This is a genomic window from Corallococcus terminator, from assembly GCF_049194865.1.
Taxonomy (GTDB): Bacteria; Myxococcota; Myxococcia; order Myxococcales; family Myxococcaceae; genus Myxococcus; species Myxococcus terminator_A.
Map to the genome: position 1 here is coordinate 228,404 of NZ_JBLZWL010000071.1, position 56,954 is coordinate 285,357.

47 protein-coding genes (1 of these 47 cut by a window edge) are annotated in these 56,954 nt (G+C 69.2%); 29 read left to right on the forward strand and 18 right to left on the reverse strand.

Features of this window, described 5'->3' with window-relative positions:
• Positions 1 to 115 precede the first annotated feature (115 nt).
• Entirely contained in the window at positions 116 to 541 is a 426-nt protein-coding gene (locus ACN469_RS22775; RefSeq protein WP_498770844.1) for a nuclear transport factor 2 family protein, read from the forward strand.
• 6 nt (positions 542 to 547) lie between these two features.
• On the opposite strand, the gene ACN469_RS22780 is transcribed toward ACN469_RS22775, so the two are convergent.
• Positions 548 to 2,395 carry a sensor histidine kinase gene (locus ACN469_RS22780; protein WP_498770845.1) on the reverse strand — a complete coding sequence of 616 codons (1,848 nt, stop codon included), beginning with the start codon at positions 2,393 to 2,395 and terminating at the stop codon, positions 548 to 550.
• Between the two features lie 504 nt (positions 2,396 to 2,899).
• On the opposite strand from ACN469_RS22780, the gene ACN469_RS22785 reads away from it, so the two are divergent.
• From ACN469_RS22785 to ACN469_RS22805, 5 genes are all read left to right on the forward strand, one after another.
• Positions 2,900 to 3,556, forward strand: coding sequence for a hypothetical protein (locus ACN469_RS22785; RefSeq protein ID WP_498770846.1), 657 nt, complete (start codon positions 2,900 to 2,902; stop codon positions 3,554 to 3,556).
• Positions 3,557 to 3,618: 62 nt separating this feature from the next.
• Entirely contained in the window at positions 3,619 to 4,197 is a 579-nt protein-coding gene (locus ACN469_RS22790; RefSeq protein WP_498770847.1) for a YceI family protein, read from the forward strand.
• Positions 4,194 to 5,000, forward strand: a complete 807-nt coding sequence (locus ACN469_RS22795; RefSeq protein WP_498770848.1) for a Rieske 2Fe-2S domain-containing protein — start codon at positions 4,194 to 4,196, stop codon at positions 4,998 to 5,000. The genes ACN469_RS22790 and ACN469_RS22795 overlap by 4 nt, the downstream gene beginning before the upstream one ends.
• A 223-nt stretch (positions 5,001 to 5,223) precedes the next feature.
• Positions 5,224 to 5,997, forward strand: coding sequence for a hypothetical protein (locus tag ACN469_RS22800; protein ID WP_498770849.1), 774 nt, complete (start codon positions 5,224 to 5,226; stop codon positions 5,995 to 5,997).
• Positions 5,994 to 7,322 carry a Kelch repeat-containing protein gene (locus tag ACN469_RS22805; protein ID WP_498770850.1) on the forward strand — a complete coding sequence of 443 codons (1,329 nt, stop codon included), beginning with the start codon at positions 5,994 to 5,996 and terminating at the stop codon, positions 7,320 to 7,322. Before ACN469_RS22800 ends, ACN469_RS22805 begins: the two co-directional genes overlap by 4 nt.
• A gap of 42 nt (positions 7,323 to 7,364) precedes the next feature.
• On the opposite strand, the gene ACN469_RS22810 is transcribed toward ACN469_RS22805, so the two are convergent.
• The gene (locus ACN469_RS22810) at positions 7,365 to 8,213 is read right to left on the reverse strand and encodes an oxidoreductase (RefSeq protein WP_498770851.1); all 849 of its coding nucleotides are present in this window, start codon (positions 8,211 to 8,213) and stop codon (positions 7,365 to 7,367) included.
• 121 nt (positions 8,214 to 8,334) lie between these two features.
• On the opposite strand from ACN469_RS22810, the gene ACN469_RS22815 reads away from it, so the two are divergent.
• Positions 8,335 to 9,225: a LysR family transcriptional regulator gene (locus ACN469_RS22815; RefSeq protein WP_498770852.1), complete on the forward strand. Its 891-nt coding sequence runs from the start codon at positions 8,335 to 8,337 to the stop codon at positions 9,223 to 9,225.
• 32 nt (positions 9,226 to 9,257) lie between these two features.
• Positions 9,258 to 9,905, forward strand: a complete 648-nt coding sequence (locus ACN469_RS22820) for a hypothetical protein (protein ID WP_498770853.1) — start codon at positions 9,258 to 9,260, stop codon at positions 9,903 to 9,905.
• Between the two features lie 18 nt (positions 9,906 to 9,923).
• On the opposite strand, the gene ACN469_RS22825 is transcribed toward ACN469_RS22820, so the two are convergent.
• The 4 genes from ACN469_RS22825 to ACN469_RS22840 all read right to left on the reverse strand — a co-directional run bounded on the left by ACN469_RS22825 (position 9,924) and on the right by ACN469_RS22840 (position 12,946).
• Positions 9,924 to 11,120: a CBS domain-containing protein gene (locus ACN469_RS22825; RefSeq protein ID WP_498770854.1), complete on the reverse strand. Its 1,197-nt coding sequence runs from the start codon at positions 11,118 to 11,120 to the stop codon at positions 9,924 to 9,926.
• Positions 11,121 to 11,325: 205 nt separating this feature from the next.
• Complete coding sequence (locus tag ACN469_RS22830; RefSeq protein ID WP_498770855.1) at positions 11,326 to 11,499, reverse strand: hypothetical protein; 174 nt, start codon at positions 11,497 to 11,499, stop codon at positions 11,326 to 11,328.
• 310 nt (positions 11,500 to 11,809) lie between these two features.
• A complete protein-coding gene (locus ACN469_RS22835) occupies positions 11,810 to 12,493 on the reverse strand; it encodes a hypothetical protein (protein WP_498770856.1) in 684 nt (227 codons plus the stop codon).
• Positions 12,494 to 12,631: 138 nt separating this feature from the next.
• On the reverse strand, positions 12,632 to 12,946 hold the full coding sequence (locus ACN469_RS22840) for a hypothetical protein (protein WP_498770857.1): 315 nt from the start codon (positions 12,944 to 12,946) through the stop codon (positions 12,632 to 12,634).
• Between the two features lie 141 nt (positions 12,947 to 13,087).
• Here ACN469_RS22840 and ACN469_RS22845 point away from each other — a divergent pair, with 141 nt between their 5' ends.
• Both ACN469_RS22845 and ACN469_RS22850 read left to right on the forward strand, forming a co-directional pair.
• Positions 13,088 to 14,041, forward strand: a complete 954-nt coding sequence (locus ACN469_RS22845) for a TFIIB-type zinc ribbon-containing protein (protein WP_498770858.1) — start codon at positions 13,088 to 13,090, stop codon at positions 14,039 to 14,041.
• On the forward strand, positions 14,038 to 15,009 hold the full coding sequence (locus ACN469_RS22850; protein WP_498770859.1) for a zinc ribbon domain-containing protein: 972 nt from the start codon (positions 14,038 to 14,040) through the stop codon (positions 15,007 to 15,009). The genes ACN469_RS22845 and ACN469_RS22850 overlap by 4 nt, the downstream gene beginning before the upstream one ends.
• Positions 15,010 to 15,123: 114 nt before the next feature.
• Here ACN469_RS22850 and ACN469_RS22855 read toward each other — a convergent pair whose 3' ends face one another.
• Both ACN469_RS22855 and ACN469_RS22860 read right to left on the reverse strand, forming a co-directional pair.
• The gene (locus ACN469_RS22855; protein WP_498770860.1) at positions 15,124 to 16,509 is read right to left on the reverse strand and encodes a serine/threonine-protein kinase; all 1,386 of its coding nucleotides are present in this window, start codon (positions 16,507 to 16,509) and stop codon (positions 15,124 to 15,126) included.
• A gap of 146 nt (positions 16,510 to 16,655) precedes the next feature.
• Positions 16,656 to 17,822 (reverse strand): serine/threonine-protein kinase, encoded by a 1,167-nt coding sequence (locus tag ACN469_RS22860; protein WP_498770861.1) that lies wholly within the window; start codon positions 17,820 to 17,822, stop codon positions 16,656 to 16,658.
• Positions 17,823 to 18,051: 229 nt separating this feature from the next.
• Here ACN469_RS22860 and ACN469_RS22865 point away from each other — a divergent pair, with 229 nt between their 5' ends.
• The 5 genes from ACN469_RS22865 (at position 18,052) to ACN469_RS22885 (ending at position 24,050) form a co-directional block, all read left to right on the forward strand.
• Complete coding sequence (locus ACN469_RS22865) at positions 18,052 to 18,423, forward strand: helix-turn-helix transcriptional regulator (RefSeq protein ID WP_498770862.1); 372 nt, start codon at positions 18,052 to 18,054, stop codon at positions 18,421 to 18,423.
• Positions 18,424 to 18,496: 73 nt separating this feature from the next.
• Positions 18,497 to 18,946, forward strand: a complete 450-nt coding sequence (locus ACN469_RS22870; protein WP_498770863.1) for a helix-turn-helix domain-containing protein — start codon at positions 18,497 to 18,499, stop codon at positions 18,944 to 18,946.
• Positions 18,947 to 19,096: 150 nt separating this feature from the next.
• Entirely contained in the window at positions 19,097 to 19,474 is a 378-nt protein-coding gene (locus ACN469_RS22875; protein ID WP_498770864.1) for a response regulator, read from the forward strand.
• Entirely contained in the window at positions 19,471 to 22,026 is a 2,556-nt protein-coding gene (locus ACN469_RS22880; protein ID WP_498770865.1) for a response regulator, read from the forward strand. The genes ACN469_RS22875 and ACN469_RS22880 overlap by 4 nt, the downstream gene beginning before the upstream one ends.
• A complete protein-coding gene (locus tag ACN469_RS22885) occupies positions 22,023 to 24,050 on the forward strand; it encodes a response regulator (protein WP_498770866.1) in 2,028 nt (675 codons plus the stop codon). The genes ACN469_RS22880 and ACN469_RS22885 overlap by 4 nt, the downstream gene beginning before the upstream one ends.
• 9 nt (positions 24,051 to 24,059) lie before the next feature.
• On the opposite strand, the gene ACN469_RS22890 is transcribed toward ACN469_RS22885, so the two are convergent.
• The 4 genes from ACN469_RS22890 to ACN469_RS22905 form a co-directional block, all read right to left on the reverse strand.
• The gene (locus ACN469_RS22890; RefSeq protein WP_498770867.1) at positions 24,060 to 24,632 is read right to left on the reverse strand and encodes an imm11 family protein; all 573 of its coding nucleotides are present in this window, start codon (positions 24,630 to 24,632) and stop codon (positions 24,060 to 24,062) included.
• A 19-nt stretch (positions 24,633 to 24,651) separates the two neighbouring features.
• On the reverse strand, positions 24,652 to 25,986 hold the full coding sequence (locus tag ACN469_RS22895; RefSeq protein WP_498770868.1) for an AHH domain-containing protein: 1,335 nt from the start codon (positions 25,984 to 25,986) through the stop codon (positions 24,652 to 24,654).
• Positions 25,987 to 26,198: 212 nt separating this feature from the next.
• On the reverse strand, positions 26,199 to 29,288 hold the full coding sequence (locus ACN469_RS22900; RefSeq protein ID WP_498770869.1) for a hypothetical protein: 3,090 nt from the start codon (positions 29,286 to 29,288) through the stop codon (positions 26,199 to 26,201).
• Positions 29,289 to 29,566: 278 nt separating this feature from the next.
• Complete coding sequence (locus ACN469_RS22905) at positions 29,567 to 31,138, reverse strand: LVIVD repeat-containing protein (protein ID WP_498770870.1); 1,572 nt, start codon at positions 31,136 to 31,138, stop codon at positions 29,567 to 29,569.
• Between the two features lie 313 nt (positions 31,139 to 31,451).
• Between ACN469_RS22905 and ACN469_RS22910 the strand changes: the two genes are divergently transcribed.
• Positions 31,452 to 32,390 carry an NAD(P)/FAD-dependent oxidoreductase gene (locus ACN469_RS22910; RefSeq protein WP_498770871.1) on the forward strand — a complete coding sequence of 313 codons (939 nt, stop codon included), beginning with the start codon at positions 31,452 to 31,454 and terminating at the stop codon, positions 32,388 to 32,390.
• A 32-nt stretch (positions 32,391 to 32,422) separates the two neighbouring features.
• Positions 32,423 to 33,304: a helix-turn-helix domain-containing protein gene (locus ACN469_RS22915; RefSeq protein WP_498770872.1), complete on the forward strand. Its 882-nt coding sequence runs from the start codon at positions 32,423 to 32,425 to the stop codon at positions 33,302 to 33,304.
• A gap of 537 nt (positions 33,305 to 33,841) precedes the next feature.
• Here the strand turns inward: ACN469_RS22915 and ACN469_RS22920 are convergent.
• Positions 33,842 to 34,747, reverse strand: coding sequence for a LysR family transcriptional regulator (locus tag ACN469_RS22920; RefSeq protein WP_498770873.1), 906 nt, complete (start codon positions 34,745 to 34,747; stop codon positions 33,842 to 33,844).
• 76 nt (positions 34,748 to 34,823) lie between these two features.
• Between ACN469_RS22920 and ACN469_RS22925 the strand changes: the two genes are divergently transcribed.
• The 6 genes from ACN469_RS22925 (at position 34,824) to ACN469_RS22950 (ending at position 44,378) form a co-directional block, all read left to right on the forward strand.
• A complete protein-coding gene (locus ACN469_RS22925; protein ID WP_498770874.1) occupies positions 34,824 to 37,067 on the forward strand; it encodes a S9 family peptidase in 2,244 nt (747 codons plus the stop codon).
• Positions 37,068 to 37,160: 93 nt separating this feature from the next.
• A complete protein-coding gene (locus tag ACN469_RS22930) occupies positions 37,161 to 37,886 on the forward strand; it encodes a hypothetical protein (protein ID WP_498770875.1) in 726 nt (241 codons plus the stop codon).
• Between the two features lie 122 nt (positions 37,887 to 38,008).
• Positions 38,009 to 40,084, forward strand: coding sequence for a M36 family metallopeptidase (locus tag ACN469_RS22935; RefSeq protein ID WP_498770876.1), 2,076 nt, complete (start codon positions 38,009 to 38,011; stop codon positions 40,082 to 40,084).
• A 160-nt stretch (positions 40,085 to 40,244) separates the two neighbouring features.
• A complete protein-coding gene (locus tag ACN469_RS22940; protein ID WP_498770877.1) occupies positions 40,245 to 41,666 on the forward strand; it encodes a S28 family serine protease in 1,422 nt (473 codons plus the stop codon).
• Positions 41,667 to 41,765: 99 nt separating this feature from the next.
• On the forward strand, positions 41,766 to 42,659 hold the full coding sequence (gene truB, locus ACN469_RS22945) for a tRNA pseudouridine(55) synthase TruB (protein WP_498770878.1): 894 nt from the start codon (positions 41,766 to 41,768) through the stop codon (positions 42,657 to 42,659).
• Between the two features lie 261 nt (positions 42,660 to 42,920).
• Positions 42,921 to 44,378 (forward strand): hypothetical protein, encoded by a 1,458-nt coding sequence (locus tag ACN469_RS22950; RefSeq protein ID WP_498770879.1) that lies wholly within the window; start codon positions 42,921 to 42,923, stop codon positions 44,376 to 44,378.
• Between the two features lie 540 nt (positions 44,379 to 44,918).
• Here the strand turns inward: ACN469_RS22950 and tkt are convergent.
• The 3 genes from tkt to ACN469_RS22965 form a co-directional block, all read right to left on the reverse strand.
• A complete protein-coding gene (gene tkt, locus ACN469_RS22955) occupies positions 44,919 to 46,979 on the reverse strand; it encodes a transketolase (RefSeq protein WP_498770880.1) in 2,061 nt (686 codons plus the stop codon).
• A 149-nt stretch (positions 46,980 to 47,128) separates the two neighbouring features.
• The gene (locus tag ACN469_RS22960) at positions 47,129 to 48,337 is read right to left on the reverse strand and encodes a vWA domain-containing protein (RefSeq protein ID WP_498770881.1); all 1,209 of its coding nucleotides are present in this window, start codon (positions 48,335 to 48,337) and stop codon (positions 47,129 to 47,131) included.
• Between the two features lie 3 nt (positions 48,338 to 48,340).
• Positions 48,341 to 49,189 (reverse strand): AAA family ATPase, encoded by an 849-nt coding sequence (locus tag ACN469_RS22965; RefSeq protein WP_498770882.1) that lies wholly within the window; start codon positions 49,187 to 49,189, stop codon positions 48,341 to 48,343.
• A gap of 198 nt (positions 49,190 to 49,387) precedes the next feature.
• Between ACN469_RS22965 and ACN469_RS22970 the strand changes: the two genes are divergently transcribed.
• The 3 genes from ACN469_RS22970 (at position 49,388) to ACN469_RS22980 (ending at position 51,429) form a co-directional block, all read left to right on the forward strand.
• Positions 49,388 to 49,576 carry a hypothetical protein gene (locus ACN469_RS22970; protein ID WP_498770883.1) on the forward strand — a complete coding sequence of 63 codons (189 nt, stop codon included), beginning with the start codon at positions 49,388 to 49,390 and terminating at the stop codon, positions 49,574 to 49,576.
• A 162-nt stretch (positions 49,577 to 49,738) separates the two neighbouring features.
• Positions 49,739 to 50,410 (forward strand): vegetative protein, encoded by a 672-nt coding sequence (locus tag ACN469_RS22975; RefSeq protein WP_498770884.1) that lies wholly within the window; start codon positions 49,739 to 49,741, stop codon positions 50,408 to 50,410.
• A 488-nt stretch (positions 50,411 to 50,898) separates the two neighbouring features.
• Positions 50,899 to 51,429, forward strand: a complete 531-nt coding sequence (locus ACN469_RS22980) for a hypothetical protein (RefSeq protein ID WP_498770885.1) — start codon at positions 50,899 to 50,901, stop codon at positions 51,427 to 51,429.
• A 385-nt stretch (positions 51,430 to 51,814) separates the two neighbouring features.
• Here ACN469_RS22980 and ACN469_RS22985 read toward each other — a convergent pair whose 3' ends face one another.
• On the reverse strand, positions 51,815 to 53,512 hold the full coding sequence (locus ACN469_RS22985) for a sensor histidine kinase (RefSeq protein ID WP_498770886.1): 1,698 nt from the start codon (positions 53,510 to 53,512) through the stop codon (positions 51,815 to 51,817).
• 532 nt (positions 53,513 to 54,044) lie between these two features.
• Between ACN469_RS22985 and ACN469_RS22990 the strand changes: the two genes are divergently transcribed.
• The 3 genes from ACN469_RS22990 to ACN469_RS23000 all read left to right on the forward strand — a co-directional run bounded on the left by ACN469_RS22990 (position 54,045) and on the right by ACN469_RS23000 (position 56,557).
• Complete coding sequence (locus tag ACN469_RS22990) at positions 54,045 to 55,157, forward strand: 3-oxoacyl-ACP synthase III family protein (protein WP_498770887.1); 1,113 nt, start codon at positions 54,045 to 54,047, stop codon at positions 55,155 to 55,157.
• Positions 55,158 to 55,196: 39 nt separating this feature from the next.
• Positions 55,197 to 55,814 carry a DUF2378 family protein gene (locus tag ACN469_RS22995; RefSeq protein WP_498770888.1) on the forward strand — a complete coding sequence of 206 codons (618 nt, stop codon included), beginning with the start codon at positions 55,197 to 55,199 and terminating at the stop codon, positions 55,812 to 55,814.
• 164 nt (positions 55,815 to 55,978) lie between these two features.
• On the forward strand, positions 55,979 to 56,557 hold the full coding sequence (locus ACN469_RS23000; protein WP_498770889.1) for a hypothetical protein: 579 nt from the start codon (positions 55,979 to 55,981) through the stop codon (positions 56,555 to 56,557).
• 137 nt (positions 56,558 to 56,694) lie between these two features.
• On the opposite strand, the gene ACN469_RS23005 is transcribed toward ACN469_RS23000, so the two are convergent.
• A protein-coding gene (locus ACN469_RS23005) for a hypothetical protein (protein WP_498770890.1) crosses the window boundary here: on the reverse strand, positions 56,695 to 56,954 show its 3' portion. The gene runs 409 nt beyond the window's last position; only the last 260 of its 669 coding nucleotides appear in the window; the start codon falls outside the window, past its right edge — the gene reads right to left on this strand; it ends in the stop codon at positions 56,695 to 56,697.

A 56,954-nucleotide genomic window follows, 5' to 3' on the forward strand; every position in this document is an offset into this window, starting at 1 on the left:
ATCCTGGCGCCAGACTGTCGAGCAAGAGAGCAGGCTGGAAACGAGGCATCGCGGTACCCCCATGCGCACCCTTTTTCGGGAAGTCCCTCTTCAATTCAGTCGAGTGAGGCAGCGGATGACGATGGAGCGAGCTCAGAGGTTCGTGGAGGCATTGTCGAGGTTGGAGGAGAGCGGCGACCTGGAGGGCCTCATCGAGCTCTTCAGCGACGATGCGCACGTGAGCAACGTGGCCTCGTCCCGCGTCTTCTCCGGCCGGGAGGGCGCGCGTCAGTTCTGGCGCGAGTACAAGGGCACGCTGCGCCAGGTGAAGTCCTCCTTCCGCAACATGATTGAGGCCGGCGACAGGGTGGCGCTCGAGTGGGAGTCCCATGGCACCGCGCACAACGGCGCGGCCGTGTCCTACGAGGGCGTCTCCATCCTCGAGTGGGACGGCGAGCACATCCGCCGCTTCTACGCGTACTTCGACGCGCACGCCCTGGGCTCCGAGCTGGCGAACGGCACCGCGAAGCGCTCGGAAGTGCCCGCCACCGCGCCGGCGTGACGGCGCTCAGGGGGACTCGGGCGTCCGGGGCAGCTCCACCGTGACGGTGGTGCCCAGCCCGGGCGAGCTCTCCAGGTGGATGTGCCCGCCGTGGGCCTCCACCACCTGCCGGGAGAACCACAGCCCCAGGCCGAAGCCGCCGTAGTGCCTCAGCGGCACCGCGCGGCCGAAGCGCTGGAAGAGGTGCGCGAGCTGCTCGGCGGGGATGCCGATGCCCCGGTCCTTCACCACCAGCCGCGCGATGTCCCCGGGGATGCAGTTGACCTCCACCTCCACGGGCCGCCCCAGGCCGTACTTGAGGGCGTTGGACAGCAGGTGCGTCACCATTCCATCCACGCGAGAGTGGTCCCACCGCCCGGGGACGGCGCCGGTGGCGTGCAGGAAGAGGGTGGCGCCCGCCCGCTCGCGCTCTTCCGTGAAGCGCGCCATCACGTCGCGGCACACGTCCACCAGGTCCACCGGCTCCGGGGTGAGGTGCAGGCGGCCCTCGGACAGGTGGGCCACCTCCAGCAGCTCGCGCACCAGCCGCCCCAGCCGGTCCACCTGCTGCACGGCGGACGTGGTGCGCTCGCGCACGTCGCCGTCGGAGGACATGCGCCGCAGCCGGGAGAGCTGGAGCTTGAGGGCTGTCAGCGGGGTGTTCAGCTCGTGGCTGGCGATGGCGAGGAACTCGTCGCGCAGTTGGAGCGCCTGCTGCGTCTGGTGGAACAGGTGCGCGTTCTGCACGGCGGCGCTCGCGCGGCGGGCCAGCTCCACGGCGAGGGCCAGGTCGTCCTCGGTGTGGTGACGGCCGGAGAGGCAGTGGCCCAGCGTCAGCGCGCCGAGCACGCCCTCGGGAGTCTCCAGCGGCACGGACAGCCACGAGGTGGGGGCCAGGGCGCGCAGCAGGGTGAGCTGTTCGGGACCGCACGCGGTGGCCTCCACCCAGGCCGAGTCGATGTCGGGGTGGAAGGAGGGCAGGCCGCTGGCGAGCGAGCAGATGGGGGTGCCGGGGCGCTCGGGCGGGTGCCAGCGGCTGGCGGCGAGCAGGCCCGCGCACTCGGGCGTGGCGGCGTGGAAGGTGCGGCGCACCTCATGGTCCGGCCCGAGCACGTCGATGATGCAGAAGTCGCCCAGCGTGGGCACCAGGCCCAGGGCCACGCCGCGCAGGGTGTGGCCCAAGTCGAGCGACGTCGCGAGCACCGCGGTGGCGTGCTGGAGCAGCCCCACGCGCTCCACCTGGCTGCGCTCGGCGGCGAGCAGCCGGGCCCGCTCCAGGGCCATGGTGGCCTGCTGCGCGAGCATGTCGATGAAGGCGCGCTCCTCGGCGTCGAAGTCGTGTGCGCGGCCCCAGATGAAGGCCAGGCAGCCCACCGTCCTGTCCCGGGAGAAGAGGGGGAGGCAGGCGATGGACACGTCACCGCTCTCGGGGCGAGCGGCCTCGGCGGCCTCTGGGAAGCGCTCGGCCATGGAGGTCAGGTCGGTTATCCACAGGGGGGCGCGGGTGCTCACGGCCACGGCCACGGGGACATGGGCGGCGTCCACGGGGACGTGGGTGAAGGCGGCCTCGATTGCGGGGGGGCAGCGCACGGTGTGGACCATCTCCATGGACGTGCCCGTCGGGTTCATCAGGTAGAGGGCGCCCGTCTGCGCCTCCAGGGTGCGCACGGCCTCCACGACGACGGCGCGGGCGACGTCCTCTGGGGTGAGGGCGCCGGAGAGGGCCAGGGTGAGGGACTGGAGGCTGCGCATGCGGGCGCTGGCGAGCTCGGCGCTGGCGCGGGCGCGGCGGTTCTCCGCCAGCAATTCGACTCCCGCACCCTGTCCCTCGTCGGGTGGGGGCAAGCGGAGGCTGACGGACGAATGCTTCTCCATGAGCGCTTCCCGACGGCGCAGGTGACGCCGCGAGTTCTCCGCCACTGAAACGCATCCCAGGCCGGATTTCCGGCCTCGGCGGGATGACTGTCCGGCGGCAGTCAGTCCCCCGCGCGGCCAGTGAACACACCGGCCGCCGGCTTCCGACCCCGAGCCAGGAGGAAGGTGGCTGTCGGACAGAGCGCCCCACCTCTCATGCGGCTTCCTCTACGCGGAGTGTGGCGCTACCGTCCGTCCTGGGCCTCGGAGTCACATCTCCGGGGTCATCACTACTGGCACGGAGGTTTCGTTCGGGTCCCTTACGCAGGTTGTCTCCTGTCGCCTCCCCCTCCCTCATCGCGTCCACGAAGCCCACCCCCCTGGCCGGTTCCCGTTGCAGCAAGTTCGCAATCGGTCCCGGGTTTTTCGTGAGTCACGCCAGCATGATGGACGCAGAGGACGCCCGGCCCACCTGCCGCCCGTCCGCCTCGGCCGCCTGCCACGCGCCCTCACGGATACCCACTGATGAACCGTTTCGCCGCTGTCCTCGTCATCCTGTCCTTGTTGTCCACCACCACCGCTCGCGCCCAACAGAAGTCGCCTCCTCCCAAGGACGCTCCGAAGACCGAGGAGCCCGCCGCGCAGCAGCCCCCAGCGGAGGAGGACCCCTCGCTGGACTTCGACCTGCTGGAGCCCGATGAGCTTGCGGGCGCCGCCCAGGTGGACCCCGAGCTGCAAGCGCGCCTCGACCGCCGTCGCACCATGCTCAAGCTGCACCAGGGCCTGGGCTTCGCGCTGGCCGCGGGGCTCGTCACCACGACGGTGATTGGCCAGCTCCAGTTCAACGACTCGTTCCGTGGTGGCGGTGATGACCGCAACCTGCTGGGTCTGCACCGCGGGCTCGCCGTGGGCACCTCCGTCGTCTTCGCCTCTGTCGGCTTGCTGGGCCTGCTGGCGCCCAAGCCCCTGGAGAAGGAGGAGTTCCAGTGGGACACCATCACCTTCCACAAAATCTTCATGTCCATCGCGACGGCGGGGATGCTGGCGCAAGTCATCCTCGGCATCATGGCGACGGACCGGTTTGGACGGCTGTCGGAGACGGACCTCGCCACCGCGCACCAGGTCGTTGGCTACACCACCTTGGGCGCGGTGTCGGCGGGTGTCTTCACGCTGTTCTTCTGAATCTTTCCGCCCGGGTGCCGTTGGGCATCGGGTGGGCTGACTTTCGATTTCTGGAGATGGACATGATTGTTCGACGACTCGCGCTGCTCACCACCCTGCTTGTCTCCCTGCCTGCCCTGGCCCAGGGCACGGCGAAGGCGTATGCGCTGAAGAAGGACGCCAGCACCCTCACGTACCGACTCAATCACCCGGCGCACAAGGTCGTCGGCACGGCGAAGCCCATCGCTGGCAAGGCGATGCTGAAAGCGGACGGCACGCTGCAGGTGATGGTGGTCGCCAACATCAAGGACTTCGACTCGGAGAACCAGAACCGCGACATCCACATGCAGGAAGTGACGGAGGTGGCCAAGTACCCCACCGTCGAGTTCAAGGGCGCGGCCACGGGGGTGACGGTGCCCACGACGTTCCCGGCCAAGGTGCCGGTGACGCTCAAGGGGCAGCTCGACTTCCACGGGGTGAAGCAGAAGGTGGAGGTGCCGGTGACGGTGCTGTTCAAGTCGGCCACGGAGGTCACGACGGAGGGCTCCTTCACCGTCAGCCTGGAGGCGTACAAGATTGAGCGCCCCTCGCTGTTGATGGTGAAGGTGGACGACGAGCTCGTGCTGGAGCCCAAGCTGGTGTTCGAGGTGGAGAGCAAGTGAGCACGTCGCGACGAGGCTTCTTGAAGGGCATCCTGGGCACGGGCGCGGCGGGCGCGGCGGCGACGGCGCTGCCGGGCTGCGCGCCGGATATCGACCCCGCGCCGGTGACGGACGTGTCGGCCAGCTCCACGGGCACGGTGGACCTGCTGGTGTCGCGCTATCCGGACCTGGAGCGCGTGGGCGGGGCCCTCACCGTGCGCGTGGCGGGTGAGGACCAGGACCTCCTGGTGACGCACGCGGCGCAGAACGAGTTCTCCGTGTTGTCGTCGCTCTGCACGCACGCGGCCTGCCCGCTGGGCTTCGACGGCCGTGACGTCGTCTGCCCGTGCCACCTGTCCAAGTTCAATCCGAAGGACGGCTCGGTGACGCAGCGGCCGGCCACGGTGGGGCTGCGCAAGTTCGCGTCGCAGTACAACGCGGGCACGCAGGTGCTGAGCATCAACCTGCGCGCCGGAGAAGAGGGCTTCCCGTCGGCGGTGGGCGGCGAGGTGCGTCTGCCCTTCGCGCAGTTCCCCACGCTCAAGGACAACAACAGCGTGGTGGAGGGCACCCCCAGCGGCTACGGGAAGAAGATCTTCGTCTTCCGGCTGGCGGATGGCTCGTTGTCCGCGGTGGACTCCATCTGCACGCACCAGGATTGCGAAGTGTCCTCGCGTGCGGCGGAGCATGACCTCATCTGCTACTGCCACAACTCCATCTTCACGGCGAAGGGGGATGTGACGCAGGGCCCCGCGGTGCTGCCGCTCAAGAAGTTCACCGTGACGGAGACGACGGACGCGGTGGTGGTGACGGGCGTGCAGTAAGACGCGCCGGGTGGCCCTCTCGGCTGTAGTGAGAGGGCCTGCGCGAGGGCCTCGGGGTTCCACGGGAGTGGGATTCGCGAGGCCCTCGGTGTTTTTTGGGATCCAAGCGCCGGTGGGGCCTCTTGTCTCCCAGATGGAATTCATATCGAGCAACCACCGGATTTGTCCGAGGCAGTCCTGGCGACGTGGGGCCTGGGTGTGGGGCCTGCTGCTGGGGCTCCTCGTGTTGCCATGGCCTGCGCGGGCGGAGGTCTCCGCCGACGTGCGGCGCTACCTGCTGTCCATCAACCAGCTCATCGAGGACCTGGAGCACGAGCGGGCGCTGGAGCAGATTGTTCGCGCGAAGAAGGTGTCGAAGGGCCCCGAGGACGACGTGGCGGTGTCGCTCTACGAGGGCGTCGTGCTGGCCGAGCTGAGCCAGGGGCGGCAGTCGGAGTCGGACGCGGCCTTCCAGGCGGCCCTCTTCCTGAATCCGGACGCGAAGCTGCCGCTGACGGTGTCGCCGAAGCTGCGCACGCGCTTCGAGTCGGTGCGGCAGAAGGTGCTCAAGGAGCTGGCGGTGCGTGGCGAGCGCCCGGACGCGCTGACGATGAAGGCCCCTGGCGGGCCCGGGTCCGAGGTGCCTGGAGTGGAGGCGCCCGCGTCCGTGTCGGAGGTGTCGCAGGTGCGCTCCTCGCCCCGGCAGCGGGCCTGGATTCCCGGCGTGATGGGTGGGGCGCTGGTGGCGGGGGGCGGGGTGATGTGGTTCGTGGCGTCGCGGGAGAAGTCCAAGCTGGACGGGCCTTCCGATGACATCCCCTCGCGCGAGGAGGCGCGGGCGGTGGCCTCACGGACGCGGTCGCTGCAGTCGGTGAGCGTGGGCCTGCTGGTGGGAGGCGCGGTGGGCCTGGGCGTGGCGACGGGGATGTACCTGCTGGGGGCGCCGGAGCCGGGCCCGCTGGCGCTGACGGTGGGGACGGATGGCACGTCGGCCTTCGTGGCGGGGAGGTGGCCGTGAAGCCGGTGACGCGGAGTGCGGTGGCGGTGCTGGCGGCGGTGGGGCTCCTCGGCATCGCGTCGTGCATCGACGTGGAGGGCGCGACGGACAAGTACTGCCAGGAGAACCCGGGGATTTGCGACGGCGACGCGGGCCCTCCGGATGGAAGCCAACCCGATGCCGGTGACGCGGGGGATGCCGGTGACGCGGGTGAGGTGCCCGATGCGGGCGATGCCGGCGACGCGGGCGGGATGCCCGACGCGGGGGATGCCGGTGACGCGGGTGAGGTGCCCGACGCAGGGGAGGATGGTGGCCACACGGAGTCGAGCTGGCAGTGGGCCACGGAGATGGCGGCGCCGCGCTTCCTCCACACGGCCACCCGGCTGAACGACGGCAGGGTCCTGGTGGTGGGGGGCTTGAAGAACTGGGATGTCGCCATCACGTCGACGGAGCTCTACGACCCCGTGAGCGGCACCTGGTCCGACGCGGGCACCCTGCCCATCGCCCGGGCCGCGCACACGGCCACGCTGTTGAAGAATGGCAAGGTCCTGATTGCCGGAGGCGAGAACCAGTCCGGCCCCGTGGCCACCGCCCTGCTGTTCAACCCCGACACGGGCGGTTGGACGGGAGCGGGAGACTTGAGAGACCCGCGCAGCAACCATGCCGCGGTCCTGTTGTCCGCGTCGGGAGAGGTCCTGGTCATGGGGGGCGGCGCGAACGTCGAGGACGACCTGACCACGGCCGAGCTCTACAACCCGGACGGCGGCTGGGTCCGCACCTCGGGCCCGCTGTCGAAGACGCGCAGCCGCCTGGCGGCCGTGGAGCTGAGCGGGGGTGGAGTGCTGGCCGTGGGGGGCTTCGACATGGGGGAGCTCGACGCGGAAATCTTTCAGCGGGGCGCCGGGAGCTGGTCGTCCGTGTCGTCCTCCATGGCGGTGCCACGGAGCGGCCATACCGCGACGTTGCTGGAGTCGGGAGAGGTGCTCGTGGTGGGCACGGACGTGTACCTGGGGCCCTCGTTCCCGGGAACCAGCACGGAGCTGTTCGTCCCGAGCAATCGGACCTGGAGGGATGCGGGCACGCTGATGGGGCGTCGGGGCTCGCACACGGCCACGACCCTGCTGACGAAGGACGTGCTGGTCGCGGGAGGAACCCCCGACGAGGAGAGCTCGCTGCGCACCGTGATGCTCTACCGCCCCTCGGAGGGCTGGAGGGAGGGCCCCGACATGCTGGAGGCCCGCTCGCTCCACCAGGCCACGCTCCTGAAGTCGGGGGCGGTGCTCATCACGGGGGGCGTGGCGAACAGCGGTGCCGCGCTGCGCACGACGGAGACATACGTCCCCTGAGTCTGGACCCAGGGGAGTCCACCGAGCCGCGCGCGGGACAGCTCAGCCCCGCGCGCTCTCACCGAAGCCGCCGTCCGTGGACACCGCCAGCTCGCGCCACGCGGCCACTTCCTGGTCCACGTGCTGGTGCTTCTCGGCGATGCGCGCCACCGTGTCGCTGCCGAGCGGCAGGCGCACGGGCGGGTGGGGCGCGTCCACGAGCTGGAGGATGGCCTTGGCCAGCCTGGCGGGGTTGCCCGGCTGGGCGTGGTTGAGCTCCGTGGCGCGCTTGCGGGTGACGCCGGACGTCGCCCCGTAGTCGTCGATGTGCGACTTCGCGACGGTGAGGGACTGGCCGTCGAGGAAGTCGGTGCGGAAGTAGCCCGGCTCCACGACGGTGACCTTCACGCCCAGGGGGGCGAGCTCCTCGGCCATGGCCTCGGACAGGCCCTCCACGGCGAACTTGGTGGCGCAGTAGACGCCCCAACCCGCGGCGGAGGCGTACCCGCCCACCGAGGAGAAGTTGAGGACGCGGCCGGAGCGCTGCTTGCGCATGTGCGGCAGCACCGCGCGGGTGACGGCCAGCAGGCCGAAGACGTTGGTGCCGAAGACGCGCTCCACGTCCTGGGTGCTGGCCTCCTCGACGGCGCCGAGCAGCCCGAAGCCCGCGTTGTTCACCAGGATGTCGATGCGCCCGAAGCGGCGCAGGGCGGCGTCCACGGCCTCGCGGGCCTGGGCCTCCTGGGTGACGTCCAGCTTCACGGCCAGCAACTGGGGATGCTCGCCCAGGGCCTGGGTGACGCTGGAGGGCTCGCGGGCCGTGGCCACGACGGCGTCGCCGGCCGCGAGGGCCTCGGCGGCGATGAGGGCACCAAAACCACGGGAAGCACCGGTGATGAACCAGACGCGCATGACGGAGTCCTTTTCCGAGGGCCGCCGACGAGGTGTCGACCGGCATGGACAGAAGGTACCGATGGCTCGTCGTTGAGTGAATCTCTTGAGTTCTCACTGAGGTGGTGAGTTCATCTCACCAATGAAGCGCCTCGACCCGGCCTCGCTGTCCTCGTTCCTGGCCATCGCCACGCACCGGAGCTTCCGGAAGGCGGCGGTGGAGCTGGGGGTGACGCCGTCCGCGCTGAGCCATGCGCTGCAGGGCATCGAGGAGCGGCTGGGGGTGCGGCTGGTCAACCGGACGACGCGCAGCGTGGCGCTGACGGAGGCCGGGGAGCGGCTCCATGCGCGCCTGCGGCCGGCCTTCCAGGACATCCGCGATGCGCTCGAGGACCTGAATGCCTTTCGCGGACAGCCCATGGGGACGCTGCGAATCAACGCGGCCCGCCAGTCGGCGCACCTGGCGCTGCTGCCCGTCGTCACGCGGTTCCTGCGGGCCTATCCGGACGTGAGCGTCGAGGTGCGGGTGGATGACGCGCTGACGGATATCGTCGCGCAGGGCTTCGACGCGGGGGTGCGCTTCGGCGAGCACATCGCCGCGGACATGCTCGCGGCGCCGCTGGGGCCCCGGCAGCGGTCCGCCGTCGTCGCCTCGCCGGAGTACTTCCAGCGGCACGCGGTGCCCAGGACGCCGAAAGACTTGCGGGGTCTGCCGTGCATCCGGTTCCGGTTCTCCAGTGGCCTGTACTACCGCTGGGAGTTCGAGCGGGACGGCGAGGAGGTGCTCGTCGAGGCCGAGGGCCCGCTGTCGCTGAATGACCAGGGGTTGATGGTGGACGCGGCGCTGGCGGGCGTGGGGCTCGCGTATGTCTTCGAGGCGCAGGTGACGTCGCTCCTTGAGCAGGGGCGACTGGTGCGCGTGCTGGAGGACTGGTGTCCCGCCTACGCGGGGTTCTTCTTGTACTACCCGAGCCGGCGTCAGCTCCCCTCGGCGCTGAGGGCGTTCCTCGACTTCCTCCGCGCGCCGGCTTGAGCACGGGCGCGCGCGGGACGGAAGATGGAGGGATGTCGAGCGACTTCAAGCGGCGTCTGGCCAAGGCCTTCTCGTGGTGGAGGACTCCCGAAGAAGTAAAAGAGGTGGCGCCGCCGTGGACGGGGAGCGTTGTCCGCCAGGAGGACCTGCCGGGGGCGCTGCCGAGCGACTTCAATCTGCGTCTGGCGGAGACCATCGCCTGGTGCCTGCCGCGCGCCGAGGCGGCTCGAGCGGGAGAGACGACGCGCTCGGTGGAGCTGATGCCGCCGGTCTGCGGCCATGATGGGGATACCGTGCTGACGCTGCTTCACAGCTCGCCCACCGTGGGCGCCACGGCGGTGGACTTCATCGCGGAGCGGCGTCGTGAGGCGCTGGCGCGGAGCAACGTGCGGCTGCCTCCGCTCGGGACACTGGCCGGTGGATGGGTGTTCGCGACGGATTTCAATACCGATATCTGTGGCGCCGCGACGAAGCCCTCGAATGGCTACCTGGACGACTACGACATTCCCGGCTGGGACACATGGTTCGCGCACCGGGACACAGGAAGGCTGGGCGGCCTCGTCTACGGCTGGGTGCCGCCTACCTTGCTCACGCTGGCCGACGAGGGGTTCTACGTCATCCCCGTCTCGAGCGCGTGGTGGATTGGAGACCAGGACCTGCGTCACCTCATGACTTCATGACGAGGCGAGCCGATGCCGTCAGCGCAGCCGGGACCAGAAGGAGCGGCGCGAGGAGATGCGCGCCAACGCGCGTTGAAGCTCCTCGTCGCCGTCGGCGCGCTGGGCGATGTCGCTCAAGGTGACGATGCCGATGAATCGGTCATCACGTTCGACGACGGGGATGCGGCGAATCTGTTCGTGGGCCATGAGGTCGACGAGGGTGTGAAGGTTCTCGTCGGGCGTGACGGCGTGGATGTCATCGGTCATCACATCCGAGGCGCGCAGCTGCTCCGGGGGCTGTCCGCCCGAGAAGGCCTGGATGGCCAGGTCCCGGTCGGTGACAGTCCCTTCGAGGCGGCCGTGCTCGTTGACGATGGGGATGACGCCGCAGTCGTCTTCCTTCATCAATCGGGCGACGTCGCGCAGCGAGCTGTCACGTCGCGCGGTGCGCGTGTTGCGAGTCATCACGTCGCGGGCGGTCAAGGGCTCGCGTTGCCACCGCAGTCGCTCGACCGCGGCGATGGGCCCCATGCGGAAGTCCTGGCTGCGGTCCTCGCGCATATGGTCGGCCACGCGAGTCCGCTCGTCGCGCACGCGCGAATCCGTGCGCACGCGGTCATCGGACGATGAAGCCCTCCGTGGGCGGGCCTCGAAGGTGAACTCCCGACCCGATGACACTTCTCCGCGCGAGCGGTCCTCGAAGTCGCCAGGCTCGCGACGTGCCTGCTCCTCCCGCCACGAGCGGTCGTCCTCCCGCTCCGCTCGACGCGCGCCGTGTATCTCCTCACGGGAGCGCGGCTCACGCCGAGCGCGGCCCTCGTCTCCGCCGTACCCGGTGCGGTCCCACGAGCGGTACTCCGCGGGCTGGGGCGCCAGCTCCTGGTCATGCTCCCCCATCATCGCCCGAGGCCCGATGCCCGTGGCATAGCGGTCATCCCGGTCATCGCGCCCGTACGGCCCGCCGCGCACCCCACCGTGCGCCCACTCCGCGCCCCCTCTGTCCTCCACATCCGTCCGAGGCTGCGCCATCCGCAGCGAGGCGGCCCGGTAGAAGCGTCCCTCGCGCACGGAAGGCGACTCGTCGCGCGCCGGGTTCCAGCCCGACACATCCGACTCACCCCGCTCCCGTGAGCCAGGAGGCGACGCGTCGGCTTGCCTCACCGGCTCCGTCCCCACTCCAGGCCGCGACGTCCCCAGCTTCTCATCCTTGCCGTTGTCCAAGCTTCGATGCGCCATGCCGCGAAGGCTGGCGATGCCCCCAGGCCCTACCAACCAACACACGCCCACCTGTCACCCGGACTGTTCGCTCTCGGGCGCGGGAAGGCGTCAAGCACCCACGAGCGAACATCCCCGCCGCCTCAAACCCAACATCCCCGCAACGAAAAGCGCGTGCCCTCCGAAGAGGACACGCGCTGGTACCGCGACACGTAGGGCGCCCGCTTTAGCAGCAGGGGTCGTTCGTCTCTTCGCAACAGGCCAGCGTGGTGGAGACCCGCGGCTCCGTGCTCTGCGTCTCGGTGGGGGCGGTGGACGTCGCGGTCCCATCGCCTCCGTGAATGCGGGCGAGGTCCTTCACGAACAGCTCCTTCAAAGTCTTCACCTTGTGGCTCTTCATGATGCAGCTCCCGTCGAGGGGTGAAGCCGGCCACCGAATCAACCGGCGACGTCAGCCTAGGACCTGACTCGGAGCGCGGGAAGTGTCACGTCTCACACGCCGCACCGTGTCTCGATGCTCACGCGGACCCACTGAAATGTTCCAGCCCGCTCCCCTCATGACACAGCGCGATGGGCCTGTTCGCACCTCGGGAAGTCGGCTCGCGTCATCGCCCGACGGCCTTCCAGGTGTCCGAGCGAGCCTGCGCCCCCGCTCTCCTGCTCACGCGCGCGGCTGAACGCAGGGTGGCATGTCTGTCTTCAGGACGACGTCAGTGGACCGCCCAGCGCTCGGCGATCTCCTCGCACGCGAGCACCACGTCACTGAGTCGACGGATGTGCGCGCGAGGCGCGGTGAAGATGGTGCCCGCGAACACATCCACCACCTGCACCATGCGGTGGTCCGACGGACCCAGCTGGCACAGGTGCTGCTCCGCGAAGCGCTGCAACATCGTCCCGATGTACTGCCCGGAGCGCTCGTCCAGCGGGTGGTGCTTGGAGAAGTAGAGCTTCATCAACCCCACGCGCGGATTGCCGTGGCGGTCCATGCGCTGGAGCACCACTTCGGGGCGCACGCTGATGGTGACGCCCGCCATCTCCAGCACGGGAGGCTCGGCACCCACGGCGCTGACGATGGTGTCCTCCAGCCCGAGCCACGGCACCACGTCCGCGAAGCGCTCCAGCGCCTCCGAGCAGAGGTGGAGCCGCTGCGCCTCGAACTCCGACTGCGGCACGCTGCACGCGAAGCGGCGCTGGTGCTCGCGGAGGACCGAGGGGTCCAGGTCTCGACAGAGGAAGTCGGTAATCGCGTGAGACGCCTCGGGGTAGCGCAGGTACTGCTGCTCGGGGGGGTGCTTCTGGTCGTAGATGATGCGCTTGCGACGAGCAGGCGTCGCGATGAGGTACTCCCCCAACTTGTTCACGGACACACGCGGCAATTCACGCACTTCCGCCATGGAGTTCCTCCCCCTGGATGCTGGCGAATGAGCACACAGTACAGAGGGGGGCTGACATTTCCGGTGAGGGCGTGAGTGATTGAAAACAGGGGCCTCACCGCGCGGGTAGGAAGGGCGCGGCGGGCCCCATGTCAGACGTCAGTCCTTCTCTTCCTCGAGGCTGCCGGGAAAGGCCGTCCAGTACAGGTCCGGGAGCGGGTTGGTGCCGGCGTCGCTGCGGGGGCCGTCACCGTCGGGGATGTCGTCGAGGATGGCGCCCGGGGTCCGCTCCGTCGGGTCGATGGGCTGGGCGCGCCGGCCCTCGTCGTCCGGACGCTCGTCGTCGTCCCGGGGCGTCTGGCGTGGGGCCTGGGTGTCCTCCCTTGGCTCCTCCTGTTGCCGGGGCCCGGTGGGGCGGCCGTAGTAGTCCTCGGCGGGTTGGGGAGCGGGCTGTCGTCGCTGGTCCTTCGCCATGGTGGAATCCTCCGCCTGGATACGTTCGTGCCGGGGAATGCGTACCGCAACCCGGCTATCGTTCCGCGGTCGGAGTCTGGAGGGCAGGCGAGCGGGCGCGAGGAGCGCACGCCCGTGCTTCCCGGGAGAAGGAGCGAGCCGATGGCGGTGGGACATGACGAGCGGACCTCGACGTTGACGGAGCCTCGGCTCCACCTGGGGTGTCAGTCCTGTGGGGCGATGCTGGTGCTGGAGCCGTCGCTGCGCACCACGCGGTGTCCCTACTGCGCGGCGCCGTCGGTGGTGGAGCGCCCTCCGGAGCCCGGGGTGCCGGAGCCCGCCTTCGCGCTGGGCTTCTCGCTGACGCACTCGGCGGCGAAGGAGAGCGTGTCCCGGTGGTTGCGCTCGCGCAGCATCTTCAGTCGCTCCGGCATCCGGAGCGCGGCGCCGGGGGACGTGCACGGCGTCTACGTGCCGGCGTTCCTCTACAGCGCGCTGGCGAAGTCGAGCTTCCGAGCGACCATCGGCGAGCACTACCAGGAGCAGGAAAGCTACACGACGACGGAGAACGGGAAGACGGTGCGGCGCACGCGCACGGTGACGCGCACGGAGTGGAGGCCCTTGCAGGGTGAGCTGGAGGGCTACGTGGCGGACGTGCTCGTCACGGCGTCGAACGGCCTGCGCAACGAGGAACTGGAGGCGCTGGAGCCCTTCGATTTCCGAGCGCTGGCGCGCTACACGCCGGCGCTCGTCTCCGGGTGGGTGGCGGAGGAGCCGTCGCTCACGCGGGAGGCCTGCCTGGAGGGCGCGCGTGAAGAGGTGGGCGAGCTCGTCTTGAACAGGCTCGAGGCGCTGATGCCGGGGGACTCGCACCGGGACTTGAGCCACGACACGCGGCTGGATTGGGAGTCCCTGGACGTGTGTCTGCTGCCGGTCTGGGTGTTGCCGGTGCGCTACGCGGAAGCTGAGGAGCCGCTGCGAGTGCTCGTGAATGGGCAGACAGGGGAGGTGCACGGCAAGGCGCCCATCTCCACGTGGAAGGTGCTGATAGCGGTGCTCGTCGGGCTCCTGCTGGTGTTGGGTGTCGTGCTGTATGCGCGGGGAGGTGTCGGGTGAGCGAGGCCGCGCTGGTGGCGCCGTGTGAGCGGTGTGAATGCGAGCTGGAGGCGGACGACCTGCGCTGCCCCATCTGCGGGCTGGCGACGCCGCCTCCGGAGCGGGAGGTGGCGACGCGCGAGCGGGCGCGGGTGGTGCGCTGCGAGAGCTGTGGCGCCGCGGTGGAGTACTCCGTGGAGGCGAAGGCGCCACGGTGTGACTACTGCGGCGCGGTGACGCATGTGGAGATGACGTTGGACCCGGTGGAACAGGCGCAGGGGTGGCTGCCCTTCACCGTGGACCCGAAGGCGGCGAACGCGGCGCTGGCGGGCTTCCTGGGGCGCAAGGCCTTCTTCCGGCCGTCGGGGCTGGCACAGGAGGCGGCGCTGGAGTCGATGCGGCCGATGTGGTGGCCGGCCTGGGTCTTCAAGGCGGGCGTGGAGGTGAGCTGGACGGCGGACTCGGACGCGGGCTCGGGGCGCTCGGACTGGGCGCCGCATGCGGGACGCACGCGCCTGGACTTCACCAACATCCTGGTGCCGGCGTCGCGAGGGCTGAAGGTGGAGGAGTGTGACACGCTCACGCCGCACTATCGGTTCGAGCTGGGGGAGAACGAGGGACGCGGGCCGGAGGGCGCCAGCGTGGAGCGCTTCGAGGCGACACGCTCGGGGGCCCGGAAGACGGTGCTGCAGGCGGTGGAGCGGCTGGCGAGGGACCACGTCCAGGAGAGCGGAGATATCCCTGGGAGGCGCTTCCGCAACGTCCACGTGGCCGTGGCGCTCTCCAGCCTGCGCACCACGCGGTGGGCGCTGCCCGTGTATGTGCTGGCCTATCGCTATCGCGGCAAGCCGTACCGGGTGCTGGTGCACGGGCAGGACGCGGAGCTGGTCTTCGGCGAGTCGCCCATCTCCGCGTGGCGGGTGCTGGGCGTCGTGGCGGTGTCGCTCGTCGTGTTGCTGGCGGTGCTGTACTTCACGGGCATGCGGTAGCGGAGAGCCGCGGCTGGACCTCCAAGGTCCAGCCGGGTGTGGCTCATGGCTAGGACGAGTCGTCGTCCGAGGACATCGAGCTGGCGCCAGTCTCAGTGAGAGAAGCGTGAGCGCTCACTGTTCGGACGAGTCGTCGGATTCCGAGGGTGTCGAGCTAACTCCTGTCTCTTCGCCGCGCGAGGAGGTGGACCGCTCTTCGTCGAGTCTGGCCACGTCCTCCTCGTGCACGTCCCATCGCCCACCCGAATCCTCCGCGAACGAGCGAGTCACCCCCCGCCTCCCTGGCACACCGAACACGCGCGCCGCCTCCGTCGCCAGCACCTCCGCCGCATCCACCTCCTCGGACACGGGCGGCCCCGCCGCTCCTGGCTCCAGCGGCACGGCGGCCTCCTCCGCCGTCAGGTCCTCCGGATGCAGGCCCCCTTCGAGCAGCTCCGCCTGGTTGCGCCGGCTCGTCGCCTCCGCCGCCACGCGGGCCACCTCCTCGGCCGTCGCATGTCGCCCATGCCCTGGCGCATGGACACTCAGCCACCCACGGAGCACGCCGCTCAGCTCCTCCGCCGTCTGGAACCGGTCTCCCGGCTCGCGCCGCAGCGCGCGCAGCACCACCGCCGCCAGTCCCTCCGGCACCTCCGCCACGAGCCGCGCCACCTGCGCCGGCTCCAGGCTCAGCATCCGCGCGGCCACCTCCTCCACCGGCATCCACGTGGGGCCCTGCGCCTCCAGCGTGAGGCCCGAGGGCAGCGGCGGCGGCGCCGTGTCCTCCACCGCCAGCGGATGCCGCCCCGTCAGCAGCTCCAGGAACACCAACCCCAGCGAGAAGATGTCCGAGCGAGCATCCAGCGGCGCGCGCATCAACGCCTCCGGTGACGCATACGCGATGTCTCCCTTCACCAGGGGGCGACTCGTCTCCTCGCGTCCCTCCAGCAGCGACGCGGCCACCGTGAAGTTCGTCAGCTTCACATCCCCGTGGGTCCCCACGCGGATGTTCCGGGGACTCACATCGCGGTGGACGATGTTCAGCGGCCGATTCCAATCATCCACCGTGCCATGCGCGTGGTGGAGCGCCTCCGCCACCTCCGCCACCACGAACGCGGCCAGCGGCGCCGACACCGGCCTGCGCCGCATCGCCGTCAGGTTCAACAGCGTGTCCAGCGAGCGGCCCTCCACGTACTCCATCACCACGTGGGGCGCGCCCCGGTACAGCTTCATCTGGTGCACCTGGGCGATGTTGGGGTGCTTGAAGCGGAACGTCAGGCTCACCTCCTCCACCAGCCTGCGCCGCTCCACGAAGGTGGCGGGGCTGCGCAGCCGCTTCACCACCACCAGTCCGCTCTGTCCGCCCCGGTAGCGCCGTCGAACGAGCATCAGCAGCTCACCGGTGGAGCGCACCTCCAGCTTGCGGACGAACTCGAACACCGTGCCGCCCACGTTGAACAGCACCCGCGGCCGGCGCGCGCCTCCGGGAAGATCCTCCGTCGTCGTGTCGGGCGTCGTCATTGCAGTCCTCTAGACCTGGGAAGTGGTTTGGTTGCTACAGGATGCCTGAGGTAACACGAAAGGCAACCCGCATGGAATGTCAGAGGTTGACTGACAGGCGGAGGACCTCTGGGATTGGATGCTCGACTGGGACGGAGGCGAGCGCCTCAGTCGTCCCGCTTCCGCCACGGACGCAGCGCGCCGCTCAGGACCCGCAGCCGCCCGCGCAGCCAGGACCGCCAGGGAGCGGCGGGCTCGGTGGGAGGCGTTCCCGGAGGGCCCGAGTCGGAGCCCGCTCCGGGCCTGTCCGCCCAGCGCATCCACTGGCGCACCTCCCGGTCCTCCTCGTCCCCGTCGAAGTACGCCTCATCCTCCTCGGTGACGGCCTCATGGGGAGGACGGGGTGGGAACATCGGCACGTCCCACGAGCTGTCCGCCTGCTCCAGCGCCGCGCTCAGCGCCCCACACAGCTCCGCGCCCGTCGGGTAGCGGCCCGCCGCGTACTTGCTCAAGAGCCGCAGCACGATGGCATCCAATACCGGAGGGACGCGCGGGTTGAGGAGTGACGGCGGCTTCAGCTCGGCGGACTCGATGCTGGCCAGCAGCGCGGATGGCGGCAGGCGGGCGCGATAGGGGAAGCCGCCCGTCAGCACCTCATGGAAGACCAGGCCCAACGAGTACAGGTCATCCGTGGGCACGAAGCGGTAGCGCGCGCCCGGGATTCGAGGCCCCATCCAGAAGCGCAGCGCCTCCGGACTGCGGTAGCTGGGTGTGCCTGGGGGCAGCCGGTCCTCCGTCAGGGTCGGCGCGCAGGCGTGGTCCCCCGAGCCGAAGTCCACCACCACCGGCTGTCCATCCGACGCGCGGATGATGATGTTGCTGCCCTTGAGGTCGCGGTGGACCACGCCCTCGCGATGGATGGAGTCCAGCGTGAGGGCCAGCGAGGCGAACACCTCCGTGGCCCGGCGCGGCGTGGCCTGGGGGCTGGCTGCCCACCGCGACAGGGTGGGGCCCTCCACATAGTCCATGATGAGATAGAGGTAGCCGCGGCGCAGGTCCGGCCAGCGCAGGTAGCCGAGCAGCTCCACGACATTGGGATGGTCCAGGTGCATCAGCAGCCGGGCCTCCCGTTGGGCGCGTGCATCCACCCGGGCCTCGTCGTCCTCCGAGGGGCCCTCCAGCGCGAACTTCAGCGCCACGGTGCCGCGCGTCTGGGACTCCGCCAGATAGATGGCGCCATAGCCCCCCGTGGCCAGCCTCTTGATGATGCGCAGGGAGCCCAACTCCTCCGAGGGCTGCAGGAGCAGCGGGTGAATCGATTCGAGGTCGCTCATCGCCGCGTCCTCCCTCGGCCGACCCGACCCGTGTGAAATACGAGAGGTGCAGAACCTTCAAGGTTGGGTTTCGCTCTGAAAATCTTGAACAGGAGGTGCATGAATCGCCTATCGACTGAACCTCAGAGGTCATTAGCACGGGGGACTCCTCTTCGGGTAGTCTCGCGCCGTGTGGGGTAGGGTCCTGGTCAGGTGACGTGGTAGGGAGCTTTCCAGAGGTGCGAGGACGATGAACGAGGAACTGGCCATCACCGTGGGCACGGCGGCGAGGGCGGCGCGGGCCCGGCTGGGGCTGACCCAGGCGGACGTGGCCGAGCGGGTGGGCATCGCCATGGAGGTCTACAGCCGCATGGAGCGGGGCCGCGTGTTGCCCAGCGTCACCACGCTGCGACGGCTGTGTCTGGTGTTGCTCATGGACGCGAACGCGCTGCTGGGGCTGTCGGAGGGCCCGCCGGTGGCGCCTGGCGCCGTCGTGACGACGCGCGCCGAGGACCCGCCCGCCCTGCGCCGGCTGGTGAGGGCGCTGCGCGTGCTGGGGCCCGAGCAGCTCCGGTCGGTGGTCCAGTTGGTCAACGGCGCGCTGGGGCTCTTGCGTCGCTGAAGGCCCGCCGCCCGCGAGCGAGCGGGTGGGAAATGAACTTGCGCGAGGGAGTGGCCGTGCGACGCTCCCTGCCATGCGTGAGCCCGTCGACCACAAGCTCGCGGCCATCCTGGGAGGGGCGGCCCGAGTCGCCCGCCTGCGATTGGGCCTCACCCAGGGCGATGTGGCCGACCGCGTCGGCATGGCCATGGAGGTCTACAGCCGGCTGGAGCGCGGGAAGATGTTGCCCCGTGCGCAAACGCTGAAGCGGCTGTGTGACGCGCTCCAGGTCTCCTCGGATACGCTGCTGGGCGTGGGCCGCGGTGGCGCGTCCCTCACCCCGGTGTCCTCGCGCAAGCCCGCGCGGGAAGACCCGGTGGAGCTGCGTCGGATGACGCGCAAGCTGCGGGAGCTGGAGCCCTCCCAGCTGCGCGCCGTGTCGCGCGTGGTCAACGCCGTCGTCTCGGTGATGCCGCCCGTGGCGACGACGAAGAAGCCCGTGCGCGTGGTGCGCCGCCGCAAGGCCAGGAAGGCCACCGGTTAGGCGTCCCTCACGGGGCTGGGAATGCGGTGGGGCCCGGTGTTGAATCCTGGCCAGGGACGCCGCCCGCCAGGGCCTTGGACGGACGTCCAGTGCCCGTGCACCCCGCACGTGAGATACCACAGCCCATTGGTGCATCCAGGAGGTCCGCCCATGACGACACTGCGCAAGGTGATGCTGGTGGACGACGAAGAGGACATCCGGGCCATCGGCAAGCTGAGCCTGAGCCGGGTGGGAGGCTGGGTCACGGTGCTGGCCGCGTCGGGCAACGAGGCGCTGACGAAGGCCGCGGAGGAGCAGCCGGACCTCATCTTGTTGGATGTGATGATGCCCGGCATGGACGGGCCCACCACGTTCAACCGGCTGCGCGAGCAGGACGCGACGTCGCGCACGCCCATCATCTTCATGACGGCGAAGGTGCAGAAGCAGGAGGTCGCCCGCTATCTGGAGCTGGGCGCGGTGGGTGTCATCGGCAAGCCGTTCGACCCGATGACGCTGCCCAAGGAGATTCGCAAGCTGGTGCCGGAATGACGGGCTCCCGCCTGTCCAAGCGCTCGGTGGCGCTGGCGGTGGGGGCGCTGCTGATGTTGTGTGGCCTGTTCGTGGTGGGCCGTCCGTGGGGGATGGCCGAGAGCGACGGGTATCGCACGCGCCTGCAGCAGCTTCGCCTCGCCAGCGCGGAGCTGGAGCAGGACGTGCTCCGCGCGCGGTTGGGGCTGCCGGAGCTGCATGGCTCGGAGCTGTCCGCCTTCAAGGCGCTGGAGGCCCGCGCCCAGGCGCTGCGCGACGTGCCGTCCTTTCTCTCCAAGGAGGAGCGCCGGGTGATGGCCGCCTCGCTGGAGGCGTACCTGCGCGCGCTGGAGGACAACCGCGTGTTGCTCGTCCGCTCCCGGGAGGCCCAGACGCGAGGCGAGCGACGCGAGGCGGATGTGGCGGTGCAGGCGCTGCTGGAGCGCTCCGCCAGCGCGCAGGCGGAGCGGCTCGTCACCACGTTCCTCCACCTGCACGAGCGGGCGCAGCTGAGCAACGAGCGCTCGCGCGTCGTGTTCTTCGCGGTGTCGCTGGTGCTGGGGGCGTACGTGGTGGTGGTGCTGGTGCGGCTGTCGCGCGCGTCCGGCGAGCTGGCCACGCTCAACGAGGTCTTGGAGAAGCGCGTGGAGGAGCGCGGCCAGGCGCTCTTGCTGGCGGGGCAGGAGCAGCGCACCACGGAGGCGCGCAAGGCGGCCATCCTGGAGGCGGCGCCGGACGGCATCCTGCTGGTGGATGAGGAGGGGCGGCTCCTGGAGCTCAACCCCACGGCGGAGCGCGTCTTCCGGCTGAAGGCGTCGGAGGCGGTGGGCCGGGACTTCCTGGCGCTGGCGTTGCCCGCATCGTTGCCCGCTGGGAAGCGCGAGGAGGTGGCGGCGGCGCTGCGCGAGACGTCGGGCCACGCGACGCGGCTGGAGTCGCCGTGCCTGCGCGCGGACGGGAGCATGTTCCCCGCGGAGCTGACGCTGGCGCGGGTGCCGGGAGAGGGCCCGGCGCGCTTCACCGCCTTCGTGCGCGACATCACCGAGCGCAAGGAGGTGGAGCGGATGAAGAACGAGTTCGTCTCCACGGTGAGCCACGAGCTGCGCACGCCGCTGACGTCCATCCGAGGCTCGCTGGGGCTCTTGGAGGGCGGCATCGTCGGAGAGATGCCGGAGCAGGCGCTGGACATGGTGCGCATCGCCCGCTCGAACACGGAGCGCCTCATCCGCCTCATCAACGACATCCTCGACTTGGAGAAGATGGAAGCGGGGATGCTGGAGCTGAAGCTGGCGTCGGTGGAGGGGCTGGAGTTGGTGGAGGCGACGTTCAGCGGCCTGCGCGGCGTGGCGGACGCGGCGGGGGTATCGCTGCGCGCGGTGGTGGAGAATGCGCCCCGGGTGAAGGGCGACAGGGACAGGCTCATCCAGGTGCTGACGAACCTGGTCTCCAACGCGGTGAAGTTTTCACCGAGCGGCGCCGAGGTGGCGGTGCACGTGCGGATGGAGTCGCAGGGCCGCGTGCGCTTCAGCGTGGTGGACAAGGGGCCGGGCATTCCCGAGGAGCAGCGGGGGCGGCTGTTCGCGCGCTTCCAGCAGCTCGATGGCTCGGACACGCGCTCCAAGGGAGGCACGGGGCTGGGGCTGGCCATCTCCCAGGCCATCGTGAATCAGCACGGCGGCGGCATCGAGGTGGAGAGCGAGCTGGAGAAGGGCTCCACGTTCACCTTCACGCTGGACGCGGCGCGCTCGGTGTCGGGCTCGCATGCGGCGGTGGGTGGGGCGGTGAAGGACTCCACCCGCTACAACGTGCTGGTGGCGACGGCGGACACGGAGCTGTCCGCGTTGCTGCGCGGGTTGCTGTCGCAAGAGGGTTACCGGGTGGTGCGGGCCTCGAGCCTCGCCGAGGCGGCGAAGGTGCTGGAGGAGACGCCCCCGGACGCGGTGGTGCTGGACACGCAGATGCCGGATGGGGAGGCGCTGGACTGGGTGCGCAGCCTGCGCGAGCACCCGCGCACGCACGAGCTGCCGGTGCTGGCGGTGTCGGGGCGCTCGGCGGAGGGCGAGGGGGTGGGCACGCCCTTGTGGGTGGACTGGATGTCGCAGCCGTTGGAGGAGACGCGGCTGCTCAGCACGCTCCGGCACGCGATGCGGCGGCCGGGGCAGGCGCGGGTGCTGGTGGTGGACGACGACGTGGCCACGCGGCGGGTGATTTGCGCGCGGCTGGAGCGGCTGGGGACGGTGCAGGTGTTCGAGGCGGCGGATGGGGAGAGCGCGGTGGCGCTGGCGCGCGAGACGCCGCCGGACCTCATCGTGTTGGACGTGGGGCTGCCGGGGTTGGACGGGTTCGAGGTGGTGGACATCTTGCGGCAGGGGCGGGGGCGGGCAACGCCGCTGATTGTGTTCACGGGACGGGACTTGTCGCGGGCGGACCAGCGGCAGTTGACGCTGGGGATTACGCGGCACTTGAGCAAGGCGCGCTCGTCGGAGGAGGAGCTGGTGGCCTCCGTGCGCGAGCTGCTGCATGAGCTGTTGTCCCGCAAGGACGGTGGCTCGGGGAGAAGGGCTGTTTCATGAATGAGGCGAAGACGCTCCTCTTCCTGGAGGACGACAAGGATTTGCAGACGCTGGTCTCCGCTTTCTTGAGGGAGAAGGGCTTCCGGGTGGAGTCGGCGCGCACGGCGGCGGAGGCGCGCACGTTGCTCACGAAGGTGCCGGTGGACGCGGCCATCGTGGACGGGTTGTTGCCGGGGGTGACGGGGGCGGACTTCATCCGCGAGCTGCGCAAGACGCAGCCGGAGCTGCCGGTGTTGTTCGCCTCGGCGTTCTGGAAGGACTTGAAGAGCCACGAGCTGCTCACGCGGCAGCTGCGGGTGGCGCGCATCATCCACAAGCCCTACCGGCCGGAGGAGCTGTACCTCTGGGTGAGCCAGCTCTTCACCAAGGCGTTGCCGCCACCGGCGCCGGGGCTTCGGGCGCTGGCGGACGTGGACCTGGTGCGCGACGAGCTGGCGGCGAGCCTCGTCGCGTTGAACCAGGAGTACGGCGCGCGGCTGAAGGACAAGGTGGGCGGGCTGGAGACGCTGCTGAGCGACGCGCGGGCGGGGAAGCGGGAGGCTCTAGAGGAGGCGACCGTCGTCGTCCACAAGCTGCATGGGACGGCGGGGAGCTATGGGTTCACGGAGGTGAGCCTGTCGGCGGGGCGGTTGGAGGACGTGCTGCGGTCGGCGAAGGACTCGGCGCGGCTGGACTGGGGGCAGGTGGACGCGACGTTCCGGGAGCTGGCGAGGACGGCGTCGGTGCCGGTGAAGCCCGTGCGCAAGGAGGCCCCCGCGGCGATGTTGCCGACGGAGGGGGTGTTGCTGGTGGTGGACGAGGACGCGCAGGTGTTGGCGGAGGCGGAGCGGTTGGGGAAGGCGCACGTGGTGCGGGTGTTGCCGGCGCGCTCGGCGAACGAGGCGGTGGCGGTGGCGAGCAAGCAGTGGGTGGATGGGGTGCTCATCCACATGCACCTGGGTGGGGAGCTGGGAGGCATCCAGGCGGCGCACCAGCTGCGGTCGGTGGACGGGCTGGGTTCGTTGCCGTTGGGGTTCATGGAGGGGGCGGGAGGGTTGGAGGACCGGGTGGCGGCGGCGCATGCAGGGGCGTCGTTGTTCCTGCCGAGGCCCTTCACGGCGCCGGACTTCGCGGCGGCGGCGGAGCGGATGGTGGCGGCGCGGCGGCCGGAGCGGGCGCGGGTGTTGGTGGTGGACGACGACCCGGAGGCGATTGCGGCGTTGGTGCACTCGCTGGCGAGCGAGCAGATTGAGGTGGTGGGGTTGGGGGATGCGCACCATTTGATGGAGGCATTGGCGGAGCATCGGCCGGATTTGTTGTTGTTGGACGTGCAGATGCCGGGGCCGAGCGGCTTTGATTTGTGTCGGATTCTGAGGTCGACGCCGGCGTGGCAGGAGTTGCCGGTGTTGTTGATTACGGCGCACCTGGGGTTGGAGTTCCGGCTGGCGGCGTTCCAGGCGGGGGCGGACGACTACATCTCCAAGCCGGTGTTGAAGGAGGAGTTGAGGGCGCGAGTGCAGGCGCGGCTGGAGCGGGCGCGGCTGTCACGGGAGCGCTCGGAGCGGGATGCCTTGACGGGGTTGTTGTTGAGGCGGCCGTTCATCGAGGGGGCGAGGACGCGCCTGGCGGAGGCGCAGCGTCAGCAGCGCCCGTTGGCGTTGTGTTTCCTGGATGTGGACCACTTCAAGCGGGTGAATGACAAGTATGGGCACCTGGCGGGGGACAGGGTGCTGACGCGGCTGGGGCGGTTGTTGGGGGCACGTTTTCGGAGGGAGGACGTGCGAGGGCGGTGGGGAGGGGAGGAGTTCGTGGTGGGGTTGTTGGGGGAGACGAAGGAGAGCGCGAAGGCGATTCTGTCGCGGACGATGGCGGAGGTGACGCAGATGACCTTCGACGGCGACGGGGGCGAGTCCTTCGCGATTACGGTGAGCGCGGGCATCGCGGAGGCGCCTGGAGACGGGGCGACGCTGGAGGAGCTGCTGCGCGCCGCGGACGCGCGGTTGAACCGGGCGAAGACGAACGGGCGCAACCGCATCGAGGTGTGAGCCGTTGGCTCAGACTTCCTCGAACCTCGCCCCCGTGACTTTCGCGTGCTCCAGGGCCACCTTGAGGTCCTCGGAGACGATGAGGGCGATTTCCCATCCCCAGGTGCGGAAGACCTTCGCGCCGCCCACCTTCGTGCGGTCGATTCGCATCCCGTAGACGCTGCGGTACTGGCCGAGCTTGTCCGGCCGCTCATCCTCGGGCTTCCAATACATTATCTCTTCCGAAGCCTCGTCATCGATGCACCGGATGAGCTTCGTGGCGACGAGCATGACATGCTGTTCCGGGCGTCCTTCGACATCGACGGGTATCAACTGCACATCATCAGGCGCCAGCTTCGCGAAGAGGTTGGCCACCCTGACGTGGACAACCGGAACTCTGCCGCCTGCCGTGCAGTAGTCCAGCCACCTCCCTGGCTCGTCGATAGGAAACTTCAGGCGACTCGCAAGCTGGAGGGGCCGCCCCTCGACGAACTGCCAGACGTCCTCGACCTCGGTGCCCGTCTCATCCAGCGGGTCTCCCAGGAACCAGTTCCCGGCCTGCACGTCTTCCCTGAGCTTGAAGTATCGAGACCGCTTCGGCATGGTGAACTTCCTAGATTCCTCATGGGTTCCGAGTCAAAAGCCCGTGGATTTTGGTTCCTGGGGTCTGCGCTTCTCTGGCGAGCTTGCGTAGCTCATTGGTAAGGGCCTTCCGGCACTCTTCCACCTTGCGGCACGCTCCCAAGGCTTGCTCCAGTCGCTCATGGATGTACTCGTGATACCGCCGTGGATGCGGCCCCCTGTGGCCCACGACTTCGACGACGTTCTCGGAGTCTTTCAGCTTCATCCCGGCTCGTGCGAACAGCTTCCTGAATACTGGCGACCAGGGCCCGCCGCGCGCGGCGGAGACGTCGTTCTTGTTCGTGGCGATGTGATGATTCTCACTGCGTCCTCTCCGGCTCGCCATGGCCACGGCGTTCGGGGCGAGCGCGATGGTGAAGCCCTCCGCCGTCAAGGCGACTGAACTCACGCTGCCTACGGCCGCGTACTGGAAGCCCGCTTGGGACTCCACCGCCACAGCTGCCTGGGCGGAGCCCGGCAACCCCACTGACTTCGCCGCCAGTCCGGCCGTGTTCCCGATGGCCACCGTGGCCAGCATCACGAAGACGCGCGCCGCGTTCTCCCCGAGCACCTCGCCGTAAGCCTCACCCGCCGCATGGAGTTGCTCGAAGCTCGTCGCCCTATCCACCTGGCGCACCAGCGTCAGCCACCCGTCCAGCATGCTCCACACCGTATCCACGCCCAGGTAGGCGATGAGGCAGGCCGTCAGGGTGGCCGCCACGCCTTTGCTCACGGGCTCGGGCAGTGACCACAAGAGCAGATACATCGTCGCGGAGGCGGCGATGCCAGCGACCACTGCCTGGGGGTCCGTCATGCCCTCCAGTGCTTCGGCGGTCTCCTCCCAGACCGAGTCCATGGCGATGGCCAGGGCCCAGGTGTACTTGCCGTCACTGGCCAGCAGCGGGCCCTCGTCCAGCAGGCGCAAGCAGTCCCCGGGTCGGTCCTTCCGTTTGCACCACTGACCGTAGGCACGCGTCAGCGCTTCATCCGCGTAGTCCTCCAGCAGTCGGGGACCGTCCACATCCCCTCCACGCTGGGGAATGAGTCGCGAGGACCCACGCTCATACCCATACACTCCACTCCGGGACGGAACGCCGAAGCGCTCCCGGGCTACCTGCATGGGATTGCGAGAGGGAGGAACATCTCGCGCCAGCTCCGCGACGGCCTCCTCGAATTCGTCGTCTTCGAGCTCAGCCGCACTCACCTCCGCGTCAGGCTCCTCGTGAGGAGTGACGAGGAAGGAATCCTCCCCGGTCTCCAGTCGCACGACTCGGCTCGTCGCGCAGCCAGTGACAGCCATCCACAGGAGCAGCGACACCACCCAACGAAGCGTCATGGAAGGCCCCGGCAAGAGGCCCGCGGCGAGGCGGGCACACCCTGGCAGTACCAAACGACGCTGACAGGCAACCCAAGGCGTACCCCGAGCCACCTGGGTACGACGTGTCTGCCCGGACCTCCTCCGTGCAGTCGTCCGGGGAGCCCTCCCTGCGAGGGACTCCCCAGACGGGGCATGGTCAAACACCCGGACGCCTCTCGACCCGGGAAGTATTACCCCCGCAGGACTCGAAGCTCCTTTCCTGAGCCAATCGCAGGGTCCCCGAACACGTTATCCGAGGCGGTGATTCTCCCCGACACCCCGCCGACCACGTTCCAACTCGTGCCGGTTCCAAACGCCACCGTCGTCGGCTCGTCACCCACGTCCACCGTCGCCCCTTCGCCGCCGACCCGGTCGAAGTCCTGCGGGACGTTGTACTGGGTCCGATTGGGGAAGCCGACCTGCCGGTAGTAGCCCTTGTTCGTGGTGCCAGACCCCGGGTCGCCGAAGGTGGCGGTGTTGAAGGTGACGGCGCCCGTCAGCCCCGCGATGAAGCGGTAGTGGCCATTCGCGCCATAGGCCACATCGCAGGGCCCTGGCAGGTTGAAGGTCGCGCCGTTGCTGACTCCGGCATTGAAGGTGGAGATGTCGTATCCCCCAGGTAAATCCCTGGGCACATTGATGGGCGTGTTCGCGCTCGGCCCCTGGTCCCACCCGGTGACGACGAACAGGAAGCGCGTGGGCAGCGACTGCTCATAGAGCAGCAAATCGTCCGCCGACGTGGTGCCGGCCAGCATGCCCAGGTTGGGCTGCGCCACCGGGGACGTGAACTCCCCGCTGGCCTGCGCATCGCTCAAGGACTGGAGGTACCAATCCCGCGCGATGGCCGGGAAGTACTTCAGCTCGAGCGCCCACAGATACGCCTCTTTGAGGAAGTAGAGCCGGGCCGACATGGATTGCGTCGGCGCGAGCGTATTCAGATACGTGTAGAGGCCCACGCCGCTGGAGGCGTTGCTCGTCGAATCGCGCGTGAAGGAGAAGGAGAAGTCCAACGTTCCACCCAGGTACGTCTCCCCCGAGGCGGAGAGGCCGCCGTTCTCACTGCCAATCTCCGCCGTCTCGACGAACCCCGCATAGACGTTGACGTCCAGGTGGACGCCGAAGCCCGTGGTCGTTCCGCTCGACACCCGGTACTGGCCGTCGCAGACCGAGCTGCCGCTCATGGCGAACTTGAGGTACTTCTGACCGTTGAGGTCCGTCTTGGTGCCGTACTTCTCGATGACGGCCGTGACGTAGTTGTGCCCCGTGTAGAACGTGCTGAGGTCGGTCCCATCCGGAGCCGTGAAAATCTGCTGAATCTCCGCCGGTGTCTTGCCGGCTTCCCCCAGCCTCTTCACGCACTCGGTATACAGCTTGAACATGCGGTCGTTGATCGCCTCCGCTGTATAGGAGTCGACCATGCCCGGCGTGCAGGCGTAGGTGAAGAAGTCGCCCGCCACGGTCTCATCGGCGTCGTCCGAGACGACGGGCCAGTGGGCCACGACCAGGGGCGCCGGGCTGAAGTTGGCGTCGTGGTTGAAGTTGAGGTTCGTCGCCGTCCCGTATTGGGAGCGCAGCCAGAACAGGGACCGTCCGAAGTAGCACCCGTAGGGACGGACCAGGTAGGGAGACGCGTCATCGAGCGGGAAGTACGGATGACGGTAGGCCTTCGTCGCCACCTTGATGCTCTGGGCCGTGAACTTCCCGTCCTGCCACGCGAAGCGTCCGGAGGCTCCAGCCTTCGCGGTGATGCCCCAAGCGACTCCCGTCTTGTAGCCCCCGAACGGGCCAGTGGCGGCCGTATCCCTCGATGAGTACTGGATTCCCAGGCTCGCGGAGAGGTTGATTTCATTCAGGACGATGTCTTCCTGAGTGGTGTTCATCTCATAGTCAAACAGGTTCCAGTCGGCCATGCCGTCGGGGCTGGCATTCCCCCAGACCTCTGGCGCCGGGAGGGGCATGGGGAATGGGTCGCAAATCGCCGTCAGCACGCGCTTGCCGGCGTTCTGCTGGGTCGGCGGGTGGAGCATCGTCTGGAGCTTGAAGTCGCCATACTTCAGGGACGACATCTGGATGGGCGAGCCCGGCGAATTCGAGCAGCGGACCCAGGCGAGCCCCAGGATGATGGGGAGGGTGGCTGAGTCCTCGCTCGACGTCTCGGGGACGAGGCCGACCGAGAAGCACATCGAGAGCGGCCCCTCCGTGTCCTCGGTCGCCGAGGTGAAGATCTTGCCGAACTCCGTCCAGGTGGGGGCGGGAGAGGAGTCAATCTGGCGCAGCGGCCGGATGTCTGGAATCACGGCGATGGAGATTTGATGACTGGCGTTGGCGTCGCCGAACAGGGCGACGAGCCGTCCCGCGGGGTCCACCGCCAGGCTCATGCCCGAGGCCTTCCGGCTCCTGACCGATGAAGGCCACGAGAGGAGCATGGGCGAGCACGCGGGAGTCGCGTTCGCGTGGCACGCGGTGTCCAGCGTCCAGGAGAACGTGGTCGTGGTGGCGTGGTTCTCGTCCCACAGCGCCGCGATGACGCTGTTGACGGAAGGGCTGTTGGTGGCCCCCGGCTGGGTGACGAGGATGGTGCGCAGGTCGAGGTTCGAGAGGTTCGAGGACGTCTGGCTGGGGCTGGTCGCGGGGGCCGTCGTGTACCAGGGCGCCACCACGGGAGACCAGTCGTTGGTGATGGGATTGTAGTCGTTGACATCCAGGACGAGGTGGCAGACCTGCGGCGCGTTGTGAGCCGAGTCCCAGACGAGGTAGTTGACGAGAATCTCCGTCTCGCCCTTGCCGGCGCAGGCCGATACGCCCTTGGAGAGGACCTTCGCGGTCGTCTTGCTGGCACCGGCCGTGGCGGCCGGCAGCGAGAGCTGACACCAGTCCGTCTTGGAGCGGGTGCTTCCGGGGACGATGCGGACCGCGCACAAGGCGTTGTTCTGGGTGTCAATCCAGAAGATGTAGACGAGGTCGCCCAGCGAGACCACGCCGATGCGCTTCTCGGTTTCGAAGGCGAGGGCGGACTGCGTCGAGTCCTTCTCGACGGTGAACGAGGTCCAGGGGTCCAGCCGGCTCGGATTCCCCGAGGTGCGGCTGAGGTAGGCGACGGTGGACGAGCTGAGGTAGCCCTGGAGCATGTCGTCGTCGTTGACTCCCACCAGGGCCAGGGAGGGGCCGGTCTGGATGAGGCGGAACTCGCCATCGTCACCGACGACATCAAACGGCTCTTCAACGGGGATGCTGATGACAGGGGTTGGAGTGGGGGGGACCTGCGCTACCGAGGAGGGCATGGATGTTCCAATCGGGTTGGCGTCTACATCCAGGCGCCGGCGAACGACGGCGACATCGAGGCTCGTCGCGCGGCAGTGTCTGGGGTTGATGTCAGCGGGGAGCGGGCCGTCGCGCTGTTGCGTTAGCAATAGAGAGGCCACTCATGGAGGTGGGCTCATCCCAGGAAACGCCTGGGGTTTCTCACGCGGGTTCGCGGCCTCTGCGTCCAGTGCGGACGCGGGTGCGTTCCCGGGGATGCGGGGAGCCGTGTGACAGCTCAGACACAGTGCCGCGCTGCCTACAGCGGAGGCTCCGTCAGTACCAGCAATCCACGGGAAGTATCCACGACATACACATAGCCATCCCCAGGCACCTGGAGTCCCGTGGCCCCTTCCTCCAGCGCATCCCCGCGCCCCGGGTCCGTCTCGCGAAAGCTATTGAAGTACGCCACCTCGCGCGGCTGCGTGGGATTGCTCACGTCCAGCACCCGCAGCCCTTCCTGGTGATACGTCATGTACAGCCGCGAACCCCGCAGCTCCAACGCGCGCGGTGACACCACTCCACGCAAGCCATACTCACCAATCTTCACGATGTGGTGCGGCTCGCTGACATCCAGCGCCCTCAGTCTCGCCCCGGCGCCCAGGCTGCTCTCGAACGCCACGATTCTCCCGCCGAACGTGCCCACCGCGCTCGCGCGGCTGTTCGCATACGGATACGTGTACCGGCCCAGCAGCTTGGCCCCGCCACCAGCGCGCGTGTCGACCACCTGCAATCCATCCCGCAGGTGATTCACATAGAGCCTGCCCTCGTAGCTCACGGGGCCGCGCGACGACGGCGTCTCCGAGATGCGCGCCCCCGAGACGATGCGCTCGAGCAACCGGGGCTCGGAGGGCGTGGAGATGTCGAACATCAGCGTGCCCGCGGAGGACTCCGTGGCCACCGCGTAGAGCCTGTCCCCATCCACGCTCACCATCCCCACGCGCACGGGCGGGTCCGGCACCCCGCGCACGAACACCGGCGCCGAGGGCAGGGAGATATCGAGCACCACCACCCCCGAGCTCGCGCTCGCGATGTAGAGCACCCCGTCCTTGAACGTCGCGCCCCTCCAGTCGGAGTCCTCCGGCAGGCTCATCCGCGCCACGCGCACCGGCGCCTCGGGCTCGCTCACGTCGAAGACGGTGAGTCCCCCACGCTGTCCCTCGTGGTCCTGCGAGATGACGTAGGCGTGCTTGCCGATGACCTGCACGTCCACGGGCATGCCCAGGTCCACCCAGCGCTCGGAGACCAGCTTCATTCCGCCGGAGACCTCGTGCTCTCCCTTGAAGCGCGCCACGCGCTCGGTGCGGAACGTCCCCGACTCCACCAGCACCCCATCGCGACACCGAGAGAAACAGCCCGTCAACGAGCGCGGGCCCACCGCGTTGCAGCCCACGAAGGTGAACAGTCCGTCCGGAGATTGGCTGGAGACGAGGAACGTCCGTGCGTCCCACACCCCGGCCAAGGCGGTCGCTCCGAGGACCTGCTCGGGGATGCCCGAGGCGCTCAGCTTGAAGCCTCCGCCCAGCGGGGCCGCCCGGGCCGCTTGCGTGCCGCGCGCATCGAAGCGCAGTTCGCCGCGGTACACCCCCTCGCGCTCCAGGGCCTCCATCGTGCGACGTTTGCAGCCGGACAAGTCGAACGACGCCAGGCTGCCGCAGGCCGTGTCCGTACCCTCCAGTACGCGACATATGGAGAGGGGGCCGGAGTCCATCCAATCGCCCCGCTCCTCCAGCGGCGTGTAGCGACCGTCCCACGGCGCTTCTTCCGACGAGGTGCAGCCGGACGCGGCGCAGGCGAGCAGGACCGTCAACGCGAGACGCGCGGGCTGCATCGCATACCTCCTGGGTGGGGAGCCGCACACCGGCCCTGAGGCTCCTGACGGACAGTGTAGGAACGCTGCTTCCCCTGGGGGAAGCCGACCCTTCGCACTATTGGTCAAAGGCACACGTACCGGAGCATGTGCCCACTGTTCCCACCTGCTCAACGGGCGCCATACCTGGCCGGTCGTCCTCGTCGAGCGTCCGTCTGCTCGCCCGCATCCCTGGAGCCACGAGGAGGCACCGTGTCACCGGATCCGCCGATGCGCCGATTCCCCCTGAACCCCCGCTCTCCCGCGAGAAGGGGCCGGCGTTTAGTTCTTTCCCATGAGCGACATTCTCACGAAGGACGTGGTGATTGTGGGCGGTGGCCCGGCGGGCCTGAGCGCGGCGCTGGTGCTGGGGCGTGGCCGCAAGAAGGTGCTGCTGTGCGACGCGGGCTCGCCCCGCAACGCGGCGGCCGAGCACATCCAGGGCTTCGTCACCCGCGACGGCACGCCACCCCGGGAGTTTCGCGCCATCGGCCGGGAGCAGCTTCGTCCCTACGCCGTCGACGTGCGCGACGTGCGGGTGAACAGCATCGAGCGACTGGGCGACGCGCGCTTCCGCGTGACGTTGGAGGGCGGAGTCGTCGTGGAGTCGCGCCGCGTGCTGTTGGCCACGGGCATGGTGGACGTGCTGCCGGACCTGCCGGGCTACCGCGAGCTGTGGGGCAAGGCCCTCTTCCAGTGTCCGTACTGTCACGGCTGGGAAATCCAGGACAAGGCCTGGGGCGTGTTCGCCGGGTCGGCGGCGGAGGCGGAGCTGTCCCTGGACTTCGCCCTCTTCCTGAAGGGTTGGACGTCGGACGTCACCCTGTACACCCAGGGAGCCTTCCCGGTGTCGGACGAGCGGTGCGCGCAGCTCGAGCGCGCCGAGGTGCAGCTCGTGGAGCGCAAGGTGAAGCGCCTCATCGCCTCGGCGGATGGGAGCGCGCTGGAGGCGGTGGAGCTGGAGGACGGGACGCGCGTGCGACAGGAGTACCTCTTCGTCCGTCCGCCGCAGCGGCACGTGGCGCTGGTGGAGGGGCTGGGGCTCGCGCTGGATGAACTGGGCTTCGTGAAGGTGGACCTGATGCAGCAGACCTCCGTGCCCGGCATCTCCGCGGCGGGAGACCTCACCACGCGCTTGCAGGGCGCGCTCATCGCGGCGGCGGCCGGTGCGCAGTCCGCCTACGTGATGAACCACCACCTGAATCTGGAAGCGCTGGGCGGCCACGCGAAGTGACGCCGGCTCTCGCCCCGCGCTACGAAGGCCCCATGGCCACCGCCCCCCTCGAACACAACCACCTGTGGTCCGCCATCCAGCGGGACTTCGAGGAGAAGCGGCGACTCCTCTGGGTGGGCCCGCAGCGGCCCCTGTCGTCACAGCACTCGCGGGTGCACTCCGCGGTGCACTCGTACGCCGTCGTGATGCTGGTGCTGCGCGGCGAGTCGAAGGTGCGGCACTCGGGTGACCTGGTGCTGCGCGCCGGGGACGTGCACCTGATTCCACCGGGAGATGCGCATGGCCGCGACCACTCGGATGCGGAGTGCCTGGGGCTCGGCTTCTATCCGGAGGCGGTGTCCTCGGACGCGGAGGAGCGCGCGTCACGGTTGGGGCCGCTCTTGCGCGTGCGCGGTGGCTGTCACCCGGTGCTGCGGCCCACGCCCTTGCAGCGTCGGCGACTCTTGCGGTGGATGCGGCTGATGGAAGAGGAGCAGGCGCGCCAGGAGCGCGGCAGTGACGAGGCCAGCCTCTCGCTGCTCCGGCTGGTGCTGGTGGAGCTGGAGCGGATGGCGTCCCCTGACGCGGTACCCGAGTCCTCGTCGATGGGGCTGAGCCGCCGCGCCCTCACGTACATCGAGTCCCACTGCCTGGAGCCGCTGTCGCTCGCGAAGGTGGCGCGGGAGCTGGGGCGCTCGGCGCCGCACGTCGCCGGCGTGGTGCGGCAGGAGACGGGGAGCTCGGTGGGCGAGTGGATTCTCGAGTGCCGGATGGCCGAGGCCCGCAGCCGCCTGCGCCACACGGACGAGCGGGTGGACATCGTCGCGGAGCGGGTGGGCTATGCGGACGTCACGCACTTCATCCGCCTCTTTCGCCGTGTACATGGTGTGACACCCGCCGCATGGAGGAGGCGGATGGAGGCAGGGGTGCGCTGAACGCGCGTTCTGTGTTTTGTTGGCCGATTCAATTGACAGGAAACTGTCATGTCGGTAGTTCGTGCGCATGCCGACGCCGATGAGGGAATCGTCGGGAGCGAGCGGCTTCAGGCCCGCTCCCCGAGGCGCATTGTCGTGCCAACGCTTCAACGAGCTGGGGGATTCGTGGTGGCAGCGCGGGCGGTGTCGCTGATGGCGACGCGCGCGAGTCGAGGCAAGCGAGGTGAAGAGGGGGTCCGCCTCTACCGAGGTCCGCGAGAGGTTCCTCCACCGCCGGAAACGGGAGGAGCGCCGCCGTTGCTCTGTCCCTTCTGGTTCAACCTGGGGCCGCAGGTGGCGGCGAACGACACGGAGCCCGTCACGAGGGTGAAGGGCCGACGGAGCAAGAAGCCCACACCGTCCTGAGCGGTACGAAGTGTGGGCACGGCAGGTGAGCGCGGACCGCGCATGCGGTGAACGAAGCGCCCCCGCGCCGCTCGTCGTGGCGCGGGGCAGGAGTTCCACCAGCCCTCCGTATCTGCTGGCCCGGAGGTCGCTTCACTCCGACGCGCTCTTGCCCGAGCGGGAGACCGCTTCATGCGCGAGGACACGGAAGTGCTGCGCCGCGGGTGAGGGCCGAGGTCCGGGAAAGGCCACCACCAGCTCCGCGTGGTTGGGAGCGCCGCTCAGGGGGCGGAACACGACGCCCTTGGGGCACAGGGCCTGCGAGGACGCGGGGGCGATGGTCAATCCCAGGCCCGCCTCCACCATGCCGACGACGGAGGGCCACGAGCGCGCTTCCTGGAGGATGTTCGGAGAGAAGCCCGCAGCCAGACACATGCTCGTCACCAGGTCATGCAGGCCGGGCGCGGAGTGGCGAGGGAAGAGGACGAACGGCTCGTTCGCCAGTGAGGCCAGCGCGACGACTTGTTGACGCGCGCGAGGGTGCCGCGCCGGCAGGGCGAGCACGAAGCGCTCCCGGAGCAGCCGCTCGACGGTGAGCCCTTCGTGACGGAAGGGCGCCCGGATGATGGCGATGTCCAGCTCCCCCGACGCGAGCGCGGCGCCCACGTTCAGCGTCTCGCTGTCATCCAGCTCCAGCTTCACCTTCGGGAACCGCGTGCGGAAGCGCAGGACGATATCCGGCAGCACGCCGAAGGCCGAGGACGCGGCGAAGCCGACGCGCAGCGTACCTGTCTCGCCGCTCGCCGCCTGCTGCACCGTGTGGATGACATCCGCGCGTCGGGACAGCAGCGTGCGAGCCTCCTCCAGCAGCCGAGCCCCGGCGGCGGTGAGGGCCACGTGGCGGCTGGTGCGCGTGAGCAGCTCGACTCCCAGCTCGGTCTCCAGTCGGCGAATCTGCTGGCTGAACGGCGGCTGGGCCATGCCGATGCGCGCGGCGGCCCGTCCGAAGTGCAGCTCCTCCGCCACGGCGACGAAGAGCTGGAGCTGACGGAATTCCATATCGAGACGATAACCGTCTCGATGGGCCTCGAAAGATATATTGGTCGTGAAGGATGCGGCTCCCTACCATCGGTGCATGCGATTCCCCTTCATGGCCCTCGGCGTGGTGCTCATCGCGCTGACGGGTGCTCCCGTCCTGGCGCTCGACGGTGGCGCCCCCTCCGTCACCGCTTCCGGGCCCACGCCCGACGCGAGCGTCCAGGCGAAGCTGGACGTGGCGGACCAGTTCAGCCGGCGGGTGGAGCTCCTGCGAGACAGCCTGGTCGCGCCCCGGTGGCTGCGCGAGGGAGACCGGCTGGTCTTCTGGGCGCGCGAGGGCAAGGACGGCGGGACATGGGTGCTGGCGCACGCGAAGACAGGGGAGCTGAAGCCACTCATCTCCAGTGAGCAACTGCGCGAGCAGCTCTCGGCGCTGCTGGGCAAGCCCGTCACGGCGCCTCGCTTCTTCGACGTCGCGCTCACTCCGGATGAACAGGGCCTCGTCTTCCGGCTGGAGGGGAAGACCTTCGGCCTGGGCTTGACGGGAGGCCGCGTCGCGCTGCTGTCGCCGGAGGACCGGGCCGCGCTGACGCTGTCACCGGAGCACTTCCTCGCGCCGCGCGGAGGAGCGCTCGCGGTGCAGCGCCAGGGTGGCTTCGCGGTGCTGGGCGCGGACGGCGCCACCGTGGTGGAGCGCGCGGGGGAGGAGCGCCTCGACTGGCGGATTCCAGCGCGCCCCTGGTCGCCGGATGGCCGCTTCCTGGTGGTGTGGCGGGACGACGTGCGCGCCGTGCACCAGGTGCCTGTCGTGGACTACTCGGACGCGCTGGAGAAGGTGACGACGGTGCCGTACGCGAAGACAGGGACGCCGCTGCCTCGCTCGGAGCTCCATGTGGTGGAGGTGGCCACGGGCCGCGTGACGCGCATCCCTCCCGTCGAGGGCGAGACGTATGACTGGTTCGCCGGCTGGAACCCCGAGGGCACGGAGGCGCTGTGTCTCCACCTCGCGCGCGACGCCAAGCGGCTGGACCTCACCGCGGTGACGCCCGGGACGGGCCAGCGTCGGCGCGTGCTGCGCGAGGAGCGTCCGGAGACCTTCGTCACCGGCCTGGACTTCGCGGTGGGCGGCTGGGCGAAGCAGGTGACGGCGCTGCCAGGAGGACGCGGCTACCTCTGGATGTCCGAGCGCGACGGCTGGCGGCACGTGTATGCGTATGACCGCGCGGGGAAGCTCCTGCGGCAGCTCACGCGAGGCGCCTTCCCCGTGCACGAGGTGGTGGGCGTGGCCCCCGAGAGGGATGGCCTCTACGTGCTGGCCTCCGCCGACAGCGGCGCGCCGTACGAGCAACTCTTCTACCGGGGCAGCCTGAAGGGTGGGGCGTTGAAGCGCCTGTCGTCGGGCTCGGGGATGCACCGAATCACGCTGTCGCCCTCGGGCCAGCACTACGTGGACGCGTGGTCCTCTCGCACGCAGCCCCGGCTGCGGGAGCTGGTGTCCCTGGAGGGAGGCAAGCGCGTGCGCCTCACCACCGCGGACGCGAGTGAGCTCGAGGCACTCGGCGACGCGCGGCCGGAGCCGTTCATCGTCAAGGCCGCCGACGGCGTCACGCCCCTGCACGGCGTGCTCTACAAACCGCGCGACTTCGACCCCGCGAAGCGCTACCCGGTGCTCACCTATATCTACAGCGGCCCGTTCTACAACCTGGTGCCATGGAACTACATCGGCAACGCGATGTCGTTGACGGCCAGTGGCCTGGCGCAGCTCGGCTTCGTCGCGGTGCTGCTGGATCCGCGTGGCGGCCCGGGGCGGAGCAAGGCCTTCCAGGACGCGAACTACGGGCGCGTGGGCCAGACGGAGATTCCCGACCACGTCACGGGGCTGAAGCAGGTCGCGTCCACGCGTCCGTGGATGGACCTGGAGCGCGTGGGCCTCTACGGCCACTCCTGGGGCGGCTACTTCGCGCTGCGCGGCATGCTGACGGCGCCGGACTTCTTCACGGCGGGCTATGCCGGAGCGCCGGGGGCGCTGACGGAAGAGGCCATCATCAACGAGCCCTACCTCAACCTGCCGAGCGCCAACCCCCAGGGTTACGCGGTGGGTGACAACCTCGCGCTCGCGGGCAGGCTCAAGGGCCCCTTGAAGCTGATGCACGGCACCAGCGATGTGAACGCCACGCCCTCGGTGACGATGCGGATGGCGGACGCGCTCATCCGCGCGGGCAAGCACTTCGAGCTGCTCATCATGCCCGGCGAGCCGCACTCGCCGCAGGGGGCCGCGGGCCGCTACTACCTGGACGACGTGGGCCTGTTCTTCCTCCGGACCCTGGGCGCGCCCCGTTGATGCCTACTTTTGTCCACCTGGGCCCATATCGTCCCCACACGTGTCGGCGAACCGACTAGACTCCGGGTCGTGGCCAGAACACGTGCGAAGTGTGTGAACTGTGGCGCCCCCTTCCTCAAGGCGGTGGAGCGCGAGCCCCTCTGTACCCATTGCGGCGCCGAGCGGACCCGGCCCCAGGGCACCCCCCTTCCGCCGGGGTGGAAGGAGATCAACCCCACGCCGAGGCCCCAGACCAACGGGCCCGCGCTCGGCATCATCGTGGTGTCCTTCTTGTTCATGACCTGCATCGGGGGAGCCGCCGCCTTCTTCGCGCTGGCGGAGCCGAAGCCCAGGCCGGCGCCCGTGGCGGAGCGGCCCAGGCCTCCTCCCGTGGTCATCCCCGTGCCCCCGCCACCCCCGCCCGTCGTGACGCAGCAGCCCCCGCCGCCCATCCCCGTGGCGGAGAAGCCCATCAAGCGCCCGCCGCCGCTGCCCAAGACGAATGAGGAGTGGGGCGCGGTCATGCTGGCCAAGCACCTGCGCAACTACGACTACTGCGGCAAGGAGGCCATCCTCCGCGATGGCGGCATCCCCCGGACCTACCGGCTGCGTGCGCGGTTCGATGCGAAGGGGGAGGGCGTCAAGGGCAAGCTGACCCCCGCGCCCTCCGTGGCGATGCTGAACGCCTGCATCGAGAACCGCACCAAGTACATCTACCTGGGCAATCCGCCGGAGAAGCGCGAGTTCGCCGTGGAGATGACCCTGTCCTTCGCGCACCTCCGTCCCAAGGGCAAACCCGAGACGCGTGATGATCAGTGGGGCGCCTTGAGCGACGACTGAGTCGCCGCGCACGACCGGAAGTCGATGGTCTTTCCTGACCCCCTTTTGAGTCAGGCCGGCAGGACGTGCCCTCGTTCCGCGTGACGCCCCGCTCCGGGGCGGTCCGTGACGCGGAGCACGACATGTCCCCAAGACACACCTGGCGGTACCTCTTCCACGCGGTAGCGCTCACGGGAGGGCTGCTGGCACCCCTCGCCCTGGCCGTGGCGCCGACGCCCCAGGGAGAGCGACACCACGACGCGCGCCTCGCCTACAACGCGGGGACACACTTCGACTTCCCCTCCACGCAGCAGGAGGCGGAGGCGGCGCTGCGCCAGTCCGTGCCGGAGCTGCGCGTGGAGGTGGAGCCCTCGAACGGGCGGGTGCGCTCGCTCGTGAACCTGGTGGGGGCGCTGTCCGGGCCCGCGAGCGGAGACGCGCTCGTGGTGGGCCTGGACTTCGTCCAGCGGCATCGCGAAGTCCTCGGATTGGAGCCGTCCGACCTGGCGAACGTGGAGCTGACGGACCGCGTCTACTCCAGCGTGAGTGGCGCCACTCACCTGTATTTGCAACAACGATACCGGGGTCTGCCCGTGTACAACGCGCAGCTCCAGGTCAACGTGGACCGGGAGGGGCGGGTGCTGGCGGTGCACAGCGACTTCCAGCCGGCGCTGGAGTCGACGCTCGCCAGCGGCGAGCCGAAGCTGGGCGCGGCCGAGGCGGTGGCGGGCGCGGCGCGGCACCTGGGCGTGCGGCTGCGCGAGCCACCTCACGCGCTGAAGGCCGAGCCGGGCCTGGCGCGGCGGACGCGGGTGGCGGTGGCGGGCCTGTCGACCGAGCCCGTCGACGCGTCGTTGGCGGTGCTGCCGCTGCGCCGTGGCGAGTCGCGGCTCGTCTGGCGTTTCCAGGTGCACACGCTGGATTCCCAGCACGCCTACGACGTGACGGTGGACGCGGGCACGGGCGAGGTGTGGACGCGCTTCGACTGGGTGGCCGGGGATTCGTACCGCGTGTACCCGAGGCCCGCGGAGAGCCCCCACCACGTCACGCCGCCGCCTCCCGCGGATGGACGCACGCTCGTGATGAATCCCGCCCACCCGCTGGCCTCGCCCTTTGGCTGGCATGACACCAACGGCGTCGCGGGCCCCGAGTTCACCACGACGCGCGGCAACAACGTCCACGCCTACGAGGACCGCGACGGCAATGACCAGCCCCCCGCGAGCGAGCCGAATTGTGGCGCGGGGTTGGCGTGCGACTTCGCCATCGCCCTGACCGGCGCGCCGAGCACGTACCTCCCCGCCGCCGTGGTGAATCTCTTCTACTGGAACAACCTCCTCCACGACGTGCAGTACCAGTACGGCTTCGACGAGCAGGCCGGCAACTTCCAGGTCAACAACCACGGCAGGGGCGGGTGGGGCGGTGACGACGTGCGCGCCGAGGCGCAGGACGGTGGTGGCCTCGACAACGCCAACTTCCTCACGCCGCCGGACGGCTACCGCCCGCGCATGCAGATGTTCCTCTGGACGACGCCCGACCCGGACAAGGACGGCGACCTGGACAGCGGCATCATCGTCCACGAGTACGGCCACGGCCTCTCCAACCGCCTGGTCGGCGGCCCCAGCAACGTGACGTGTCTGACCAACCGACAGCAGCCCGGCGAAGGCCTCAGTGACTTCCTGGCGCTCGTCTACACCGCGCGCGCGACGGACACCGGTCCGCAGGGCCGAGGCATCGGCACCTATGCGTTGAACCAGGCCACCACCGGACCGGGCCTGCGCACGCAGCGCTACAGCACGTCCTCCTCCATCAACACCTGGACCTTCGAGAGCAGCAACGGCATGGCCGTCCCGCACGGCATGGGCTCCGTGTTCGCCCAGGCGTTGTGGGAGGTGTACTGGGCGCTGGTGGCGCAGTGGGGCTTTGGCGCCAACCTCCACGCCGCCACCGGCAACGCGGGCAACCAGCGCATGCTGCTGTACTTCACGGAAGGGCTGAAGCGCACGCCCTGCAACCCCACCTTCCTCCAAGCGCGCGACGGCATCATCAGCGCCGCCACCACCCTGCACGGCGGCGAGGACGTCTGCCGGATGTGGACCGCGTTCGCCGCCTTTGGCCTGGGCTCGAATGCGACGAGCACAGGGGGCTTCGCCACCAACAACTTCGCCGTGCCGACCGCGTGCAGCCCCATCATGGGCCGCTCGGAGAACCCCACCCCGTAGATGCCTCCGCGGGCCCGCTGGAGGACTTCTCTCAAGGTCCTTCGGCGTGACACACCCTGGGTGTATTTTCGTGAATAGCCTATAATTCTTGATTTAAGAGAATGTCCTGGCTGGTTCCTGAGTGAACCCGGGTGACGTTGTTCATCGAGAGGAGCGAGACATGTGGGGAGTGACGTATCGGTTTCGAGGCGTGGTGGGAGCGCTGGCGGTAGCGCTGCTGGCGGCCTGTGGTGACACGTCGGAGGCGGGGCGCGAGGGGGCGGAGGCGGGCGAGGCGCGCGTCATCGACGACGACATCCGCGCGCGGCTGGAGGCGCTGCCGGGCGTCACGATTCTGGGCGACGAGTACATCGACGACTTTCGCTTCTTCACGCTCGACTTCGAGCAGCCCGCGGACCATCGCCGTCCGGCGGGGGAGAAGTTCCCGCAGCGCATGACGCTGTTCCACCGCTCGGTGACGGCGCCCATGGTCATCGACACGGAGGGCGCGGAAATCTTCGCGGAGCCCATCGCCGCGGAGCCGGTGGACTTGTTGAAGGGCAACCAGGTGACGGTGGAGCACCGTTTCTACGGCACGTCGACGCCGGCCTCGCGCGACTGGAAGCTCCTGGATGTCTGGCAGTCCGCGGCGGACGCGCACCGCGTGGTGGAGGTGTTCAAGACGATTTACGGCGCGCGCTGGTTGTCCACGGGCGTGTTCCGGGGCGGCACGGCGGCGCTGCTGCACCGCTACTTCTATCCGAACGACGTGGAGGGCACGATTCCCTACGCGGAGCGGCACAGCCTGGGGTTGCAGGATGTCCGCGCGCCGCACTTCCTGGCGAACGTGGGGGATGCGACGTGCCGGGCGCGGCTGAAGGCGGTGCAGCGCGCGGCGCTGGAGCGGCGCGAGGAGCTGACGCCGCTCCTGGCGGCGCAGGAGGAGTGGGGCTTCACCTTCGATACGCTGGGCGTGGACAAGTCGTTCGAGTTCAGCGTGGTGCGGCTGCCGTTCAACTTCTGGGAGTACCTGGGGTTGGCGCCGTACGACTGCGACACGATTCCGGAGCCCACGGTGTCGGCCGAGGAGCTGTTCGCCTTCGTGGATCTGGTGGCGGGCCCCGCGTACACCTTCTCGGACCAGGCGCTGTACAGCGCGATTGAGCCGGAGAGCTACCAGTGCGCCACGGAGCTGGGCGCGCCGCTGTATCCGGAGGCGGAGCTGCGGCACCTCTTGCGCTACCCGGGCGGGCAGGTGCCCACGTTCCTGCCTCCCGCGGGCGTGGTGAAGGTCTACAACCCGCTGCCCATGATGAAGCTGGAGCTGTGGACGCGGCTGCACGCGCGGCGCGTGCTCATCGTGGATGGCGCGCTGAGCCCGTGGAGCGCCTCGGCCTTTGGGGTGAGCGCGAGGAACGACTCGTACCGGCTGGTGGACCCGGCGGGCATCGGCTTCTACGGCACGCTGACCGCGCTGCCCGAGCCGCAGCGCACCTTCTACTTCGAGCGGCTGGCCGAGTGGGCCGGCGCGCCGGTGCACGTGCCGGAGCTCACCCAGGGCAAGCAGGGCCTGCGCTACGAGAAGCTGCTGCGTCGTCGGTAGTCCCGTCGCGCGGAACAGGCTCGAAGGGGCACGTGCTCGTGAAGCGTGCCCCCTCGCCTCACCGTTGCAGTGCGAGACGGGCACGCTAGGGTGGGGCGCATGACGCCGGGCCTCTACAGCGTGCACAAGCCGGTGGGCCCCACGAGCTTCTCGGTGGTCCAGTCCTTCCTGGAGGAGACGCGCGCCGTGCCGGGCAAGCGCGTGCCGGTGTGTCACGGCGGGACGCTGGACCCCTTCGCCCAGGGGCTGCTCCTGGTGCTCGTGGGACAGACGACTCGGCTGTTCGAGCTGCTGCACGCGGTGCCCAAGACGTACGAGGCGGACGTGGTCTGGGGCACGGAGACGGACACGGGAGACCTGCACGGCAAGTCCGTGCATCAGGGTGACGTGTCGAGCCTGACGCCCGAGCTGCTCGACGCCGCGCTCGCGCCCTTCGTGGGATGGCGGGAGCAGGTGCCACCGGCCACGAGCGCGAAGAAGGTGGGCGGAGAGCCGGCCTATCGCAAGGCGCATCGGGGCGAAGTCTTCGAGCTGCCGCCCTCGCGCGTGTACCTGCATTCGGCGCGGTGGCTCTCGCACGATTTGCCGCGCACCAGTCGTCTGACGCTGACGTGTCGAGGGGGCTATTACGTCCGCTCGCTCGCGCGGGACGTGGGACGGGCGCTCGGCTGTGGGGCGCACCTGTCCACGCTGTGGCGCACGGCGATAGGCCCCTGGAGCGACCCGACACCGGGGACGCGCGTGGGCTCCCACGGACGGGCGCTGTTGCCCTGGGCGCGAGTGCGCCCGCTCACGGACCTGGAGGTAGGCGAGCTGCGCCGTGAGCGCTCCATCGCGCTGAGCGGCACGCTGCCTCCGGACTGGCGCCTGCCGCCGGGCTTCCCGGACCCCGAGGCGCCGGTGCGAGGGTTCCATCAGGGCCGGCTCACGTTCCTGCTGCGCGAGCGGGACGGCGCCCTGTGGAGCGAGCAGGAACTGCGCGGCGGCCTGTAACGAAGGAAGTCCTCCGCGCGTACCCCTCATGCGTCCGCGTGCGGCGGCGCGTGGATCCGGTGACTCCAGTCACCACCTGGGGGGCCTCCCCCCTGGTGACGGTTGTCATCGGTGGTGACTGTTGTCACCACCCCTCGCGAAGGGGTGTCATTGTGTAACCCTTTGAAAACAGAAGAGAAGTGAAGGTGGGTAACCGGAGGAGATGTGTGGCACGCCGCGAGCAATAGGCCTGCTCACAACGACTTACTTCGGAGAAACCAAATGGCCATCACCTCCTCCTTCACCTCCTCCGTGCAGAAGACCCTGGCCCGTACCGAGTCGAAGCTCGAGAAGCTCGAGGGCAAGCTGGAGCGTGCGCTGGTCAAGGAGCACCAGCTGCTGAAGGACCTGCGCCACGTGATGCAGCACCACGCGCAGCACGGCGGCCGTCCGGCCAGCGACGGCTTCGACATGGGGCCTCGCGGCGGGTGCTTCCCCACCAAGCCGCTGCCGAACGAGTGGGCGCCGCTGGACCTGGGCGCGCTGCGCGAGACGAACAACCTGGACCAGACGAAGGGCCCCGTGACGGCGGACCAGCTCACGCAGGCCATCGAGCGCGGCACCGCGGACCTGGACGGCAACGCGGCGGGCGGTGAGTACCGCGCCTTCTCCGAGTGGGCGGCGAAGAACCAGGACCGCCTGACGCCCGAGGCGAAGCAGGTGATGGACCTCTACTCGAAGTTCGCGGCGAACGGCCAGAACGGTGGAATCGCGCACGGCGACTGGAAGCAGATGCTCAAGGAGATGAAGGGCGTGGGCGACAAGGGCGCGGAGAAGGCGCTCGCGGGCCTGGACAAGCTGCCCAAGCCCATCTCCGGCGAGGACCTGGCGAAGGCCATCCGCAGCGGCACCAAGGACGCGGACAACAACACCGCGGCCGAGCTGAAGACCTTCCAGGACTGGGCCAAGAAGAACGCCGACAAGCTGTCGCCCGAGGCCAAGGAAGTGATGGGCAAGTTCGAGAAGCACGCGACCAAGGCGATGGCCACGGGCGACAAGGACCTGAGCAGCACCGAGTGGTCCAAGATGATGAAGGACTTCAAGAGCGTGGGCGACGTGAGCGCGCGCAACTCGCTGGCGAAGCTGGACAAGGAGAATGGGCCCATCTCCGGTGAGGACCTGCTCGGCGCCATCAAGCAGGGCGCGGGCGACGCGGACGGCAACTCCAAGGCGGAGCTGGCCGAGTTCCAGAAGTGGGCGGCGAAGAACAAGGACCGGCTGACGCCCGAGGCGCAGAAGGTGATGGAGACGTACGAGAAGCACGCGAAGACGGCGGGTCCCAAGGGCCTGAACAAGCAGGGCTTCGACGCGATGGTGAAGGACGCCTCGCAGCACAAGACCTTCCACGACGCGTCCATGCGCAACGCGCTGGAGACGCTGGATGGGAAGAACGGGAAGATCTCCGCCAAGGACCTGACCAACGCCATCAACAAGGGCGCCGGTGACTTGGACGGCCAGGCCGCCGGCCTGGAGTTCGCGGACCTCCAGAAGTGGGCGCGCCAGAACTACGACCGCCTCAGCCCGGACGCGCGCAAGGTGGTGGACACCTACGAGAAGTACGCCACCCAGTCGCTCGCCAAGGGCCAGACGGGCATCGCGAACTCCGACTTCAAGAAGATGGTGAAGGAGATGGAGCAGCTCAGCGCGGTGCGCCTGCCCCCGCGCTTCATCGCCGCCTGATTCAAACCCCCAAGGGTCCAGGTGGAGTGACTCGCCACCTGGGCCCGACGTGGCTCGCGAGCGTGCACCGAAGCTCGGCATGCACGATGCAGTGAAGTCCTGGAGTGAGCGGCACCGTGGCACGACGACCGCACCGGGGTGAGGCGGGGACGGGGGGCGAAGGGGTGCGGACCTTTTGGGTGGGACGTGGGAGCGACCGGGGCCGGGGGGCCTCGAGTCGGACCAGGGGCTCCCGTGAACCCACGATGATTTGAGCAACGCGGCTCCCGTGCGGCAACGGGAGTGGCTGTTCGGGCTCCCCGATTTGTTGGGGGATGAGTCGGGGGCCTTTTCTTGATGCGGCGTCCCTCTTCAACGGGGCGCTCGAGTGCTCGGGCTGTTGGGGGATGGCCCGAGTCACTTTCTTTTGGCGGCACGGCGGCACGGCGGCAGTGAAGGTCTGGGAGTACCGGAGGACAGAAGCAAGAAGGGCCCCGGACCGTTGGGGGATGGTCCGGGGCCCTTGTCTTTTCTGGCGGCGCGCGAGGAGCGCGCGGGTGACTACGCCTTGGCCTTGGCCAGCGTGGCCTTGGCCACCTTCACCACGTTGTCGACGGTGAAGCCGAACTTCTGCTGGAGCGCCTTGATGGGAGCGGACGCGCCGAAGCTGCGCATGGCGACGATGCCGCCATCGAAGCCGACCCAGCGCTCCCAGCCGAAGGCCGCGCCCTTCTCCACCGCGACGCGCGCGCGCACGGTGGGCGGCAGCACGCTGTCGCGGTACTCCTGGGGCTGCTGCTCGAACAGCTCCCACGAGGGCAGGCTGACGACGCGGGACTTGATGCCCTCGGCGGTGAGCTTGTCGTGGGCGTCCATGCACAGGGACACCTCGCTGCCGGTGCCGATGAGCACCACCTCGGGCTTGCCGCCCTCCGCGTCCGCCAGCACGTAGCCGCCCTTGGCGACGCCGGAGGCCGCGCCGTACTTGCTGCGGTCCACGGTGGGCACGGCCTGGCGGGTGAGCACGAGGACGACGGGGTGGCTCTTCTGCTGGCCGATGACCCGCCACGCCTCGACGACTTCGTTGGCGTCGGCGGGGCGCAGGACGATGAGGCCGGGGATGGCGCGCAGGCTGGCCAGCTGCTCCACGGGCTGGTGGGTGGGGCCGTCCTCGCCCAGGCCGATGGAGTCGTGCGTGAAGATGTGGAGCGCGGGCAGCTCCATCAGCGAGGACAGGCGGATGGCGGGGCGCTCGTACTCACTGAAGATGAGGAACGTGGCGCCGTAGCCGCGCACCTTGCTGAGGCACAGGCCGTTGACGATGGAGCCCATCGCGTGCTCGCGCACACCGAAGTGGATGTTGCGGCCGGCCTGGTCGCCGGGCTTCATGGACTCGGAGCCGTTGATGTACGTCTTCGTGGACGGGTTGAGGTCGGCCGAGCCGCCCACCAGCCACGGGTGGTTCTTCGCGACGGCGTTGAGCACCTTGCCGCTGGACTCGCGGGTGGCCATGCCCTTGGCGTCGGCGGGGAACGTCGGCAGCTCGGAGTCCCAGCCCTTCGGCGCTTCACGGCGCTGCATGCGCGTCAGCTCGTCGGCCAGCTCGGGGAACTGCTTCTGGTACTCGACGAAGCGCGCGTCCCACTCCTCGCGCAGCTTCTTGCCGCGCGCGCCCATGCGGTCCTGGAAGCGCTCGCGCACGCCCTCGGGGACCAGGAACTTCGCGTCCTCGGGCCAGCCGTAGTTGCGCTTGGTGCCCTTGATCTCCTCGTCGCCGAGCGGCTCGCCGTGGGCCTTGGACGACCCCTGGAGCTTGGGCGCGCCGTAGGCAATCTGGGTGGTGACGATGATGAGGGTGGGCTTGCCCCGCAGCGTCTTGAATGCGTGGAGGGACTCGCCCAGGACGGTCAAGTCATTGGCGTCCGGGACGCGCAGCACGCGCCAGCCGTAGCCCTCGAAGCGGCGGCCCACGTCCTCGGTGAAGGCCAGGTCGGTGCTGCCGTCGATGGAGATGTGGTTGGAGTCGTAGAGCCAGCAGAGGTTGGGCAGCTGGAGGTGGCCGGCGATGGACGCGGCCTCGGACGCGACGCCTTCCATGAGGTCGCCGTCGCCGCAGATGGCGTAGACGTCATGGGAGAACATCTCGAAGCCGGGCTTGTTGAAGTGGCCGGCGAGCCAGCGGCTGGCGATGGCCATGCCCACGCTGTTGGCGACGCCCTGGCCCAGGGGACCGGTGGTCGTCTCCACGCCGCTGGTCCACCGGTACTCGGGGTGGCCGGGAGTGGACGAGTCCAGCTGACGGAACTTCTGGATGTCCTCGAGCGACACGCTGAGGGCGTCTTCGATTTTGTAGTCGCGGGTGACGCGCTTGACGCCGGCCAGGTGGAGCAGGGCGTAGAGCAGCATGGACGCGTGGCCGTTGGAGAGGATGAACCTGTCGCGGTCGGGCCAGATGGGGTGGGACGGGTCATACCGGAGCTCTTGCTGCCAGAGCTGGTAGGCGACGGGGGCCAGGGACATGGGCGCCCCCGGGTGGCCCGAGTGGGCTTGCTGTACCGCATCCATGGCCAGGGTGCGGATGGTGTTGATGCTCAGCACGTCCTGCTGATTGTCGGTCGTCATAAGGTCCTCGTGCTCCGGGCTCTCGTGGGGCGCACCATGCCGTAACTGGAGGCGGTGCGCCGCACGAAACGAGAGCCCTCGGCCGCCCGCCGTCTTGCAGTCCACGCGCCCCGGGAATTCCCCGCCCCCGAAGGAGGGCGGGAGTGACTTCAGCGCCGCGCCGCCGCGCCCTTCACGGTGCGCCCGCGAGTCAGGTGGGCCACGGCCTCACCCAGTCCCTCCACGGTGAGGGAGAACATGGGGAACACCTGGGCCACCATCGCGATGGAGCCCGAGCGCCACGAGCCCATCGGCTCCGGGTTGAGCCACACGTTGCGCTCGAAGTGCTGGGCCAGCTGCATCAGCCACGTCAGCCCTTCCTGTCCGTCCGCCTTGTAGCGCCCGTCCGCGTCCGTGCGGATGGCCAGCTCGTACGGGGCCATGGAGGCATCGCCCACCATGACGAGCTTGTGGTGCCGTCCCACCTGCGCCACCAGCTCCGGCACCGTCATGCCGCCGGTGAGCTGCGGCGTGGCGTAGAGCTTTCCGTAGACGCAGTTGTGAAAGTAATACGTTCGCAATTCCTTGAAGTGCGTGGCCTGGCTCGCGACGGAGAACAGCCGGCTCATCACCGCGGCGTACGGGTCCATGGAGCCGCCCACGTCCATGGCCAGCACCACGCGGGTGTTGGGCCTGCGCGGAGGCCGCGTCACGACTTCCAGTTCGCCCGCGTTGCGCGCGGTGGCGGAGATGCTCTCGTCGATGTCCAGCTCGTCCGGAGCCCCATCGCGAGCGAAGGCGCGCAGCTTGCGCAGCGCCACGGCCATCTGCCGCGTGTCGAGCACCAGGTCATCGCGGTAGCCCGCGTACCTGCGAGCCCCCGCCTGCATCATCGCCATGCCCTGCTTGCCGCCGGCCTTGCCGCCCACGCGCATGCCGCCGCGCGAGAAGCCGTTGTTGCCGAACGGTGAGGTGCCGCCGGTGCCAATCCACCGGTTGCCGCCGTCGTGGCGTTCCTTCTGTTCGCGCAGGCGCTCCTCGAACAGGCGACGAATCTCCTCGGGGTCCAGCGCCTCCAGCAGCGCCATCTCCTCGGGCGTCAGCTGCGGCCGCTCGCGCGCTTCCTCCAGCCAGGACATCAGCTCTTGAGTCAGCTCCAGGCCCGCGGTCTCCACGCCCTGGAAGTGGGAGAGGAAGGCCTGGTCGAACGAGTCCAGCTGCGTCTCCGAGTGGACCAGGAGCGCGCGCGCCACGTGGTAGAAGCCGTCGAGGCTGCTGTCATGGAGGCCCGCTTTCAAGGCCCCCGCAAGGGCGAGCGCCTCCTGCGCGCCCACCTTCACGCCCCGTCGTCGCAGCTCGTAGAAGAATGGCAGGAACATGGCTCAGGCCCGTGAGCGACGGCCGCGCCCGAAGGCCTCCGCGACGGAGACCATGTCCTGCTCCTTCTTCAGCAGGGCGCCGAGGAACGGCAGGTTCTCGTCCAGCTTCAAGTCGTTGATGCCCTGGGCCTTGAGCACGGCAATCCAGTCGATGAGCTCGCTGGTGGAGGGCCGCTTGCGCAGGCGGGTGAGGCCGCGCAGCTCGTAGAAGACCTTGAGGGCCTGGTCGGCGAGCGCGGCGTCGAGCCCCGGGTGGTGCACGTCGACGATGCGGCGCATGAGCTCCGCGTCGGGGAAGTCGATGAAGTGGAACACGCAGCGGCGCAGGAACGCGTCCGGCAGCTCCTTCTCGTTGTTGGACGTAATCACGACGATGGGGCGGTGCTTCGCGGCCACCTCGTCGTTCGTCTCCGTCACGCGGAAGCGCATCCGGTCCAGCTCGTGGAGCAAATCGTTGGGGAACTCGAGGTCCGCCTTGTCGACCTCGTCGATGAGCAGCACGACGCGCTCGGGGGCGGAGAACGCCTCGCCCAGGGGGCCCATGCGGATGTATCGGCGGATGTCTCGCACGTCGCCGTCGCCGAAGCGCGAGTCATACAGGCGCTGCACGGTGTCGTAGACATACAGGCCGTCCTGAGCGCGGGTGGTGCTCTTGACGTGCCAGGTGAGCAGCTTGTGGCCCAGGGCCTGGGCGATGGCCTCCGCCAGCAGCGTCTTGCCCGTGCCAGGCTCGCCCTTCACCAGCAGGGGGCGCTGGAGGGTGAGGGCGCAGTTGACGGCGGCCTGGAGGCCCTCGTGGGTCAGGTAGGAATCGGTGCCTCGGAAGCGGACGGAAGGAGGGGCCGGAGTCATGTTCCGCCTCCTTTAACATCCGGCGCGCCGCCGCGGGGGCCCGGGGCGGTACCTGGGAGGGGGCTGCTCGGCGGGCCCCTGCCCCTCCCTCCAGGGCACGTCAGACCCTTTGCCTATGGTCGTTCGTATCCCACTGGGTCCAAGGAATCCCGCCAGTCGCGTTCTTGGTGGGAATCCGAGTGCTGGGAGGCATGTGTCGTGGGTCATCCGTTCGTCGTGACGTTGTTGTTTGTATGGGCGCTCTCCTCGATGGTGCGCTCCTGCCCGACGGCGACCGCCCTGCTGTCCGAGCGTCCCGAGACGACGGTGGAGACGCAGGCTCCGACGGCACCCAAGGTGGTGGTGGAGACGGTGGAGACCGCCTCGCCGCCCCACGCCCGGGGCTGATACGTCTGTTTCAGGGGGGGCCCCTCGGTCTGAGTGCTCTTTTGAGCGCAGAACCTCGCGGAGGGGGCGGGAACGGGAAATCGCTCGCGAGATGACCGTTGGCGCGCGTCGTGCAGTGTATTTCCTGTCGATAACCCAGGACGGCGTATATCCTCCCGGCACATGTCCATTGCGAATGAGCTTGGAGAGATGTTCCGGCGCGAGCTGCAGTCCCAGCTGGTGCCTTTGCAGCAGGCGGTGAATCGGTTGGAGGAGGGCCTTGAGGCCCTGGACATGCTGCGTTCAGTGACGTTCCGGTTGGCGCCGCTGACCAGCCGGTTGGGTGCGCTGGCGGGAGTTCGTCCTGCGGCGACGACGCGGCAGGCTGCGACGACGCGGCAGCCGGCGACGCGGCAGCCGGCGACGCGGCAGGCGGCGGTGTTGCCGGCTCCGGCGGCGAAGCGTGGCAAGCCGGGTCGTCGTCCGACGGCGCAGGTGGAGTTGCCGCTGGTGGCGACGCGGGGTGCGGCGGCGAAGGCGGCGCCGGCTCCGGTGGCGCGTGGCGCGAAGACGGCGGATGGCTCGCGTTCGTGCGCCATCATCGGCTGCAAGCGTCCCAGCCGTTCGAAGGGGTATTGCTCGGCGCACTACCAGAAGCTGCGGTTGCTGATGCGCACGGACCGTCGTCCGACGGCGTGGGTGGATGACGCCCGGCCGCAGTCGGTGCAGGACGTGAAGCTGCCGCGTGGTCGTGCGGCGAGCAAGGCGCTGCAGGAGGCGCAGCCGGTGGCCGCGAAGCGTGGAGCTTCCCGGTCCAAGACGGCGGCGCGTGGCAAGAAGGGCAGGATGGCGTAGCTGAGCGGAGTCGCGACGCTTTCGCGCTCCTGCTCGCTGTCCATTCGAGGTGGGCTCCCGAAGAGAGGGAGCCCGCCGCCCCGCTCGAGTGTCCCTGAGGAGGGCCGCTGCGCGAGGCGTGTATCCGAATCCTGGTTTTTCTCCGGTCCGGAGGCCCTGTCTCCCGAGGCTGGAGGCGCGCCAGTCCGAGAGCGCCATGGGCGTTGCTTCCGGTCCAGCGGTCTGGCCTCCGAGGCGGCAGGCGCGCCAGGGTGAGCGCGGCGCTGCTGTGAGGCGATGTGCTCGGGTGCAAGGCCGAGGACGCGCATGGGTGTGCGGCGCGCCTGCCCGAGGTGTGTGCGGAGTGTGCCGTCGTGAGCGAGGTGGCGTGCGCCGAACACCCGGTTCACGAGGGAGGGAGAGCGTCATCCAGGCGGGCGGGTGGATGGCGGACAGGCGGGTGCGCGCTTCCGTTGACAGCTTGGGGCTGGTGATGGGATTCGGGCGCCATGAGTGAGCAAGGCTATCCAGTCACCGTGGCGGTGCGGCGTCCCGATGGGCACGTGGAGCAGGTGCGAGTCGGCACGGCGTTCAAGAATGAAGAAGGCTTCACGCTGAGGATGGGCGAGCTGTCCATCGGCGGGACGCCGGATGCGGCCTCCGCGGCGCCTCGTCGCGCGGCGGCGCCGAGTAGCGGCGGCGGTGGTGGTGGCGGGGACGGAATGGTCTTCCCGAACTACGGCCGCAGCAAGGGTGCGCCGGTCGCGGGCGCGAGCATGCAGGACCTGGAGTTCTACGCGAACGGCGCGCGCCGCTCGCTGAACGACCCGAGCAAGTCGCGCTGGCACGACAAGGAGCGCCAGCTGCTCTCGGCCATCGAGGCGGAGATCGGTCGGCAGCAGGGCGGAGGCGGTGGTGGTGGCAACGAGGGCTACGACAATCGTGGTGGCGGTGGAGGTGGCGGCTACGGCGGTCGTGGTGGCGGTGGCTACCAGGATGACGTCCCGCCGCCGGGCGATGACGACAACATCCCGTTCTGAAGTGGAGTAGCGGGCACCCTGTCACGGGGTGCTCGCGGGACAGGACACGGGCACCGTGCGAACCACGGTGTCCGGACCGTCTCGGGTGTGGCGAACACGGAGGCGTGAGGACGTCCGCGCCGTGTCCTGTGGCCCATCGGTTCATCGCAGTGGCGCGCCCCGCGCCCCGGTCGGGCCAGTCTTCTCCACGAGGCCAAGAGGCGGACCGTCAGCTTCAATCCGAGGCGAGAGCCTCCCGAGTGAAGTTCGAGCCCGGGGCCAGAGCTCCGCGTCACCGTCACTTCAAGCCGAGGCACGAAGTTCGAGCCCGAGGCCAGAGCTCCGCGTCACCTTCACTTCAACCCGAGGCGTGAAGTTCGAGCCCGGGCCAGGGCTCCAAGTCACCTCAAGCCGAAGCCGGTGCCTCACGGGCACAGGGCAGCCACACGGTGAAGGTGGTGCCCTGACCGACGGTGCTGTCGACGGTGACCTCGCCGTGGTGTCCGTCGACGATGCGGCGGACGATGGCGAGTCCCAGTCCGGTGCCGCTGGCGCGGGTGGTGAAGAAGGGCTCGAAGATGCGCTGTTGCACCTCGGGAGCGATGCCGTGCCCGGTGTCGGAGATGGTGAGCCGCGCGTGAGGTGTCCCGGCGCGAGTGTCCGGCTCGATGCGCGTGACGAGGCTGCCGCCGGAGGGCATGGCCTGCACGGCATTGGTGAACAGGTTGGTGAGGGCAACGTGGAGCAGGTGCGCATCCAGGTCGATGGGCGGGAGGGGTTCGTCCAGGGCCCGCGACACGCTGATGCCGGAGGGCCCCGAGCGAAGGGACGCGGTCAGCGCGCCGTCGACGACGGGGCCGAGCGCCTGGGTCCGCAGGCGTGGCTCCATGGGGCGGGTGAAGTCGAGCAGGTCATTGACGATGAGGTCCAGGCGTTGGACCTCCTCATCCATGATGTCGAGCAGGGTGCCGGAGGGCCCGGTGGCCGTCTGGGGCGCGAGTCGGCGGATGGCGGCGAGCGCGTTGGAGATGGCGCCCAGGGGATTGCGGACCTCATGGGCCACGGTGGCGCTGAGCTCACCGAGCGCGGCCATGCGTTCGCGGCGCACGAGGGTGGCCTGGGTGGCGGCGAGTGTCTGCAGGGACTGGCGCAGCTCCTGGTTGAGGTGGCTCACCTCTTCCTGGGCGCGTCGTCGCTCGCTGAGGGCGCTGGCGAGCAGCAGTCCGGACACGCTGGCGACGGCGAGGAAGGACTGGAGGAAGGTGAGGCTGTCGTTGTGCCAGGCGAACTGGGCGAAGGGGCCGTTGCCGTGAGCGGTGTGCCAGAGGGCCAGCGTGGACATCACCGCGGTGGCCATGGTGGTGCCCCGGGCCTCGAAGCGCAGGGCGGCCCACAGCAGGAAGGGGAAGGACAGGTAGGTGACGGGGTGGAAGGTGGCGGGAGGCGCCGCGGTGGGCGGCATGCTGAACACCCACTGGGTGGCCACGCCGAGCAGCAGCAGCAGCGCGGCCAGCTCCAGGCGCCGCTGCCTGTTCCACCCGTCGAGTCCCCGTGACAGCCAGGTGAGCAGCAGGGGGGCCACGAGCAGCACACCCATGGCGTTGCCCACCCAGAACACGCGCCAGGAGGGCCAGAAGTCGCTCGCGGCCATGCGCTGGTTCGACAGCATGAAGCCCATGCCCAGGCTGGCGCTGATGAGGGTGCTGCCGAGGGCGGCCAGCCCTACCAGCCCCAGCACGTCGCGCACGCGGTCCATCGCGGGGTGGATGCGCACCAGTCGCCGCAGGAGCACGGCGCCCACCATGGCCTCGAGCAGGTTGCCGGTGGCGACGACGAAGCTGGCGGAGGTGACGGGCAGGTGGGCGTCGTGAACGGCGAACGGCTCCACCAGGATGGCGCCGAGCACGAGCAGCGGCCACTCCCGGTGCCGGGTGAGCAGGAGCCCCACGAGCGCCACGCCGCTGGGGGGCCACATGGCGGACACCAACTGGGGAGGGAAGGCGAGCACCGAGCCCAGCCGGGCGCCGAGCGCATAGGCCGCGGTGAAGAGCACGAGCCGGATGAGGGGCTGCCAGCGACGGGGATAGGACTTGAGCGAGGGCACGTCCCATTCGTCGGGCCTCGCTCGGGACGTGAGTCGCGACGAGGCGGTGGGTTCCGACGCCTTTCGGTCGGCGGAGACTGGCATGGGCCCACATGCTCCGGGAAGCAGTCGACTTCACGGAGGCTGAAGGCTTCCGGCTCGGTCTGGAAACCGGAAGGCGCCCACGCCCGTAGCAATGTGGGGTGGGTCGCGGATGTCTCGGCACTGGGAGTGAGCAATCACTTGCAACACAGGGGTTTCCCTGAGCGCGCCGCCCGCTTCGAGTGGAGTCGCCGCGCACGGAAAGTAAATGTATCGCCGAGGCTGCTTCGGAAATGTCGCAAAGTGCTTCATTTTTGAAGCGCAGCCGCCTCTCCAGTAAATCCATGGGATTGCCCCGTTGAAAGGGCGCCAGGGGCTTCAAAGGTGAAGCCACTTCCGGCGGAGTGGACCGTCATTTCAAGGGCTTCGTTTCTGGCGTGAATCCTGCTCGACAGAACGGGCCAGGGAATCCCTCCCATCCGGCGTCGCGGTGAAAAGACGAGGCCATGAAATGACACCCAATGTCTGTGTCGTCGGAGCCGGGGCTTTCGTTCCATCGCGTCGGGTGAGCAATGCGCGCATCTCACGAGCCATCCCCGGGTGGCCGGCGGAGCGCATCGAGGAGAAGCTGGGTATCCGTGAGCGGCGCTTCCTCTGGGACATCGACGAGGCGACGGGCCGCGCGGTGCCTCCGCCGGAGGACGACGGCCACATCTACCCCGCCACGAACACGGACATGTGCGAGGTGGCGCTGCGCAAGGCGCTGACGAACTCGGGCGTGGACGCGGGGGAGTTGGACGCGCTCTTCGTCGTGACGTGCACGCCGGACGCGCCGCACTTCAACCACGACGCCATGCAACTGCACCACCGGCTGGGGCTGAGGGAGGACGCGTTCGCGCTGGTGGTGGATGACGGGTGTGGTGGCACGACGTACGTGTTGGACCTGGTGAAGAAGATGATGGACGGGGGCCGCTTCCGCTCGGTGGCGGTGGTGGCGTCGGCCTTCACCTCGCCGCTGGTGAACCGGGAGGTGTACCTGGACGAGCTGCCTCCGGGGCCGGGCCGGGCGAAGACGCTCCAGGGCTACCTCTCCATGTACGTGTTCGGGGACGGGGCGGGCGCGGTGGTGCTCCAGACGAAGCAGGACGCTCCGGCAGGAGCGGGCATCCTCGCCTCGTTCTCGGGCAACGCGCACGGGGACCTGGTCATCCGGAAGGGGGGCGGGGTGTTGAAGCTCCCCTACCAGCCAGGTCGGTCTCGTCCCGCGGACATGGCCTTCGTGGTGGATGGGTTTCGCGTGGCGCGCAGCTACCCGGAGTACATGCAGAAGTGCCTGGACACGGTGTTGAGTCCCAGACCCGAGCTGAAGGGTGAGGTGAAGCGGTACTACTTTCACCAACCCAACAAGCGGGTGATGGATGCCTTCGTGACGCGGGCGGGGCTGTCGCCGGAGGCGGTTGCTTGCAATGTTGACTTGTATGGAAACACGTCGGCGGCGGGGATGCTCATCCTGCTGGCGGAGGACCTGGAGGCGGGTCGCGTGCGACTGGGTGCGGGGGACATAGTGTTGGTGGCGGCCGTTGGAGCGAATATCCACTACGGCGCGCAGTTGATTCGGCTGTAAACTTCGAGTGCCTCCTTCCCCCCGTGGAGACACCGTTTGATGCCAGACATGAAGCAGCAGTCGGACGCGCTCGAGCCTCACCTCGCGCGCGAATTGGAGGAGCGCGTTTCGTTGGCGACGCGCGAAGACACCGCGCGAGGACTGTTTTTCAATGGCGTGCTTGGCGCGGTGAGGGTGCTTGGTGGCGACGTCGCGGTACAGCGGTGCCTCGTCGTCGCGGGCGAAAAGAAGTACATCGACTTCTTCAACTACCCGGTGGCGGCGTTCCTGCGGTTGTCCTTCACGGCGGCGCAGGTGATGGGGCCGCAGCTGGGTGGGTTCGACCCGGCGCTGCGGAGGATGGGAGTGCAGGCGACGTCGGACTTCCTGTCCTCGGCGGCGGGCAAGACGTTGTTGCTGCTGGCGGGAAACAGCCCGAAGCGGATGCTGGGCAACCTGCACTCGGGTTACCGGGCGGCGGTGAGCTACGGTGAGCGCGGCGTGAAGTGGACGAGTGACACGAGTGGCGTCTTCACGATGAAGCGCGACTTCATGACGCCGGCCTATCACGAGGGTGTGCTCCAGGCCGTCATCGAGGCGATGGGTGGCACGCAGGTGCACGTGAGCGGCAAGAAGACAGGGGCGCTCGACGCCGAGTACACGCTGTCCTGGCAGTAGCAGTGGCCTTCAGGCGCGCGCGGTACGGAGGGGCCGTGCGCGCCCGGGGCCTCAAAGGTCTCTGTTTTCTCGCAGCGGAGGTCAGCCGGAGCGCCGGGCCCGTCGGCACGAGAGGTCGGATTGCGCGCGCGGGGCTCCGGACTCTCGAACCAAGGGAGCAGCCTATGTCGCGGTGGCACGGTGGTGCGGTGGTGCTGGGTGCGTGGGTGATGCTGGCGGGAGCGTCCGAGGCGCGCGCGGAGGAGGAGGTCTATCAATTCCGCACGCAGGAGGACCCGACGAAGCCCCCGGACGCGGCGGTGTGCGCGGCGGCGCCGTTCGAGACGACGGTGAAGTTGGGCGCGAGCATCTACGTGCCGAAGAGCCGCGAGCGCGACGGCAAGTGGGTGAGCCGGGGTGAGAAGAGCGTGGGGACGGCGACGGCGTGCCTGCGAATCACGGACACCCGTTTTCCGGCGGGGCAGCAAATCCCGGCGCACATGCGCTTCAACCTGCCGGAGGGGAGCTTCACGGCCTCCGGGACGTGCACGTTGGTGAGCAACGACGTACCGGTAGCGGGGCTCGTGCTGGCGGGGTGTGCCCTGAAGCTGGTGGAGCTGCCGAGCGGCTACGCGGGCGGCACGGTATCGAGCACCAGTGTGTTCAACCCGGGGAAGCTGCCCGGCTATGCGACGGGCTCCAACTACACGCTCTACGTGTACCGGGCCGAGGCCCCGAAGTCCGCCGGAGCCAAGGCGCCGTGACTCCCTGAGTGGCCCCGCGGTTCGAGCCCATGCGGACCGAGGGGGCTCTCCTCGTCGTCGCGACCAGGAGGGGCGAGGAGGAAACGCAGGCCAGGTCGCGTGGCCGAGCCCATGAAGGGCGAGGGCTCGCCCCAGGGTCACAGTCGAACGGGCGTGTACCAGGGAGCTCGACGGGGCGTCGCGGCGACGCGAGCCGGGTCGGGAGTCCGAGGGACGCTGGTGTAGCGGAGGCGATATCCGCGCGGCAGCGTCTTCCAGTACGTCACGTTCCAGGGAGCCAGCTCCTCCCCGAGCTTGGACTCAGGGACGGGGCGGTTGCCATCGCCGAGCTCCTCGTGGAAGCGAAACTCCGCCTCGGCGATGTCGAGGCTCAGGGCCTCGATGACCCAAGACTCCG

Bases quoted from the DNA above. Each gene is read 5' to 3' on its own strand.
- ACN469_RS22915 (WP_498770872.1), top strand. From the start codon at position 32,423: ATGGCCACCGCCCCCCTCGAACACAACCACCTGTGGTCCGCCATCCAG.
- ACN469_RS22890 (WP_498770867.1), bottom strand. From the start codon at position 24,632: ATGCCGAAGCGGTCTCGATACTTCAAGCTCAGGGAAGACGTGCAGGCC.
- tkt (WP_498770880.1), bottom strand. From the start codon at position 46,979: ATGACGACCGACAATCAGCAGGACGTGCTGAGCATCAACACCATCCGC.
- ACN469_RS22825 (WP_498770854.1), bottom strand. From the start codon at position 11,120: ATGGCGCATCGAAGCTTGGACAACGGCAAGGATGAGAAGCTGGGGACG.
- ACN469_RS22835 (WP_498770856.1), bottom strand. From the start codon at position 12,493: ATGGCGGAAGTGCGTGAATTGCCGCGTGTGTCCGTGAACAAGTTGGGG.
- ACN469_RS22980 (WP_498770885.1), top strand. From the start codon at position 50,899: ATGAGTGAGCAAGGCTATCCAGTCACCGTGGCGGTGCGGCGTCCCGAT.
- ACN469_RS22995 (WP_498770888.1), top strand. From the start codon at position 55,197: ATGCCAGACATGAAGCAGCAGTCGGACGCGCTCGAGCCTCACCTCGCG.
- ACN469_RS22815 (WP_498770852.1), top strand. From the start codon at position 8,335: ATGAAGCGCCTCGACCCGGCCTCGCTGTCCTCGTTCCTGGCCATCGCC.
- ACN469_RS22885 (WP_498770866.1), top strand. From the start codon at position 22,023: ATGAATGAGGCGAAGACGCTCCTCTTCCTGGAGGACGACAAGGATTTG.
- ACN469_RS22780 (WP_498770845.1), bottom strand. From the start codon at position 2,395: ATGGAGAAGCATTCGTCCGTCAGCCTCCGCTTGCCCCCACCCGACGAG.
- ACN469_RS22935 (WP_498770876.1), top strand. From the start codon at position 38,009: ATGTCCCCAAGACACACCTGGCGGTACCTCTTCCACGCGGTAGCGCTC.
- ACN469_RS22965 (WP_498770882.1), bottom strand. From the start codon at position 49,189: ATGACTCCGGCCCCTCCTTCCGTCCGCTTCCGAGGCACCGATTCCTAC.
- ACN469_RS22895 (WP_498770868.1), bottom strand. From the start codon at position 25,986: ATGACGCTTCGTTGGGTGGTGTCGCTGCTCCTGTGGATGGCTGTCACT.
- ACN469_RS22925 (WP_498770874.1), top strand. From the start codon at position 34,824: ATGCGATTCCCCTTCATGGCCCTCGGCGTGGTGCTCATCGCGCTGACG.
- ACN469_RS22960 (WP_498770881.1), bottom strand. From the start codon at position 48,337: ATGTTCCTGCCATTCTTCTACGAGCTGCGACGACGGGGCGTGAAGGTG.
- ACN469_RS22785 (WP_498770846.1), top strand. From the start codon at position 2,900: ATGAACCGTTTCGCCGCTGTCCTCGTCATCCTGTCCTTGTTGTCCACC.
- ACN469_RS22820 (WP_498770853.1), top strand. From the start codon at position 9,258: ATGTCGAGCGACTTCAAGCGGCGTCTGGCCAAGGCCTTCTCGTGGTGG.
- ACN469_RS22775 (WP_498770844.1), top strand. From the start codon at position 116: ATGACGATGGAGCGAGCTCAGAGGTTCGTGGAGGCATTGTCGAGGTTG.
- ACN469_RS22990 (WP_498770887.1), top strand. From the start codon at position 54,045: ATGACACCCAATGTCTGTGTCGTCGGAGCCGGGGCTTTCGTTCCATCG.
- ACN469_RS22810 (WP_498770851.1), bottom strand. From the start codon at position 8,213: ATGCGCGTCTGGTTCATCACCGGTGCTTCCCGTGGTTTTGGTGCCCTC.
- ACN469_RS22840 (WP_498770857.1), bottom strand. From the start codon at position 12,946: ATGGCGAAGGACCAGCGACGACAGCCCGCTCCCCAACCCGCCGAGGAC.
- ACN469_RS22880 (WP_498770865.1), top strand. From the start codon at position 19,471: ATGACGGGCTCCCGCCTGTCCAAGCGCTCGGTGGCGCTGGCGGTGGGG.
- ACN469_RS22790 (WP_498770847.1), top strand. From the start codon at position 3,619: ATGATTGTTCGACGACTCGCGCTGCTCACCACCCTGCTTGTCTCCCTG.
- ACN469_RS22920 (WP_498770873.1), bottom strand. From the start codon at position 34,747: ATGGAATTCCGTCAGCTCCAGCTCTTCGTCGCCGTGGCGGAGGAGCTG.
- ACN469_RS22845 (WP_498770858.1), top strand. From the start codon at position 13,088: ATGGCGGTGGGACATGACGAGCGGACCTCGACGTTGACGGAGCCTCGG.
- ACN469_RS22865 (WP_498770862.1), top strand. From the start codon at position 18,052: ATGAACGAGGAACTGGCCATCACCGTGGGCACGGCGGCGAGGGCGGCG.
- ACN469_RS22875 (WP_498770864.1), top strand. From the start codon at position 19,097: ATGACGACACTGCGCAAGGTGATGCTGGTGGACGACGAAGAGGACATC.
- ACN469_RS22950 (WP_498770879.1), top strand. From the start codon at position 42,921: ATGGCCATCACCTCCTCCTTCACCTCCTCCGTGCAGAAGACCCTGGCC.
- ACN469_RS22855 (WP_498770860.1), bottom strand. From the start codon at position 16,509: ATGACGACGCCCGACACGACGACGGAGGATCTTCCCGGAGGCGCGCGC.
- ACN469_RS22900 (WP_498770869.1), bottom strand. From the start codon at position 29,288: ATGCCCTCCTCGGTAGCGCAGGTCCCCCCCACTCCAACCCCTGTCATC.
- ACN469_RS22860 (WP_498770861.1), bottom strand. From the start codon at position 17,822: ATGAGCGACCTCGAATCGATTCACCCGCTGCTCCTGCAGCCCTCGGAG.
- ACN469_RS22870 (WP_498770863.1), top strand. From the start codon at position 18,497: ATGCGTGAGCCCGTCGACCACAAGCTCGCGGCCATCCTGGGAGGGGCG.
- ACN469_RS22830 (WP_498770855.1), bottom strand. From the start codon at position 11,499: ATGAAGAGCCACAAGGTGAAGACTTTGAAGGAGCTGTTCGTGAAGGAC.
- ACN469_RS22975 (WP_498770884.1), top strand. From the start codon at position 49,739: ATGTCCATTGCGAATGAGCTTGGAGAGATGTTCCGGCGCGAGCTGCAG.
- ACN469_RS22905 (WP_498770870.1), bottom strand. From the start codon at position 31,138: ATGCAGCCCGCGCGTCTCGCGTTGACGGTCCTGCTCGCCTGCGCCGCG.
- ACN469_RS22910 (WP_498770871.1), top strand. From the start codon at position 31,452: ATGAGCGACATTCTCACGAAGGACGTGGTGATTGTGGGCGGTGGCCCG.
- ACN469_RS22940 (WP_498770877.1), top strand. From the start codon at position 40,245: ATGTGGGGAGTGACGTATCGGTTTCGAGGCGTGGTGGGAGCGCTGGCG.
- truB (WP_498770878.1), top strand. From the start codon at position 41,766: ATGACGCCGGGCCTCTACAGCGTGCACAAGCCGGTGGGCCCCACGAGC.
- ACN469_RS23000 (WP_498770889.1), top strand. From the start codon at position 55,979: ATGTCGCGGTGGCACGGTGGTGCGGTGGTGCTGGGTGCGTGGGTGATG.